General features: G+C 41.0%; 47 protein-coding genes and 3 pseudogenes (1 of these 50 running past the window's edge). 16 read left to right on the forward strand and 34 right to left on the reverse strand.

Going from position 1 to position 57,671, the window contains the following annotated elements:
• Window positions 1-171: 171 nt before the first annotated feature.
• The 3 genes from L2D08_RS19735 to L2D08_RS19745 form a co-directional block, all read right to left on the reverse strand.
• The gene (locus L2D08_RS19735; protein WP_242236447.1) at window positions 172-459 is read right to left on the reverse strand and encodes a hypothetical protein; all 288 of its coding nucleotides are present in this window, start codon (window positions 457-459) and stop codon (window positions 172-174) included.
• 184 nt (window positions 460-643) lie between these two features.
• A complete protein-coding gene (locus tag L2D08_RS19740) occupies window positions 644-940 on the reverse strand; it encodes a hypothetical protein (protein ID WP_242236449.1) in 297 nt (98 codons plus the stop codon).
• A gap of 211 nt (window positions 941-1,151) precedes the next feature.
• Window positions 1,152-2,033, reverse strand: a complete 882-nt coding sequence (locus tag L2D08_RS19745; RefSeq protein WP_242236451.1) for a LysR family transcriptional regulator — start codon at window positions 2,031-2,033, stop codon at window positions 1,152-1,154.
• Window positions 2,034-2,155: 122 nt separating this feature from the next.
• On the opposite strand from L2D08_RS19745, the gene L2D08_RS19750 reads away from it, so the two are divergent.
• From L2D08_RS19750 to L2D08_RS19760, 3 genes are read left to right on the forward strand one after another with little or no spacing between them, the layout of a single operon-like run.
• On the forward strand, window positions 2,156-2,878 hold the full coding sequence (locus tag L2D08_RS19750; protein ID WP_242236452.1) for a CoA transferase subunit A: 723 nt from the start codon (window positions 2,156-2,158) through the stop codon (window positions 2,876-2,878).
• Window position 2,879: 1 nt separating this feature from the next.
• The gene (locus L2D08_RS19755) at window positions 2,880-3,533 is read left to right on the forward strand and encodes a CoA transferase subunit B (protein WP_242236454.1); all 654 of its coding nucleotides are present in this window, start codon (window positions 2,880-2,882) and stop codon (window positions 3,531-3,533) included.
• 1 nt (window position 3,534) lies between these two features.
• The gene (locus L2D08_RS19760; RefSeq protein WP_242236456.1) at window positions 3,535-4,719 is read left to right on the forward strand and encodes an acetyl-CoA C-acetyltransferase; all 1,185 of its coding nucleotides are present in this window, start codon (window positions 3,535-3,537) and stop codon (window positions 4,717-4,719) included.
• A 349-nt stretch (window positions 4,720-5,068) separates the two neighbouring features.
• On the opposite strand, the gene L2D08_RS24205 is transcribed toward L2D08_RS19760, so the two are convergent.
• Both L2D08_RS24205 and L2D08_RS19770 read right to left on the reverse strand, forming a co-directional pair.
• Entirely contained in the window at window positions 5,069-5,917 is an 849-nt protein-coding gene (locus L2D08_RS24205) for an STAS domain-containing protein (protein WP_304653941.1), read from the reverse strand.
• Between the two features lie 454 nt (window positions 5,918-6,371).
• Window positions 6,372-6,974 (reverse strand): TetR/AcrR family transcriptional regulator, encoded by a 603-nt coding sequence (locus tag L2D08_RS19770; RefSeq protein ID WP_242236458.1) that lies wholly within the window; start codon window positions 6,972-6,974, stop codon window positions 6,372-6,374.
• Between the two features lie 286 nt (window positions 6,975-7,260).
• Here L2D08_RS19770 and L2D08_RS19775 point away from each other — a divergent pair, with 286 nt between their 5' ends.
• Together L2D08_RS19775 and L2D08_RS19780 are read left to right on the forward strand one after the other, a co-directional pair.
• Window positions 7,261-8,685, forward strand: coding sequence for a DHA2 family efflux MFS transporter permease subunit (locus L2D08_RS19775; protein ID WP_242236524.1), 1,425 nt, complete (start codon window positions 7,261-7,263; stop codon window positions 8,683-8,685).
• Between the two features lie 623 nt (window positions 8,686-9,308).
• Window positions 9,309-9,683, forward strand: coding sequence for a hypothetical protein (locus tag L2D08_RS19780; RefSeq protein WP_242236459.1), 375 nt, complete (start codon window positions 9,309-9,311; stop codon window positions 9,681-9,683).
• A 274-nt stretch (window positions 9,684-9,957) separates the two neighbouring features.
• Here the strand turns inward: L2D08_RS19780 and L2D08_RS19785 are convergent.
• Window positions 9,958-10,570 (reverse strand): annotated as a pseudogene (locus L2D08_RS19785) (MMPL family transporter); the annotation flags it as partial.
• Between the two features lie 188 nt (window positions 10,571-10,758).
• On the opposite strand from L2D08_RS19785, the gene L2D08_RS19790 reads away from it, so the two are divergent.
• The 3 genes from L2D08_RS19790 to L2D08_RS19800 all read left to right on the forward strand — a co-directional run bounded on the left by L2D08_RS19790 (window position 10,759) and on the right by L2D08_RS19800 (window position 14,136).
• The gene (locus tag L2D08_RS19790; RefSeq protein WP_242236460.1) at window positions 10,759-11,655 is read left to right on the forward strand and encodes an oxidoreductase; all 897 of its coding nucleotides are present in this window, start codon (window positions 10,759-10,761) and stop codon (window positions 11,653-11,655) included.
• A 214-nt stretch (window positions 11,656-11,869) separates the two neighbouring features.
• Window positions 11,870-13,444: an acyl-CoA synthetase MbcS gene (gene mbcS / locus L2D08_RS19795; RefSeq protein ID WP_242236461.1), complete on the forward strand. Its 1,575-nt coding sequence runs from the start codon at window positions 11,870-11,872 to the stop codon at window positions 13,442-13,444.
• Window positions 13,445-13,689: 245 nt separating this feature from the next.
• On the forward strand, window positions 13,690-14,136 hold the full coding sequence (locus L2D08_RS19800) for an Hsp20/alpha crystallin family protein (protein ID WP_242236462.1): 447 nt from the start codon (window positions 13,690-13,692) through the stop codon (window positions 14,134-14,136).
• Window positions 14,137-14,328: 192 nt separating this feature from the next.
• On the opposite strand, the gene L2D08_RS19805 is transcribed toward L2D08_RS19800, so the two are convergent.
• From L2D08_RS19805 to L2D08_RS19825, 5 genes are all read right to left on the reverse strand, one after another.
• Window positions 14,329-15,333, reverse strand: coding sequence for a LacI family DNA-binding transcriptional regulator (locus L2D08_RS19805; RefSeq protein WP_242236463.1), 1,005 nt, complete (start codon window positions 15,331-15,333; stop codon window positions 14,329-14,331).
• Between the two features lie 288 nt (window positions 15,334-15,621).
• Window positions 15,622-17,292, reverse strand: a complete 1,671-nt coding sequence (locus L2D08_RS19810) for a 5'-nucleotidase C-terminal domain-containing protein (protein WP_242236464.1) — start codon at window positions 17,290-17,292, stop codon at window positions 15,622-15,624.
• A gap of 455 nt (window positions 17,293-17,747) precedes the next feature.
• The gene (gene xylE, locus L2D08_RS19815; protein ID WP_242236465.1) at window positions 17,748-19,175 is read right to left on the reverse strand and encodes a D-xylose transporter XylE; all 1,428 of its coding nucleotides are present in this window, start codon (window positions 19,173-19,175) and stop codon (window positions 17,748-17,750) included.
• 261 nt (window positions 19,176-19,436) lie between these two features.
• Window positions 19,437-20,264: a sugar phosphate isomerase/epimerase family protein gene (locus L2D08_RS19820; RefSeq protein WP_242236466.1), complete on the reverse strand. Its 828-nt coding sequence runs from the start codon at window positions 20,262-20,264 to the stop codon at window positions 19,437-19,439.
• A gap of 87 nt (window positions 20,265-20,351) precedes the next feature.
• Window positions 20,352-21,371, reverse strand: coding sequence for a Gfo/Idh/MocA family oxidoreductase (locus L2D08_RS19825; RefSeq protein ID WP_242236467.1), 1,020 nt, complete (start codon window positions 21,369-21,371; stop codon window positions 20,352-20,354).
• A 482-nt stretch (window positions 21,372-21,853) separates the two neighbouring features.
• On the opposite strand from L2D08_RS19825, the gene L2D08_RS19830 reads away from it, so the two are divergent.
• The gene (locus tag L2D08_RS19830; RefSeq protein WP_242236468.1) at window positions 21,854-22,243 is read left to right on the forward strand and encodes a VOC family protein; all 390 of its coding nucleotides are present in this window, start codon (window positions 21,854-21,856) and stop codon (window positions 22,241-22,243) included.
• A gap of 1,210 nt (window positions 22,244-23,453) precedes the next feature.
• Window positions 23,454-23,744, forward strand: coding sequence for a hypothetical protein (locus L2D08_RS19835; protein WP_242236469.1), 291 nt, complete (start codon window positions 23,454-23,456; stop codon window positions 23,742-23,744).
• A gap of 160 nt (window positions 23,745-23,904) precedes the next feature.
• Here the strand turns inward: L2D08_RS19835 and L2D08_RS19840 are convergent, their stop codons facing one another.
• The 3 genes from L2D08_RS19840 to abc-f form a co-directional block, all read right to left on the reverse strand.
• Window positions 23,905-24,084, reverse strand: a complete 180-nt coding sequence (locus L2D08_RS19840) for a DUF2187 family protein (RefSeq protein WP_242236470.1) — start codon at window positions 24,082-24,084, stop codon at window positions 23,905-23,907.
• Between the two features lie 233 nt (window positions 24,085-24,317).
• Window positions 24,318-25,472 carry a glucose-1-phosphate adenylyltransferase gene (locus L2D08_RS19845; RefSeq protein WP_242236472.1) on the reverse strand — a complete coding sequence of 385 codons (1,155 nt, stop codon included), beginning with the start codon at window positions 25,470-25,472 and terminating at the stop codon, window positions 24,318-24,320.
• 731 nt (window positions 25,473-26,203) lie between these two features.
• The gene (gene abc-f, locus L2D08_RS19850) at window positions 26,204-27,847 is read right to left on the reverse strand and encodes a ribosomal protection-like ABC-F family protein (RefSeq protein ID WP_242236473.1); all 1,644 of its coding nucleotides are present in this window, start codon (window positions 27,845-27,847) and stop codon (window positions 26,204-26,206) included.
• A gap of 438 nt (window positions 27,848-28,285) precedes the next feature.
• Between abc-f and L2D08_RS19855 the strand changes: the two genes are divergently transcribed.
• Complete coding sequence (locus tag L2D08_RS19855; RefSeq protein WP_242236475.1) at window positions 28,286-28,768, forward strand: DUF2798 domain-containing protein; 483 nt, start codon at window positions 28,286-28,288, stop codon at window positions 28,766-28,768.
• A 94-nt stretch (window positions 28,769-28,862) separates the two neighbouring features.
• Here L2D08_RS19855 and L2D08_RS19860 read toward each other — a convergent pair whose 3' ends face one another.
• Entirely contained in the window at window positions 28,863-29,531 is a 669-nt protein-coding gene (locus L2D08_RS19860; protein ID WP_242236477.1) for a response regulator transcription factor, read from the reverse strand.
• Window positions 29,524-30,915, reverse strand: a complete 1,392-nt coding sequence (locus L2D08_RS19865; RefSeq protein ID WP_242236478.1) for a sensor histidine kinase — start codon at window positions 30,913-30,915, stop codon at window positions 29,524-29,526. The genes L2D08_RS19860 and L2D08_RS19865 overlap by 8 nt, the downstream gene beginning before the upstream one ends.
• Before the next feature lie 151 nt (window positions 30,916-31,066).
• Here L2D08_RS19865 and L2D08_RS19870 point away from each other — a divergent pair, with 151 nt between their 5' ends.
• Together L2D08_RS19870 and L2D08_RS19875 are read left to right on the forward strand one after the other, a co-directional pair.
• Window positions 31,067-31,648: a YdhK family protein gene (locus tag L2D08_RS19870; RefSeq protein ID WP_242236479.1), complete on the forward strand. Its 582-nt coding sequence runs from the start codon at window positions 31,067-31,069 to the stop codon at window positions 31,646-31,648.
• A gap of 595 nt (window positions 31,649-32,243) precedes the next feature.
• Window positions 32,244-33,017, forward strand: a complete 774-nt coding sequence (locus L2D08_RS19875; protein WP_242236481.1) for an STAS domain-containing protein — start codon at window positions 32,244-32,246, stop codon at window positions 33,015-33,017.
• 343 nt (window positions 33,018-33,360) lie between these two features.
• On the opposite strand, the gene L2D08_RS19880 is transcribed toward L2D08_RS19875, so the two are convergent.
• On the reverse strand, window positions 33,361-34,185 hold the full coding sequence (locus tag L2D08_RS19880; protein ID WP_242236483.1) for an STAS domain-containing protein: 825 nt from the start codon (window positions 34,183-34,185) through the stop codon (window positions 33,361-33,363).
• Between the two features lie 923 nt (window positions 34,186-35,108).
• Between L2D08_RS19880 and L2D08_RS19885 the strand changes: the two genes are divergently transcribed.
• Window positions 35,109-35,660: an MEDS domain-containing protein gene (locus L2D08_RS19885; RefSeq protein WP_242236484.1), complete on the forward strand. Its 552-nt coding sequence runs from the start codon at window positions 35,109-35,111 to the stop codon at window positions 35,658-35,660.
• Between the two features lie 263 nt (window positions 35,661-35,923).
• On the opposite strand, the gene L2D08_RS19890 is transcribed toward L2D08_RS19885, so the two are convergent.
• A complete protein-coding gene (locus L2D08_RS19890; protein ID WP_242236486.1) occupies window positions 35,924-36,799 on the reverse strand; it encodes an NAD(P)-dependent oxidoreductase in 876 nt (291 codons plus the stop codon).
• Between the two features lie 376 nt (window positions 36,800-37,175).
• Between L2D08_RS19890 and L2D08_RS19895 the strand changes: the two genes are divergently transcribed.
• On the forward strand, window positions 37,176-38,156 hold the full coding sequence (locus L2D08_RS19895; RefSeq protein WP_242236488.1) for a zinc-binding dehydrogenase: 981 nt from the start codon (window positions 37,176-37,178) through the stop codon (window positions 38,154-38,156).
• Window positions 38,157-38,273: 117 nt separating this feature from the next.
• Here L2D08_RS19895 and L2D08_RS19900 read toward each other — a convergent pair whose 3' ends face one another.
• Window positions 38,274-38,969 (reverse strand): EF-hand domain-containing protein, encoded by a 696-nt coding sequence (locus L2D08_RS19900; RefSeq protein ID WP_242236490.1) that lies wholly within the window; start codon window positions 38,967-38,969, stop codon window positions 38,274-38,276.
• Between the two features lie 410 nt (window positions 38,970-39,379).
• On the opposite strand from L2D08_RS19900, the gene L2D08_RS19905 reads away from it, so the two are divergent.
• Complete coding sequence (locus L2D08_RS19905; protein ID WP_242236492.1) at window positions 39,380-41,614, forward strand: RNA degradosome polyphosphate kinase; 2,235 nt, start codon at window positions 39,380-39,382, stop codon at window positions 41,612-41,614.
• A gap of 256 nt (window positions 41,615-41,870) precedes the next feature.
• Here L2D08_RS19905 and L2D08_RS19910 read toward each other — a convergent pair whose 3' ends face one another.
• The 15 genes and pseudogenes from L2D08_RS19910 to L2D08_RS19980 form a co-directional block, all read right to left on the reverse strand.
• The gene (locus L2D08_RS19910; RefSeq protein WP_242236494.1) at window positions 41,871-42,509 is read right to left on the reverse strand and encodes an O-methyltransferase; all 639 of its coding nucleotides are present in this window, start codon (window positions 42,507-42,509) and stop codon (window positions 41,871-41,873) included.
• Between the two features lie 46 nt (window positions 42,510-42,555).
• Window positions 42,556-42,882, reverse strand: coding sequence for an antibiotic biosynthesis monooxygenase (locus L2D08_RS19915; RefSeq protein WP_242236496.1), 327 nt, complete (start codon window positions 42,880-42,882; stop codon window positions 42,556-42,558).
• A gap of 83 nt (window positions 42,883-42,965) precedes the next feature.
• Window positions 42,966-43,346 carry a hypothetical protein gene (locus L2D08_RS19920; RefSeq protein WP_242236498.1) on the reverse strand — a complete coding sequence of 127 codons (381 nt, stop codon included), beginning with the start codon at window positions 43,344-43,346 and terminating at the stop codon, window positions 42,966-42,968.
• A gap of 217 nt (window positions 43,347-43,563) precedes the next feature.
• Window positions 43,564-44,424 (reverse strand): EamA family transporter, encoded by an 861-nt coding sequence (locus L2D08_RS19925; protein ID WP_242236500.1) that lies wholly within the window; start codon window positions 44,422-44,424, stop codon window positions 43,564-43,566.
• Window positions 44,425-45,002: 578 nt separating this feature from the next.
• Entirely contained in the window at window positions 45,003-46,808 is a 1,806-nt protein-coding gene (locus tag L2D08_RS19930; RefSeq protein ID WP_242236502.1) for an IucA/IucC family protein, read from the reverse strand.
• On the reverse strand, window positions 46,795-48,006 hold the full coding sequence (locus L2D08_RS19935) for an MFS transporter (RefSeq protein WP_242236505.1): 1,212 nt from the start codon (window positions 48,004-48,006) through the stop codon (window positions 46,795-46,797). The genes L2D08_RS19930 and L2D08_RS19935 overlap by 14 nt, the downstream gene beginning before the upstream one ends.
• 9 nt (window positions 48,007-48,015) lie before the next feature.
• Window positions 48,016-49,308 (reverse strand): lysine N(6)-hydroxylase/L-ornithine N(5)-oxygenase family protein, encoded by a 1,293-nt coding sequence (locus tag L2D08_RS19940; RefSeq protein ID WP_255822053.1) that lies wholly within the window; start codon window positions 49,306-49,308, stop codon window positions 48,016-48,018.
• A complete protein-coding gene (locus tag L2D08_RS19945; RefSeq protein ID WP_242236508.1) occupies window positions 49,287-49,892 on the reverse strand; it encodes a GNAT family N-acetyltransferase in 606 nt (201 codons plus the stop codon). The genes L2D08_RS19940 and L2D08_RS19945 overlap by 22 nt, the downstream gene beginning before the upstream one ends.
• A complete protein-coding gene (locus L2D08_RS19950; RefSeq protein ID WP_242236510.1) occupies window positions 49,882-51,684 on the reverse strand; it encodes an IucA/IucC family protein in 1,803 nt (600 codons plus the stop codon). The genes L2D08_RS19945 and L2D08_RS19950 overlap by 11 nt, the downstream gene beginning before the upstream one ends.
• On the reverse strand, window positions 51,662-53,185 hold the full coding sequence (locus L2D08_RS19955) for a pyridoxal phosphate-dependent decarboxylase family protein (protein ID WP_242236512.1): 1,524 nt from the start codon (window positions 53,183-53,185) through the stop codon (window positions 51,662-51,664). The genes L2D08_RS19950 and L2D08_RS19955 overlap by 23 nt, the downstream gene beginning before the upstream one ends.
• A gap of 12 nt (window positions 53,186-53,197) precedes the next feature.
• A complete protein-coding gene (locus tag L2D08_RS19960; RefSeq protein ID WP_242236514.1) occupies window positions 53,198-54,562 on the reverse strand; it encodes an aspartate aminotransferase family protein in 1,365 nt (454 codons plus the stop codon).
• A gap of 803 nt (window positions 54,563-55,365) precedes the next feature.
• Window positions 55,366-56,082 carry a GntR family transcriptional regulator gene (locus L2D08_RS19965; protein WP_242236516.1) on the reverse strand — a complete coding sequence of 239 codons (717 nt, stop codon included), beginning with the start codon at window positions 56,080-56,082 and terminating at the stop codon, window positions 55,366-55,368.
• Window positions 56,083-56,120: 38 nt separating this feature from the next.
• Window positions 56,121-56,691 (reverse strand): annotated as a pseudogene (locus tag L2D08_RS19970) (sugar O-acetyltransferase).
• Window positions 56,692-56,796: 105 nt separating this feature from the next.
• A complete protein-coding gene (locus L2D08_RS19975) occupies window positions 56,797-57,177 on the reverse strand; it encodes a VOC family protein (protein WP_242236518.1) in 381 nt (126 codons plus the stop codon).
• A 48-nt stretch (window positions 57,178-57,225) separates the two neighbouring features.
• A pseudogene (locus tag L2D08_RS19980) lies at window positions 57,226-57,671 on the reverse strand (Cof-type HAD-IIB family hydrolase) (its annotated part continues 286 nt past the right edge of the window); the annotation flags it as partial.

A 57,671-nucleotide genomic window follows, 5' to 3' on the forward strand; every position in this document is an offset into this window, starting at 1 on the left:
TTACTGGGGGTCGGAGATCCTCTTGCCCAGGAATCCCCCACTTCAACCGTCAGGTAAGTGGGTGGTAGTTCAAATCTATCTCCCTGTAATTTTCTAAGATGACAGCTTGTTTTTGGTTGTGTATTCACTAGTTTTAAATCGCTTACCATATTCTTCGAACCGTTATATTCATTACAACACAAAATACGAAATATGATCTATTAAAGAGAAAAAACCTTTTAAACCAAGCACAAGGAAAGCTAAAATGAGGTTGCAAACAGCGAGAATCTTCTTCTCATGTTTTTTACGCAGGGCGATCAAGCTTAAGATAATGACTATTGAGATGCCTATATAAAAAGGCAATGTCAGATCAAAGGGTGTTGGAACAAAAGCATATACTACTGACAAAGCAGCTAATAATATAACTAGAATGAATGCTGTATAACTCAGCCATGAACATTTTTTAGTTTTTATGATCATTTCCCCCCTTCTTTTTCATTTCATGAAATGTATTGCATCCTGGCTTTCTAATCGGCATTTTATGCTACTTAAAGATTTTTGACACAAAAAAACGGATTGTGGCTGCGAAAATAATTATTTTCATTAACCCAGCACGAATACCCCATCCACTTTAATGGATGGGGTATTTATGTTTGAAAAAAATCTAGATTGCATATTTCTCTGATGTATTAAGTCCGTTTCTTATCGTTTTAACGAGTCCTACCATTGATTCAAAAACGTCTGCCTTTGAGTATTTTCTGGTTTGTTCTTTCTCGAGCTTATAGTTATCATCCGATAATTTAAGAACCGTTACAAGGTGAACTTCTTCAGTTTGATCCACTAGAAGATAGGTGTAGTCCCCTTCCTTAGATTTATCTTCCCCCGAATTCCAAAGTTCCGTAATTTTAAAGTTGTCACCATAAAATTCTTTAACTGCAGCTAGTGGTGTTCTTTCTGCCATTTTATTCTTCCCCTCCTAAAGGTAATAAATGAAAATGAGCGGCCGAGTCTACTTGTCTTACATAATCCGTTTTAAATGCATTCCTCTGCCTGGTCTTTTATTAAAAGAATACAATTATGTTGGCTTTATTCCCTTTTTCATTAAAAATATTCAACAGACAAAGCAGTTAATATGTTATATATCCAGCATATAGATATATTAATCAAACCCACTAACTCCTTTCCTTCTTCAGGATTTTTAATACTTCTCTTAACGCAAAGGAACGGTATGCCCCTTTTTTCGTAATGATTCTAAGATCCCAAGGCACAGCAGGTCCGCTTAAAGGAACAATATGAATGTTGGCGTTATTCTGCTTATGGTAAATCGATTTCGGAAGCAGCGTAATGCCAAACTCGGAAGAAACAAGCTCAAGGATTAAGTCCCACTGTGAACTTTGATAAGAAACCTCCGGCGTAAACCCTGCATTCATACAAACCTTTTTAATATAGTCATGCAGCGTAAACTCTTCTGAAAAAAGAATAAACTGTTCATCTTTTAATTCACTGATACGAACGGCGTTCCGTCCGGCCAGAGGGTGATTTTTATGTACGTACAGGACAAACTCATCCGTAATAAATGGGTACACATGGAACGCCGATGTATCAGCTGGCAGTACAACAATGCCGAGGTCCACCTGCCCGGTTTCAACAAGCTGGCCAATCAGCTTTGCCCCGCGTTCCGTTAACTGGAGCGATACATTCGGATACTTTTCCTGAATTCTTCGGGCAATACCAGGAAAAAACAAGGTGCCAATCAGCGGTGGAATACCAATTTTAATTTCACCGGTTATCACGTTCATTAAGTCATCCAGTAACACAGGGATTTCAGCTAAGGATGCAGACGCTTTTTGTGCCTGTTTATACACAATCCGGCCGGCATCGGTCAGCCGCACATGGCGGGTAGAACGGTCAAACAGCTCTATATTCAGTTCTTCTTCTATTTTTTTGACCGCTTTACTGAAGGAAGGCTGTGAAAGATAGGAATGAGCGGCCGCCTTGGTAAAGCTCTGATGATGCGCCACTTCCATAAATAATTTTAAATCATGTAATTCCATTTATATCCCCTCATTTATTCGTTAAGTTCATATTATTTATTCTTTTTATGTATTTTACTTATAAATGTTCCTCCTGTACATTATTAAGTAACAGAATATTCACATTAAAGGAGGCAAAAACCATGAAGTCCAGCAAGCTATTCACCTCTTTTCCGCAAGCGGTTTCAGATATTCAGGACGGCTCCACATTAATTGTCGGCGGCTTCGGATTATGCGGCATTCCCGAGTGCTCCATTCAAGCTTTAAAAGAACAAGGCACAAAGAATTTAACCGTTGTCAGCAACAATTGCGGTGTGGATGACTGGGGGCTGGGCCTCCTTTTGGCAAACAGGCAGATTAAAAAAATGGTTTCCTCTTATGTAGGTGAAAATAAAATCTTTGAACAGCAGTTTTTAAGCGGCGAACTGGAAGTAGAGCTTACGCCGCAAGGAACACTTGCAGAGCGGATGAGGGCAGGCGGAGCCGGCATTCCAGGATTTTATACAGCCACAGGCATCGGAACACCGGTCGCCGAAGGCAAAGAAACGAAGGAATTTGACGGAAAAACCTATCTGCTGGAACGCGGCATTGTCGGGGACTTCGCGCTTGTCAAAGCCTGGAAGGCAGATACGCTGGGCAATCTTGTTTACCGGAAAACGTCCCGCAATTTCAACCCCCTGGCTGCGATGGCCGGTAAAATCACCATCGCTGAAGTGGAGGAAATTGTGGAGGCCGGTGAGCTGGATCCTGATGAAATCCATACGCCGGGCATTTACGTCCAGCGCCTCCTCCTCGGCAACGGCTACGAAAAACGGATTGAGCGGCGGACGGTTGTACATGCACAACTGGAGAAAAGGAGTGAATAAAATGAAAGATACACGTTCAGCTATTGTAAAAAGAGCCGTACAGGAGATTAAAGACGGCATGAACGTCAACCTGGGCATCGGCATGCCGACCCTGATTGCCAACGAGATACCGGACCATATTCATGTGCTGCTGCAGTCAGAAAACGGATTGCTCGGCATTGGCCCTTACCCGCTTGCAGGCGAGGAAGACGCAGACTTGATTAATGCAGGAAAAGAAACCATTACAACTGTTCCAGGCTCCTCTTTTTTCGATAGTGCTGAGTCCTTTGCCATGATCCGCGGAGGTCATATTGATCTTGCCATTCTCGGCGGAATGGAAGTGTCTCAAAATGGTGACCTGGCCAACTGGATGATTCCAGGCAAAATGGTGAAAGGGATGGGCGGGGCCATGGATCTTGTTAACGGCGCAAAACGGGTCGTTGTGATTATGGAGCATATGAATAAGCATGGTGAATCAAAAATCAAAACAAAATGCTCCCTCCCCCTTACCGGCCAAAAAGTGGTACACCGCCTGATTACCGATCTTGCCGTTTTTGATTTTACACCTAAAGGCATGGTTCTGACAGAAACAGCCAGCGGCATCACAGTAGAAGAAGTACAAGAGAAAACAGAAGCATCCTTTACCGTTGCCTCTTCTCTTTCGGAGGTGCAATAAGATGAGAAAAACAGTGATCATTGACGGTGCGCGGACACCTATAGGTAAATTCGGCGGTTCCCTTTCTTCCTTGAAAGCGACAGAACTTGGCGGCATTGCGATGAAAGAAGCTTTGAGACGAGCCGGCGTAAAACCGGAAGACGTCGATGAAGTTATTTTCGGTAACGTTTTGCAAGCTGGACAAGGACAGATCCCTTCCCGCCAGGCTGCACGGGAAGCTGGGATTCCCTGGGGTGTGAAAACAGAAACGATCAATAAAGTGTGTGCTTCAGGTCTTCGCAGTGTAACGCTTGGGGACCAAATTATCCGCCTGGGTGAGGAAGACATCATCCTCGCTGGAGGCATGGAATCTATGTCGAATGCGCCTTATGCCGTTTTCAAAGCACGATTTGGTGCACGTATGGGCGATACGCCTATGGTCGACTTAATGATTCATGACGGCCTTTCTTGCAGCTTTACCGGGGTCCACATGGGCACGTATGGAAACACAACGGCTGACCAGTTGGAATTATCCCGTGAAGACCAGGATACATGGGCTGTGCGCAGCCATGAGCGGGCGGTAGCTGCGATCGCAAATGGAACGATTTCCGAAGAAATTGTTGCGGTTGAGGTTCCCCAGCGAAAAGGAAAGCCTCTCATCATCGATACAGACGAAGCACCGCGTCATGACACGACAAAAGACGTTCTGGCCAAGCTGCGGCCTGCCTTTGGCAAAGAAGGCACAATCACTGCAGGAAATGCCCCGGGCGTAAATGATGGAGCGGCTGCACTCGTTTTAATGAGTGAGGAACGTGCTAAAAAAGAAGGGAAAAACGTTTTGGCCACGATCATTGCCCATGCAGAAGTAGCAGTTGAAGCTGAAAGGTTTCCACAGACACCCGGTCTCGTGATTAATGAACTATTAAAGAAAACAGGCAAATCAGTCGAAGATATTGACCTTTTTGAAATCAATGAAGCATTTGCTGCTGTAGCGCTCGCGAGCAATAAAATAGCTGGAGTGGATCCCGAAAAGGTAAACGTAAATGGCGGTGCCGTTGCATTCGGGCATCCAATCGGTGCAAGCGGAGCCCGAATTATTTTGACTCTGGCGTATGAACTGAGACGCCGTGGCGGCGGGATTGGCATCGCAGCCATCTGTTCAGGAAGCGGCCAGGGTGATGCAATTATGATTGAAGTGGCTGTCTAAGATATAGGCATATTACCGGGATCCTTTCGGTTCCGGTCTACTACTGGCCAACAAGGAAAGCTCATGATGACAGATCATCATGAGCTTTTTCCGTTTTCCCTGCGTCCATTGATTTAAAACAATATAACTGGGATTCTTATTTATTTCATTAAACTGTGATCAGTTGATATCAAGCAAAATCAACTCTATTCTTTCTTGGCTGAACTTTTCTTTTTCCAACTAGTTGTGGCTAGGTGAAGATTTATACCACCCCAACCTTTATATACATATATATAAGTATATTTGTATACGAATGAAGAAAAAATGGGTAAATCTCTGCAGTCAGCAATTTTATTATCTGATACAGGAATTATTTATGGGAAAAATCAATATCAGCCAAAGCTTGCTGGAGGTTTGCCCATGTTGCTTGTTTGCTGAAATCTAAACCAAGGCTTACGGCTGTTTGTGCAATTTCAGGTCGAATTCCTGTAAGAATCGTCTGAACACCCAGCAGTTTTAATGCATCGATTACTTTAAAAATCTGGTCTGCCACCATTGTATCAATCATCAGTACACCAGATAAATCAAGTATCAAATGCGTTAAGTTTAGCCTCTTGGCCGCTTTTAATGTTTCTTCCATCAACAGTCCAGCTCTTTCTGTATCTATATTGCCAATCAACGGCAAAACGGCTATACCTTTTGAAAGAGGGACAACTGGAACGGATAACTCTATAAATGCCGTTTTCGCATTTTCAAGGCTTTCCTTATAAAAATGGATATAGGTCAAACTAAAGCAATAAACAGCATGGTCAAGGAGCGGGTCAATTACCCTGGCAGATGCAAACACTATTCTCACTGACATGTTATGTTTTACTGCAGCTTCTTCTATGACTTCGCTTATAAAAGCACGATAATAAGGTGTATCTTTAAGCGCCTCATCTAATGGCACGCCTAAACTGTGGATAAATCGCCCTGTTTCTTTTCCCCATTTTTCTATATCTGCATATGCTTTTTCTTTATCTACGCCTCGTATAAGGGCTTCCCCAAAAAGAGACACAAAATTGGCTCTAATCTCTATCGCTTGTTGTTCCTCCAGCTGAGAAATGAGGTGTTTTTGTGCCTCAGCAGCTTCAGGTAACCTGATTTCATGGACCTTTTTAGCAATATCGTATTTTGTTTCTACTATTGTTTCTCCAAGAATTTTTAACTCATTTTCCATTTTTATTATCCCCCGAAGCATGCATCTATTTTCAGTATATTTAAAAACATATTACAGGAAATCAATTAATAGGAAAAGCCTTATGAACCCGTCCTATCCTTTTTAGTTTAACAAGAAAATCAACCATATCTTTTAATAAGTTTTTTTCTAAGTCAATATTGAAATTTAATAGTGTCGATATTCAACTCAACTACTTAACCAAGGCCGGTGCAATTGGCCTGTATGGTTGGAATTACCAATTAACATTTGCTTTATTATACAGGCTCTGCTTAACGATCGTACGGCTAGTTGTAAAAGAAGGCCCGTTTTCAATCCGCATCTTCAATTGTGATTAATAACAATGGGAATACGCTTTAGTTTTGGCCCTTTGCCTTGTTTTCATGCAACTAAAGCCATCATTATTTAAAAAGACCTCTTTTTCTCGCTGGCAGATGCCAGGAAACTTACTGATCACTCATAAAGGATTTTTATCTTGATTATAAGAAGTCAGCAAGTAAAACTGTTTTGCGAGAAAATGCGGTGTGTACGGCATATCGTTTCGCAGCCAGGATACGATCGTACCAATCAAAGCTGAAGATCTATGCCAAATTGCAATATCTTTTTGAATTCCTGCTTTATCAACGAAAGAATTCCTTCCTTTGTGTTCGAACCTTTCAGTAATAATTTCCGTGAGCATTGTTAACAAGCGCTCAGTAAAAATGGGTACCTTCCTTGAAGCCAAAGTAACCTTATAAAATCTAGAATGTTGAGCAATATGTTCAAGCAGCTTCTCAAGTTTCAGCCAATCCGCATTTTGGGGAGAGTCCTCATTCACTGGCTGACCGTTTATGACATTTTGAATGTCTTCAATCATAGCATCTGCCATCTTCTCTAACATATCCGGTATATCACGATAATGCAGATAAAACGTAACGCGGCTAATCGTAGCACGCTCCGCTATACGGCTGACAGACATTTTCTCGACATCCATTTCCTGCAGCAAATCCACAAAAGCCTCTTTAATTAATAACCGCGTACGAAGAATTCGAGGGTCTGTATGATCTTTCGTATGATCCATCGGTTTCCTTTTCCTTTCTCCTTAAAATGAAATATACAATTAATTAGGAAATGTATGATATTCCACAACTAAACAACACAAATTGAGTAAATGTAAATTACTTTACACGTTTCGATATATTGTAAATTGTAAAATATTCAGCTCTGCTGTAATCTATTTTATACATTGTTCATTATCTTACACATTGTAAATTAAATCTAGTGAGAAAAGAAAGGAAGTTTGCAGGTTGAATAAAGATATAGGTACAGATAGTCGTCCTGTTAAAAAAGGACCTATCCTGTTTATCATGATTTTGGGGGCATTTCTAGCCACATTGAATCAAACCATCATGAGCGTTGCCACCCCGGAATTAATGATTGATTTTCATATTTCAGCTGCTACGGCACAATGGCTGACAACTGGCTATATGTTAGTGAATGGTGTGCTCATCCCCATCACCGCGTATCTTATGCAAAGATTTACCACGCGCCAGCTTTTTCAAGCATCAATGCTGATCTTTCTGGCAGGTACAATCGTATCCGCTGCAGCCACAAGCTTCCCGGCCCTTTTGACCGGGCGTATGATCCAGGCAGCAGGTGCAGGTATTATTATGCCGTTGCTTATGAACGTTATTTTTACGCTTTTTCCCCCCAATAAAAGAGGTGCAGCGATGGGCATGGTGGGCTTTGCGATTATTTTTGCGCCAGCCATCGGCCCTACTATGGCAGGATATATCCTGGAAAACTTCAAATGGGAAGTTATGTTCTATGGCATGATTCCGTTTGCCCTTTTGGTCATTATCTGCGGCTTTGTTTATTTAAAGAACATTTCAGAACAAGTGATAACGAAAATTGATATGATCAGTGTCATCCTCTCAACAATAGGGTTTGGCACGCTGTTATACGGATTCAGCCGGGCTGGCAGCGAAGGCTGGTCCAGCAGTGAGGTGCTCCTCTCTATTGCCGTAGGGGTCGTTGCACTTGGACTTTTTACATGGAGACAGTTAACGTCTCAGAGTCCGTTGCTGGATCTTCGTGCCTTCAAATATAATATGTTCTCCCTGACAACCGTCATCAACATTGCGATTACAATGGTGATGTATGCAGATATGATGCTGCTCCCACTGTACTTGCAGAGTGCACGCGGCTACACAGCTTTAGAATCTGGTTTATTGCTTCTTCCTGGTGCGCTTGTGATGGGCTTCTTAATGCCTGTTACCGGCAGGCTGTTTGACCGGTATGGAGCAAAATGGCTCTCTATTATCGGTTTGATTATTACCATCATTACCACAATTGGCTTTATTGATTTAACAGACTCAACCAGCTACACATACTTGATTCTAATGTCTACAGGCCGTCGTATCGGAATGGCACTGATGCTGATGCCAATTCAAACAGCTGGCTTAAATCAACTGCCTTCTAACTTGAGTGCTCATGGCACCGCAATCTCCAATACCATCAGGCAGGTAGCAGGTGCAGTCGGCACCTCCCTTCTTGTAACGGTGATGACAGACCGCACTAAAACACATCTAACGGACATGATGTCTACGGGCGAAAACGGGGCAAACCAACAACAAATGATATTGGAAGCCACTATTCAGGGGATTAACGACGCTTATGTGGTCATTATCGGAATAGCCGTTATCGCATTGGTTTTGTCCTTTTTTATCAAACGTACAGAACAAAGCTTAGAAGAGATTTCCAGCACTAACTTGAATAAAGCTGCTAATTAAAAAAGCGTAAGGCACAAAACAAGTGTAAAGAAGGCTTAGGAGGAACATGAATAATCTTCTGCTATGTTAAACACTCAAGCAACTAAACAAGTCAAAAAGCAGTGATGATAACATCACTGCTTTTTGACTTGTTCTTATTTAATGGATCTGCTGGTGAACAACCTGCTGTCCCCTCTTTATGATTTCTTGCACATTGTCTCTTTTTCTGTAGACAAATAGATAATAATCGGATACTGAAAATGTTGATGAAAACGGATCAAGGCACTTAAAAATGGCGGATAGCTCCGAATCCTAGCCGGTCCCCTTTATACTATTTTTGGTATTTTCCCAATTACGATATAGTTTACTATTAAAGATTTAGTCATTATGAACGATAAATATTATAGGAATTAGTACTATAGATTCCGCCACCATCATGTCACTTATTGTTATGTTTGCAGTTGTTCACAATCTTTTCTTAGAAATAATAACCAGCAGTATGCAATTTGTCCTAAAAAGTAAGTATTTTTATTTTTTCAACGACATATACTTAAGAAATAAATGGACATATAATAGCGTTTTACATTTATACCAATACTTTTACAAAAGGAGGAAAGCAGATTTTTACTTTATCTGCTGATTCTATGAACAATAAAACAATTGAGATACACGTTAACGAGTTTTGGGAAAAATACCTTGCAGCATCTAACATACGGGAACTGATTGATCTTCTGAATTGGTGCGATGAACTTTCTTCAGAATTGCTGGACAAAGGAATGGATGATGAGACCTTCCGAGAGTTTTTAAATTCGATTCCGAATATGATTATTACGGCCAAAATTCGCAATGGAATGCACCGGAGATTTTGTGAAAAACTAGAAGATCAAAATCTTATTTTTAAAGTAACTTCTAAGCATATTTCTACCATGCCACAAGAAGAAATAAGCACCCTTTTATATTACGATAAACGCAAAGAGCTTTCTTCCGATCCAGAATTTAAAAAGAAAATGATGTTATAAATGAAATAACTTAATTTAATTACCCTGAGTAACACAACAAGCGATCTTTCCTGTATAAGATTGCTTTTTCTTTTCTGCGCGCATGTCAAATACCACTTAAAATATGTGCAACTTGCCGGCAAAAGTGACAGCATCCGCAGTATCCTGAATGAAAGTTCGTTCGCAACTATTTTTGTTCAATAGGATATGACTCAGCCCTTCAATAAAAAATCCGCTATTCCATAAAGGAAAGCGGATTTTTAACTTAACGACGAGTTTGCTTCAGCTTTTCTATTTAAACAGCCCTGTCGTTTTTCTTTTCAATGTGGTTCATAATGGTTTCTCCCTCAACGTCGATATTCGGCAAAATTTTATCCAGCCATTTTGGCAAATACCAAGCTGATTTCCCCATTAACGCCATAACGGCAGGCATAATGGTCATTCTCACAACAAACGCGTCAAAGAGAACACCAAACGCCAGGGCCCTTCCCATTACTTTAATCATCGCATCAGGCGTCATCATAAAGCCAATGAATACCGCCATCATGATCAATCCTGCTGCTGTCGCGCATTCCATCTAGAACGGCTTTGAGGGAATCTCCTGTATGAACATACACTTCACGCATTTTGCTGACCAGGAAGATCTCGTAATCCATTGCCAGCCCGAATAAGATTCTGATCAAGATAACAGGCAGGAACGCTAAGATCGGGCCTGAAGCCGGAAAACCAAAGAGGTCAAGCAGGTTTCCATCCTGCACGATAAATACGACAACTCCAAGTGTAGCACCCAGGGAAAGCAGGAATCCTAATACGGTTTTTAATGGAATTAAAAGAGACCCAAATACCAGAACCAGGAGTACATAAGCAAGCCCTACGATGAGTAAGGCGAATACTGGAAGGGCATCATTTTTAAAAACCGGGTATTTTCTTTGCTTTCTTTTGTATTCCTGTATATGATTCTTCCCATATAGTCCTTGATTTTAATAACTGCCATGAGGGCAGCACCGATTTCTTACATATTGGACAGAACAGAGAAAGAAATGGCACATTTTTCGGATTAATAGATTTTTATAACATATTAACGGGAGGAATAGGTTTGGGAAAACAAGATGTAAAAGGAAAGAAAGTGATCATTACCGGAGCAAACAGCGGAATAGGTTTTGAGGCTGCCAAAGTATTGACAGCACAAGGTGCCGACGTCATACTGGCGGTTCGAAACGAGGAAAAAGGAAAAGAAGCAGCACAAAATATTAAAAAGGATCATGAAGGTGCAAAGGTCTCGGTTATGACACTGGATTTGGCGGACCTTGCCAGCGTAAAAGCATTCGCTGATTTGTACAGAGAGCGTTTTGGCCAGCTCGACATCCTGATTAATAATGCAGGCGTGATGGTCCCTCCCTACCAGAAGACGAAGGATGGATTCGAATTGCAGTTTGGCGGAAACCATTTGGGCCACTTTGCCCTCACCGGCCATTTGCTTCCGCTGCTAAAAGCGGCTCCTTTCGCCCGCGTGGTCACGCTGAGCAGCATTGCACATAGAAAAGCATCCATCGACTTTAGTAACTTGGACGGCTCTAAAGGCTACAAAGCAATGAAGTTTTACCGTCAAAGCAAGCTTGCGAACCTTTTGTTCGCAAAGGAATTCGACAACCGGCTGAAACAAGCTGGAATAAATGCAATGAGCGTGGCGTGCCATCCGGGGATTAGTGCGACGAACCTTTTCAAAGTCGGAGGGGAACGCATGCAGCCAATCGTGAAATCCCTGCTCTACCGGTTTTTCCAGACACCGGAAATGGGGGCCTTGCCTACCATTTATGCTGCGGCCGAAGAAACATTGAAAGGCGGAGAATACATCGGCCCGGACGGAAGAGGAAACCACAAAGGATACCCTGCGATCGAAGTGCCTGCCAAAGGAGTGTATGATGAGAAAACAATGAAGAAACTATGGGATGTGTCCGAGGAATTAACAGGAGTCGTATTTGATTTCTCGTGAACTATCGGTAAAGAATAACAAAGCCTGGAATTCTACAAATGAAAGAATAAGCCCCATTCCCCGCTCAAGGAATCGGGCTTATTTGTATGGATACAACATAATTTCAATTCTTTAGATCTGATCCGTTCAGTCCAATTTATTAGCGCCAGGTACTAAATCCAGGTATAATATAATAGAGATGAGATAACTTTACACGAATTGAGGTCCTTTATATATGTATGATTATAAAACGGAGTTAACGGCACCGGAAAATTATAATATTACGCAGGAAATTGAGAAGCATGCTTCGGATAAACTGGCTCTCGTTTATCAAAATGAAGCTGGAGCTACTCAAACGATCACGTATAACGAGCTGATTAAACAATCCAATAAGCTTGCGAATGGGTTAAACCATCTTGGTTTGGAAAAGGGAGACCGTGTTATGATCGTGACGACTCGCTTAATTGAGTCTTATGTGATTTATATGGCTTGTTTAAAAGCAGGACTTGTCATTATCCCTTCTTCTGAACTGCTGCGTGCCAAGGATATCGCTTACCGGCTGAACCACTCTGAAGCCAAAGCGGTGATTTCTTATGCTGATTTTACAAATGAAATTGATGCCATTGAGGAAGAGCTTCCGTATCTTGAACGCAAAGTTTCTTTTGGAGGAACAAAGGCTGGGTGGGCAGATCTTCATAGCATCATGGATTCTTCTTCTGAGAACTTCGACAACCAAATCACGAAACGCGACGACCTTGCTTTTCTCGCTTACACTTCCGGCACAACCGGGAATCCAAAAGGTGTTGCTCATGCACATAGCTGGGGTTATGCCCATATTCGTATCGCTGCTGAAGAATGGCTTAATATTAAAGAATCGGATACTGTATGGGCAACAGCTGCTCCAGGCTGGCAAAAATGGGTATGGTCCCCCTTCCTTTCGGTTTTAGGTTCAGGTGCAACCGGATTTGTTTATCAGGGAAGATTCACTCCTCAGAAATACTTAAAGCTGCTTCAAGATCAAAAGATCAACGTGCTGTGCTGTACGCCTACTGAGTACCGAATGATGGCCAAAACAGAAGGATTGAATCAATACGACCTTTCGAAATTGAGAAGTGCTGTTTCAGCCGGGGAAGCCCTTAATATGGAAGTGATCGATGTATTTAAAAATACATTTAACATCCAAATAAGGGACGGCTATGGACAAACGGAAAGCACACTTTTAATCGGAACGCTGCAGGGTGCCGAACATAAAATAGGCTCAATGGGCAAACCGATCTTGAATGATACGATTGACATCGTTGATGAGGATGGTGTTCCCGTTCAAACAGGTGAGATTGGCAATATCGCCATTCGGAAAGAATTGCCGGCACTCTTTAAAATGTATTATAAAGACCCCGAAAAAACGGAAAGTTCCTATACAGGAGATTATTTCTTAACAGGGGACCGCGCCAGCAAAGATGAAGAAGGCTTCTACTGGTTCCAGGGAAGAAGTGATGATGTCATTATCAGCTCCGGTTATACAATCGGCCCCTTTGAAATTGAAGATGCTTTAATGAAACATCCTGCTGTACTGGAATGTGCGGCTGTTGCAAGCCCTGATGAAATTAGAGGGAATGTCGTGAAAGCTTTTATTGTCTTACAAAATGGAGTTGAAGGTTCCGCTGAACTTGTAAAGGAACTGCAGAGCTTTGTTAAACAAATAACAGCACCTTATAAGTATCCAAGACTTATCGAGTTCGTTGATCACCTGCCGAAAACGGATTCCGGAAAAATCAAACGTGTTGATTTAAGAGACCGCGGGAATCAATGATACCCCTGAACTCCCTCCTATTGAACAGCAGCCAAGTACAGACTTGGCTGTTTTTTTTATGCCATCTTTGCAATAATGATTTTCAGTCTGCAGCAAATGGCTGTTTAGCATAATGAATTCAAGAAACCAGCAGGTATATCGGGGGCGGTTGACGTCGTTGTTAATATGAATAAAAACAGGATTTACTAAGTTCCTTTCCGAAGCCTTGTGCATAATTTGTTAAAAAAGACAAAGGAGAGAGACTATTGGATTTTAATAAAAATAACCTTCCTGACCTGTTTCAAGGTTCCGTCGGAGGTTTAATGAAATCGTTTGATTCTCTTTTTAATGAATCGATGAAGTATGTTGGCTATTATTTCAGCCAGCCAATTTCTGATTTAACCTGCTATGAAACGGGCTCAAATATGGTCATTGAGGCAGCATTAAAGAACTGCAGGAAAGATCAGATACAAATCTATATGCTAAGAAACGGCCAGGTAAAAATTAGTGTAGAAAACATTTCTTCTACCACAGCCCAAAATGATAAAGATGAAATCATTTTTCAAAATCAATGCGTACAGAAAGTCGAAAGAATCGTAACACTGCCCTGCTCGCCTGGAACGGACAAAGTAAAAGCAACATTTAAGGATGGACTGCTGAGAGTCATTATCCCAAAAAGAGAACAAGCGGAAACCATCATTGAGATTGACTAACCCCCTTTTTTCTTATCGGAAGATATATTGGCTAAGGGGGAAAGCAGGCTGACTAACAGCACTTGCCTTGATGTTTTATAAATTTTTTCTATTCGGCTCAGCCTGCTCACTCCCTTTCCTCACCCTTTTCCCCTGATTTAAGAATAAAAGAAAAAAGAACCATGATCTGGTTCTTTAGAAAAAGGTAAAATATTAACTCTCTTTTTTCTTTGCTGTAGAGTTTCGCACCACCAATTTAGGAGACAGGATGACGCGCTGTTTGGATTCCTTCTTTTTCTCAATTTCTTCAATAAGCAGCTCCACTACTTTTTTTCCCATCTCATCGATCGGCTGGGCAATCGTTGTTAAAGGCGGCTCACAGATAGTGGACAGAATGGTATTATCAAATCCGACAATCGATAGCTCATTTGGAACTTGTATATTCCGCCCGCGTGCTCCCTGCAGTGCCCCGATTGCCAATGCTTCCGTAGAAGCAAAAACGGCTGTTGGCGGACTCTGTTTTTTTAATAGGCTCAACATCGCCTCTTTTCCTTCATCAATGGAAATATTGTTATGTATAACGAAGCTTTCATCATACGGTAAACCGTGTTCTTCAAGCGCATTTCTAAAGCCTTGAACCCTTGATCGGACGACTGAATAGGTGGCGTCCTCTGTGATCATGGCAATCTTTTCGTGTCCAAGGTTAATTAAATGTTTTGTGGCTTCATAACCGCCTAAATAATCATCCACCAGCACCGTATCTACTGCAAGAGAAGGAACGTCTCTTGAAAGCAAGGCCATCGGAAGATTCGTTTTCATCAGCTCTTTGATAGACTTCTCTTTTTTCAGTCCTGTTGCGACAATGATTCCATCTGTGTACTTTTGCTTGAGAATCGAAATGTATTCCAATTCATTTTTAATGTCATTGTCTGTGCTGCAAATCATCAGACTGTAACCATGCCGCTTAAGATGGTTTTCAATGCTGCGCGCTATTTCTGCCATAAACGGGTTAGCAATGCTCGGTATTAAAAGCCCAACCGTTTGAATGCGCTTTTTTACGGATGCTGTAACACTGGGCTGATAATTTAATTCCTGCATCGTTTCCTGCACTTTTTTTCTTGTTTTGTCTGCCAGGTTCCCAGTATTATTAAGCACTTTAGATACAGTAGAAATGGACACGCCTGCTTTTTTAGCTACATCATAGATGGTAGGTTTCATCGTTCCCTTTCCCCTCTTTTCTTTCTCACTACTTTACTATCTATTTTAACCCATTTTGACTGGAATTAAAGAAGAGGCTGTCGTTGAGAAAGCGATTTATAATTGAAGGCTTTAACGGGAATGCCTCGCTTTTTTTCCTGCTTTCTTTCAGAAAAGCTCGCTCTGTTAAGCTTTAATGTTGTTGCTTCATCCAGAGTTGACTGCAATAAAAAGAAGAGCAGCTGGTGAAAGCCACTCTCCTTTTATATCCATTTTAAGTTTAAAACTTCTTGATAGATTTATTCATTATTATTGAGCAGCCGCCGCAACTGGAGTTACTTCCTTAATACGTCCCTCTTGCTTGTATTCAAATGGGCTAGGCAATGTTTTGACATAGTCGACTGTTGCTTGGATATCCTCCGGTCCTACTTCCATACCGCGGGAAAGAGCTGCGATGCCATACTTTGTATTACCAAACATATAATTGTTTACGACCACGGTATATTCTCTTGTTTTATCAATGTTGCTTCCATCAGGGAGGGTAATATCCACAACTTTTGCTGTGTTTGTTTGAGCATCCACTGTATACGTATAGTTGAATCCAGCAACATGGAAGTCATATCCTGCAGGAGAGAGCTGGTTATTTAATATCGTTTCTAAATCAGCACCTGTTACAGTTATTTTATTTAACACGTTGCCAAATGGCTGAATAGAGAACAAATCACCAAATGTTACTTCCCCGGCGTCAAGCTGCGCCCGCACTCCACCGCCGTTCATAAGGGCAAAGTCTGCATCCATATTTGCCTTCATTCCGTCGGCAATCAAATTCCCCAGCGGCAGGTCACGATAATCCCCAGTATAAGCTTTAGCGGTAGACAGCGTGGTTAAAGAATGCCCAACCACCTCCGCTTTTATAGGTTCCACTAAATCCTTGTACTTATTGATAATGGTTGAAACTTCCGCATCTGGTGTGTAATCTTTTTGATACACGGTCACGATTTCGGCTTGCTTGTTCACGACATCCCCCGAAATTGAATCAAGTTCAAGGTCTACATCGGAAAATGCCGAACCATATGAATATGATTGTACGATTAACTTGCTGTCGACTACTTTATTGACTTTTGCATGGTTATGGGCAGAAAAGATTACATCTATTTCATCGTTCACATTCTCAGCGATTTTGGACGCATCAAATGTATCACCGTTGCCCGTTTGGGTTGTCGGATTATGAGCGAGTACCACAATGGCCTCTACGCCTTTTTTCTTCAATTTCTCCGCATACTTGTTAATGGCTTCAGCTTCATCCGTGATTTTAAGGGTTTCATTCCCTTTGCTTACGATAATATTAGGTGTTTCCTGGGTTACGACCCCGATGAACCCAATTTTCTTACCGCCTGCTTTTTTAACGACATAAGGCTTTGTGATTAATTCTCCCGTTGCCGTATCAAACGCATTAGCCGCCACGACCGGGAAATTCATTCCGTCGTATCCAGGAACCCCCTTTGGATGGTCCCCACCCCCAATCATACGACGCAATTCTTCGATCCCTTCATCAAATTCATGGTTTCCAAGTGTTCCTACGTCAAACCCCATGGATTCCATCACTTCAACAGTTGGCTCATCTTGGAAAGCTGCTGAAACAAGCGGGCTTCCACCAATCATATCACCAGTATGTACTAAAAAAGTATTTGGATTTGCCGCTTCTCTCTGTCTCATCGCTGCAGCCGTGTATTCCATACTTCCGGCAGGCACATTCTCGCCATCTAATTTTAGTTTTGTCACGGTATCGATTTGCCCATGCAGGTCATTTAACCCCAGCAATTGCACCTTGACTGTACTTGCATTCTGGTTTTGCTTATTCTGTTTTTCTTTATTGTCTGAAGCAAAAGCTTGGGATGAAACAGCAGTAGAGGATAAAACCGTTACCACTAATGATGCTCGTAGGAATTTCTTTACAGAATCTTTCTTTCTTCTTTTCATATAGATTCACTCTCCCGGCGAAGTGTTCATTTCATAGTTTTAACCAAAATGAGCATATCAGATGAAAGGAGGTTTTTTGTTAAGATTATGTAAGGCTTATGTTAAAATTTTAAATTCGTATCAGTTTCCAGACGATCAACTAAATGGCTGTATTAACTTTTATTGTTGTTACGATGCAAAATGACAGGACTTCGTTTAAAAGCCCCGTCATTTTGCATCGTAACCATCACCACCTTCACAATTTGGACTTTCAGTAGAACCGAAAATAGGAAGCGCTCACCTTTTTGCTGGATGGCTGTGACACATCTCTTGTTTAAAAAGTGTATAAAGAAATGGGTTCAACCCTACATTCATTTTAAGGAAAGCGCTCCATATAAGAAGTGCATTTTGACCATTTGAACGCCCATAGCCGTCTCACTTTGCACCTTAAACTATTTTTCATCAGCTTGCTGCACTTATGAACCAACTTTTTTCGGGCGCAAATCGGCAATCTTTTCAGCTTGTGCTGGCTTCCAATGTGTTTCAATCTCTTCTAGTGTTTTTCCTTTCGTTTCTGGAACCCATTTCCATACAAAAATGAAAGCAAGCACACACATCAGTCCATAGAAGCTATACGTCATACCAGCGCTTATTTCCAACAACGAAGGAAATGTAGCAGATATCAGTAAATTTGAGCTCCAATTGGCTGCTACTGTTATTGCCATCACCTGGCCTCTTATTTTATTCGGGAAAATTTCAGAAGCCAGGACCCACGTAAGCGGACCCCATGATAAATTGTAAAAAGCGGCGTAAAGCAAAATCAGTACCAATGCTCCGACTCCCATCGAATCGGCAAACGATAAAGCAGCTACGCCAAACATGCCAACCGTCATCCCAAGCGAGCCAAGAAGCAGCAAGCGCTTTCTTCCCCATTTATCAACGGCTATGAGAGCCAGGAAAACAAAAATGAAGTTGACGACTCCCAGAAGAACCGTTTGAAGCATGGAAGTATCTGCACTCGCTCCCATATCAGCAAATATACGGGGTGCATAGTACAAAATGACATTGATCCCGACAAACTGCTGGAACGCCGCTATTAAAATTCCGACGATGACAACCAGCTTCCCGTATGAAAAAACATGTCCTTTCTGCGTATCCATCGTTTGTTTGACTTCATAATAAATTTCTTTTGCAATTTCTTTTGATCCATTTATTTTCTCTAAAATGTTTAAGGCTTCTTCGTCCCTATTTTTTGAGATTAGATAACGTGGTGTTTCGGGCACTAAAAACAGGAGGAAAAAGAATAAAAGTGCTGGAATGGCCTCAGAGGCAAACATGTATCTCCAGCCTAAATCATTGATCCAGCTGATGCTTTGCCCGGCCGCTATTCTCCAGTTCACAAAATACACCAGCAGCGTACCGAAAATGATTGCTAGATTATTTAGGGTTACCAGCCTTCCTCTAATGTTTGCGGGAGATGTTTCACTAATATATAACGGTCCTAATCCGGAGGCTAAACCAACACCTATTCCTCCAATAATTCTGTACACGTTAAACATAACGAAAAGACCGACCGTTGGTTCCCCTTTTTCAAAAAAGAGAAACTCAGGATAACTAGAAAGCACTGCTGAAATAAAAAACAAAACAGCGGCAATGATCAATGAATTTCTGCGCCCTATTCGATTGGCGACAACTCCACTAATCAGTCCACCCACAATACATCCAATCAAAGCGCTTGATACCGTCAGTCCATGAAACATGGTGTTTAACCCAAGTTTCTCTATAAAGTAAACTTGCAGTGATTGTTCCGCACCTGAGATTACTGCTGTATCGTATCCGAACAATAAACCCCCTAATGCAGTAATGGCCGTTAAGTAAATGATGTATTTCATGTTTGGTTTCATTGTTCAACCTCACTCTCATCATAAATTTGATAGAGAAAATTCCAAGAAATATTTTTCTGATTACTGGAATAATAGCATTTCAATGATCAAATGACCTGGTGCTTAGACTCACACCTTAAACTTTAATCGCCCCCTTTAAAATGATCTTTTCCATTGGGGCATTGAAAACGATTTTCTTGTCTGGATTCATGGAATATTGCCATGAATCCAGACAAGTTTGTTCAAACAGCTTGTTTAAAATAAAGATATAAAGAGTCATTTTTAAGAGCTTACTTTAGCTAGATCCCATTCCTTTATTTTTTGCAAAGAATCCTTGTAGTACCCTGCTACAACTTCTACATAATTCCCGTCTTTAACTGGCGTAAATGGATTTGGACCTTTGGCTGTCATTTCCATAATGATCGGCCCCTTATATCCGATTTCATGCAAAGCCTCAATTTGGCCTTTAATATCTGCATGTCCGTTGCCAACCGCTTGTCTGTTCGAATCTGCCACATGATAAACACCCAGTTTGTCCTTTGTCTTCTTCAACGCCTTAATCGGGCAAGGTTCTTCAATATTCATATGGTAAGCATCTAACAGCACATTAAACTTTTCGCTTTTCACTTCGTCCAATAAACACAGCGCTTCCCCCGCTGTAACAATCTGGTGGTTTTCATAACGATTCAGCACTTCAAACACGACCTCAATATCAAGATCCTCTGCTTTTTGCAGGATCGTCGATGAGCTTTTCACAAGCAAATCCCAATCTTTTGCTGAGTCTCCACATCCTTGCGTTTTCCCTACATCACCATGCAGACAGATTCTTTGAGCACCCAGTTTCTGCGCCCAGCTTAATAGATCTAAAAAATATTGAACCGCACTGGAGCGAACCTGTTCATCAGCACTGGAAATATCCACATTATCAGGGGTGACGGATAAAACTTTTAAATCATGCTTCCTTAAGGCGGCTTGCAATTCAACTGGGTCTTGAGACAAGTTCCCTTGAACTTCTACTCCGCTTACGCCGATTTCTTTTGCAAGCTTACATTTTTCCTCGAAGGCGATTTCTCCAAATGTCCAAAGGCACAGACCATACTCTCTCACCATTTGTTTCCCTCCACACATAAAATAGTTTGAATTATCCGAATTTTAAAGACGTTAATCGATCTATTCGGAGACTCTCCTGCCCCCTCTTTAAATGAAAACAGGGCTCTCGATTTTGACCGGACGGTTGGTTTTAACCGATTCTATACTAGCAAGGGCGATTTGCAGCGCCCAGCGTGCATCTTTTGCGGTCGCATAAGGCTGCGTGTTGTTGATTACACAATCGGCAAAACTTCTTAATTCGTCAACGTAAGCATCAAACAGTAAATCCTGGTCATAGCGGGATGTATCAAAACTTACACCGTTCTGGTCGTATCTTGTCATGCTGGATTGACGTATTCCACCGGCAGTCAGCATGCCGTTTGAGCCAAATACTTCTCCTCGAATGTCATATCCATATACAGCCTGGAAATTCGCTTCTGCCGTAGCCATAGCTCCATTGTCGAATTTCACCGTAACAAGCGCCGTATCTAATAGTCCGCTTTCTTTCAAATCCGGCCGAATCAGCGCATCCGCCATTGCATACACTTCAACCGGCTTTGCCCCTGGATTTAAATACATAAGGGTATCAAAATCATGAATAAGGGTTTCTAAAAAGATAGTCCATTCTGGAATAGATTCCGCTCTATTCAATTTTGGATCTTTTGTCGTTGATTTTATTAGTTGCGGGGTGCCTATTTTTCCGGAAACGATTTCTTCATGAGCTGCTTTAAACCCTTTTTCAAATCTTCTATTAAATCCTACCTGCATGACCGCGTTTGTTTCCTCTACTGCCTGCACAATGGCATTGGCTTCTTCCAAGTTTACGGCCATTGGCTTTTCACAAAATACCGCTTTCTTGTGTTCAATCGCCGCAAGGACGTTGCGTGCATGCGTCCGGGCAGGTGAAACAATGACCACAGCATCCACTTGCGGATCTTGAATCAGGTCAAGAGGGTCTGTATACGTTTTTGCCTCTACATTTAATTTCTTTACTAAGTTCTCTGCAGCACCAGGAACTGGATCTGCAACCGCATACAAATTAGCCTGCGGTACACGGTAAGCAATGCTTTCTCCATGAAAAGCGCCCATTCGTCCGGCGCCGATTAACCCAATGTTTACTTTATTCATAACAATCCCTCCAAAATAGTTTTATATCCCTGTTTAAATTAGGAAAGCACTTTCCTTTGAATCAGATTGTAAGCCATTACAAAATATTAGTCAAACATTTTTTAACTAAAAATAACAACTCGCTTTACAATACACCGCAGAACTTTTGATAATTCGAGCTGTATTATTAGATATTTCATCATCCTATTTACTATAAAACTAAGGAGTATGCAGGAAACAACTTTCCTTACTTTCTCCTAAACAAATTCATTTCTTTTCCTCCTATCACTCGCCAAAGCAGCTCGTTGTTTTGAGGTTTTTAAGCTGTGTACCCAGGTAGCTGAGAAGTGACGGTATTCTCATGCATGCTGTCCATTTTTAATGTTTAAGCTTTGTTAAAGGCGGCTGTTGATTTTCCTGTTAACTTAACGGCGCAGTGTTTAAGAGGATTTTTCTTTTAAATAACGAATACTTAAAGTAAAAGTGGAGGAGTGATGAAGTTTATGATCAGCAAAATCGGACAAATTATGTTGTATGTAAACAATCAAGATGATGCAGTGAATTTTTGGACAGAAAAAGTAGGGTTTCACGTCATTTCTGAAGAGAATAATGGACAAGGAATGAGATGGATCGAAATAGCTCCAACAAAAGATGCAGAAACAAGCATTATTCTGCAAAATAAAGAACTCGTTGCTAAAATGTCCCCCGGGTTAAATCTTGATACTCCTTCATTGATGTTTTTTACTGCAGATTTCGACCAGTTATATAACAACTTATCAAATAAAAATGTTACAGTCGGAGAAATAGTCAATATGCCTTCTGATAAAGGAAGAGTATTTAACTTTGCTGACAATGAAGAAAATTACTTTGCGGTACTGGAAAAAAACCAGTAATCTATGTTTTCCTAAAAGCTGCGTTAACCGAAGAATAAAGCTCAAAAAGCCGTTTAAAAAACGGCTTTTTTTATTTAAAAACCAAAATGGAGTAAAACACGGCTTGATTTTAATATAGACAAGTTTTTTCTAGATATCGCCTTTCAGCTCTTTCACTTTTTATACAAATACGTTTTTACTATATCATGTCCAGGAAGGCAACTTTGATCTTTCTTAGGCAACAGCTTCTCTTGCACAACTATCTATCCCAGCACTCGTATTACCTTTTGTATATATGTATATTTATATATACGTATATTTGTATACATATATACACGAGACCTCTCTATTATAATAAAAACTGTGTCCATTTACTCGCTGTTTTCATTTAAAATCCCCTCCCTGTAATAATCCATCAAAAAAAGCGATTACTAAAAAAGGTGACTTTTCGTCTTATTTCTTGTCACGCCCTCTTCTGTATAAAGCGATTCATAGTAAGCGCTGTCAATAATTACCGATCGTTTTTACAGTGTCTTTCTTTTCTAATTCAAATAGTAAAGTGAGAAAGCGTTTTTGTATTTATCCTTTGGCGACTACTTTGTACATTTTCAAGCCACATTGACGAAAAATCTTCTTTTAAAAAAGAAAAAAGCCAGGCGGGAAACCTGACTGCAGAATTGTTTTAATGGATTGAGGTCGGGATGGTTGTACGAAACAGTATTAGCATAAACAACAGCAGCTTCATTCATACAAATAAAAAGCTACTCACCTTTAATCCTTTCCAGCTTACCTTTCTCCTTTCTGAACGATATAAAGAAACATTACGGGAAACAATCCCCTTCGCAACACTGCATACTATATCTGTCTTGCTTACCGAAGCAACATCATATCATCATTATTGTTCTTAAACACAACCTCATATTCATTTTACGTTTTGTATATGTATCTACACGCGTATATCCGTCTACTTCTAATAAAAATATGATATTACATCTCTATCTCCCTTTTCTTCATAGTCAGTTCTTTTTTAAAAGAGGAAAATCACTACTAAAAAACAAATTCCACGCAATAGCCAAGGATTTGCTAAGAGCGAATACAGGCGAATAACCAGATCCGGCTTATTGCAATAATCCATCCTTTTGTATGTTGGCCCCGCATAAGTTTTCATTTTCTCTTTATAATAAATGTAAAACCGAATGAACGTAGTTTAAATAAAGGGAAGACGACCTCTGTGAATAAAAAAGCGTTAAGCGAACAAGAATGGGTATATGATTATGTTAGAAACCGACAGGATCCCCTGCCTCTTGTTTTGGGTACAAGAGGCACCTGGGGCGTAGGCGGAAAAAAGAGCATTATCCTAGTGGCTTTTACCGTACCGGATATTATCGTTTTGAGAGACCTGCATAACGCGGCTCAAAATCCCATCCGGAAGATGACATATAAGGATATTGTTTATTTTGCGGTTAATATCGTGAACAAAAAGCAAGTGGAATCCATCATGGATGACTGGAAAGAAAGATAACTGTTTCAGTATTTCCTCCTTTTATAATCATCTGTGCTTTACCGTAGAAAGCTTCCTTAAAGCCTTTTCGAGGATAAGATTATTAGATACTTATCAATGAGTATTCTACAAAAAACAAAAGGGCAAACAGACATTGAAGCCTGTTTGCCCTTTTTCATTATTAAGAAACAACTATGTACCTTTTATGATTAACCACCGTGCGGTTTCCTTCATATTCAAGTGGCGTTTGATTTTCCGTAATCGCCACAATAACCGAGTTTTCATTCACTTTTTGAACGACGCCTTTGATTCCATTATGGAATTCAATAATGCTGCCTACTTCCGCTATCTTCTTTGACATCTTTGTCATCCTTTCTCATCAAACGAAACCAGCTTTTATATGTTTGCTTCCGATATCTTTGTAAGATTGTCCTGATACACCCAATGAAACATAGAGCTCCATTTCACTGGGCGAAAGGATACTGTTGAATTTATCAGGATTCAGCCAGCTATTCTGCCAAAACGCTTGGACAGCACTTTCCATTCCATACGCTAGAAAGCCGGCTCCCCCAAGGTGTCTGCGCTCAATTACGCTTAGACGTTAAGTGATTCTTTTGCATGGGCCGCCACAAAATCCTTCGTGATCAGCAAGATGTCCGCCGATTCATTCCGAATTACCATGTTTTCCGGCACTTCAACGTTTTCCATCACAATTGCCCGCTCAATAAACGCGCCTTTTCCTATGTACGCATTTGGCATCACCACTGAATCTTTCACAACCGCTTTTGCATCAACAGTTACATTCTGAGATACGACAGAGAATTGAACTTCGCCGTCAATGATACATCCTTCATTTAAGATGGAATGCTTAACACAGGCATTTTTCCCTGTTACCTGCGGCGGCAGGCTCTTGCTGGCCGAGTAAATAGGCCAGGAACGATCATGCAGGTTCAGCTCATTTTCATCGCTTAGCAGATCCATATGGGCTTCCCAAAGGCTTTCGATTGTGCCTACGTCTTTCCAATAGCCTTTAAACGGATAAGCAACTAGTTTTTGCTGATCTTCAAGCATGGCTGGAATTACGTCTTTTCCGAAATCATTAGAAGAATCCGGATTGCTTGCATCCTGTTCCAGATATTTCTTTAAAACAGACCATTTAAAAATATAAATGCCCATTGAAGCCAGGTTACTTTCCGGTTTCTTTGGTTTTTCATCAAAGCGTGTAACCTTGTAGTTTTCGTCTGTATTCATAATGCCAAAGCGGCTTGCTTCGCTCCATGGCACTTCAATGACAGAAATGGTTACATCTGCTTTTTGTTTAATATGGTAGTCCAGCATTAAATCGTAGTTCATTTTATAAATATGATCACCGGATAAAATGAGTACATGCTCCGGATCATATTGCTGGAGATAGTTGAAGTTCTGATAAATGGCACTCGCTGTACCCGTGTACCAATTGATTTCTGAAGCACTAGCATAAGGTGGAAGAACCGTGACTCCCCCGCTGCTGCGGTCCAAATCCCATGCCCGGCCATTTCCAATATAAGAGTTTAAAACAAGCGGCTGGTACTGAGTTAGAACGCCAACTGTTTGGATACTTGAGTGAGCACAGTTTGATAATGGAAAATCAATAATCCGATACTTCCCGCCAAATGGCACCGCTGGTTTTGCAAGATTTTCTGTCAGTTCTTTTAATCTGCTTCCTTGTCCACCCGCCAAAAGCATGGCAACGCATTTTTGTTTTGTCATGTTGTTCCATCTCCTTCTCTCTTCTATATATTCATTTTGACCTAGCATGCAGGTTAGCTGGATTCCGCGCATCACCTTGTAAGCTCCACTTAATAGGTTTCTACATTTCCACATTCGACAATAATAGACAAAATATTTTATATATTCTGATAAGTCGACAAACAAATAGAGCATGACCAAAAAGAACTCACCCAATGGGCTGGTTCCTTCTTCGCATAATTCCCTATTAAAAAATCATTTGGATGAAATACTGGTTAAAGAATAGTTTTATATTTTACAGGGATGTACCTGGATTGCATTAAAATGCCTAAGATACATCTATAAGCCCAGCTATGAAAAATGATAGAAAGCTGGTTAAGTGGAAACATAAAGGAGTTTTAAAGCGGTTTCATTACTGTGCTTATTGTACAAGGATTTGTTTGGAATTACAATATTTTTCTAAAAAAGTATCTATATTTAAAAAAAGGAAACCCGTTAAAGTCAAAAGCTGTTCTTATCGTTATCCGTTTGATCAGGATCCACTGGCCGAAAACTGGAGATTGTAATAAAAGATGAAAGAGATGCTGACATAGGCGTGCAAGCAGCTGGATACGCATAGAATCTTTCAGCCTCTTATCCTCCTTGTTACTTGTCAGCGTTTATGAACAACTAAATCAAACTTAGAAAGACCCTTTCGACTTTGTATGATTCCTTCTTCAACTGGAGTACCTTCAGTTGAAGAAGGAACTTTTTTATAAGATTCTTTGTGAAAGTTTATTTATTTGCTTCGTAAGTTCATTGAATTTCTGGTCAAGCTCTGCGTATGCTACATCCTTTGGGGTCATAAAGCTCAGCTTTCCTAACACTTCTTGTCTTTCTGTTTCAAGCTTTAACCGTAATTCAGCCAGGTTATCTCTTTTGGGCTGCACTTTATCCAGTTGTTTTTGCACAGTGGAATTCGTTATAACGAGTTTACTGCTGGTCGTTTTTTCTACAAAATGCTTATCATGAGAAACAACGATTAATGTTCCGTTATACTGCGCCAGGGTATCTTCCAGCTGTTCACGTGACGGCAGGTCCAGGTGATTGGTCGGCTCATCTAAAATAAGCACATCTTTTTCCTCTAAAATATATTTCATCAACTTGCACTTCACACGCTCTCCCATGCTCATATGCCGAATGGGTTCCGTCCATTGAGAAGCTGTAAATCCTAAATGCTTCATTAAAGTTTGAACCCTTCCTCTTGCCTCGAATGTTTCCTGGACAAAAAGCTGCTCTGGAGTTTGGTCAAGCGGTAAATCAAACACTTCCTGAGTTAAATAGCCAACATTTGCAGACGGTGACATCCATACATTGCCTTCAGCCGGTTCCTGTCCAAGCATTATATTCAATAATGTGGTCTTACCGCTGCCATTTGAACCTGTGATTGATACCTTTTCGCCATGCTGAATCGTAAAATTAACGTTTCTGAAAAGTGTTCGTCCGTTAAATGACTTTGTTACATTTCTGATTTCTAAAAAGCGTTTTCCTGTCTTATGGTCTGATTTGATGGAAAAACGCACAATATACTCTGGCTCAACCGGTTCAACTTTTGCCCTTTGGAGCTCCCTTTCCAAACGCTTTTGTTTTGATTTTACTTGAGTGTCCATTCGCTTTGCTTTTGCCCGGTAGTATTCTTTTACTCCTTCCTGTTTCGTTGATTGTGCATGGGCTTTTTGGGACCAGGAAGTAAGATTATGCATTTGGTCTTCGATTCGTTTAACCGTTTTTTGCTGCTTTTCATATTCCCCTTGCTGAGTGAGTCTTTTCTGTTTACGATCCTCCATATAGCTAGAATAATTTCCTTTGTGTTCTACAAGCTTTTTTCCATCGATGGACCAAATTTTCGTAGCAACCGCATCCAAAAAATGACGATCATGCGAAACCAACATAATGGTGCCTTTATAATGTTTAATTTGTCTGGCGAGAAAATCTATACTTTGTTCGTCAAGATGGTTTGTCGGTTCATCTAATAATAAAAGGTCGGCATCTTTTGAAAATCCTTGGGCAAGCCGTGCTTTCAATTTTTCCCCGCCGCTTAAATGCGAGTACTCCTGTTCTGGCACACCCCATTTTTCTAACAGCCTGGCCTCGGAAGGTGTTTTATCTTTAAACGAATGTGACTCGGTTTCTTGTTCCACCATGACCACTTTCGGATCTCGCTGCAGCCACTCTATATGCCCTTGTGTTGGGGTCAAGTCACGATGGATTAATTGCAGTAAAGTGGATTTTCCCGCACCATTTTTACCAATTAAACCGATCACATCCCTTTTTTGAACGCTTGCATTTGCTCTCTCAAAAACCTTGAAGTCCCCTATTTCATAACCCATATTGGATAACTTTAATAATTCTTTCATACCCTCGTCCCTTTCATTAAAGGGAGAATAAAAAAATCCTCCCAGTTAGTTGGAAGGATTAGCCGTACCTTTGCATGATGAAATAAGCTATTTTCAATAATAGCTGTATAACGTATTGAAGATGGGCAGACTAATCCTATTTTTTGTGATTTGAAATATACGGTTTCAAATTCGAAAAATAAGATTAGTTAATCATCGTCCACCCGTCATTCCTTTCTGCCTGTTAATTAAAATTATTGTAGCACAAGCTTATTCCTAAAACAAAAGGAAATGACAACATCCATGCGGCATTTCCTTAAATCAGCAAACTCTTCTTTCTTGTTAAACAACGATGTCACTTACTTATTTCCTAATATAAAGTTCACAAATTTGTCACTTATGCAAAAAAATTTAGACCGATATAATTACATTTATCTCAAAAAGGAAGGATGTTTTTGTTTGCCTAGTAATAAAAAAGAGGGTATTATTTTTGGGTCATTTATGTGTTTTGGAATGGTTCTCATTATGTCCGTTTACAACACAGCTTTACATGGCTTTTCAACATTTACACCAGGAAGTGCCGTAGTTCAGTTTCTTGTCACGCTGATTATTGCCTTTGTCGTAGAATCATTCGTGGAGCCGATCGCACGCAAAATTGCTTTATCACTCCCTTATGACAAATCGAAAGAAATCAACTTTATTGTGGCACTTTCCTGTTGTATGGTCCCTGCAATGGTTCTCATTATGTCTGTATACGGGCTTGCTTTAACAGCTTTCATGTCAGAAATTGAAGGTTCGATTTTCACAGCCTATCTTAAAACAGTTGGTTTAAATTTTGTCGTGGCACTCCCAGCGCAGTTACTTATTGTTGGGCCAATCTCACGCTGGCTATTAACTAAATACGTTAAACCATCCACGCAAAAAGCGAAACTAAGCGCGTAAAGCAGGCTGCTTTTTTGCAGCCCGCTTGTTTTAGGCAGAGCTTCTAAAATACATTTTAATGAGATCTTTTCCTTTACACCTTATTCTCTATTACTCAATTTACCCATTTATACCCAATTCCCCAGACTGTTTGAAAATGGTCATCAATAGGAAATCCAGCTTCACGGATTTTTTCTCGGATATTCCGCACATGGGAGTCAACCGTCCGCCCTTCTGTTTCGGTATCGTAACCCCACACCAGTTCTAACAGGTGGCCACGCTCGAATACTTTATTTGGGTGCCTCATTAAAATACCGAGCAGAGAAAACTCCTTTCGCGTTAAGCGAACGGATTTCCCCTCATAAGAGACTTCAAACTGTTCTTCCTCCCACCTCAGGCCGTTTATCTGAATGTTTTTTGATGGAACGCTTCTCCGCAAAAGTGCTTCGATCCGGGCAAGAAGTTCCTGTTCACCAAAAGGTTTGGTTACATAGTCATCTGCTCCAAGCCTAAGACCTTTGACGACATCTTCTTCCTGCTGGCGGGCCGTAAGCATGATAATGGGCACGGCGGAGAAAGATCGAATTTCCCTGCATACTGCCCATCCGTCCATACCTGGCATCATGATGTCCAGCATAACAAGGTCAACTGCTTCCTTTTTCATCAATACGAGTGCTTCCTCACCATTTCTGGCTTTCAGACATGTATAGTGGTATGGTTCCAGGTAAAGGGCAATCAAATCGAGCATCCGCTGCTCATCATCAACTAATAAAATTTTAACCATTTTGGTCCTCCTTGCGCTTAAGCCGAATTGTTGCTTCCGTGCCAATTCCCATTTCGCTATGAATTTCAAGCAGTCCGCCATGTGCTTCGACAATTTCTTTTGCAATCGATAAGCCGATGCCAAATCCACCACTTTCCCTAGATCGTGATTTCTCCACACGATACAGACGGCCAAAGATAAGTGGTATCTCTTCTTTTGGAATGCCGATACCTTCATCTCTCACTTGAATCGTCACTTCATCACTCTTCTCGGATACAATGATAGATACACGCGAACCCGCCTCTGAATATTTGCGTGCATTGTCGAGCAGATTGAGCAGCACCTGCTGCATCCGCTCCATATCGATCAATAGGCGAGTACCTTTATCTCCTGATACTGATAGTGATTTTCCTTCCCGTGCAAAGGCGGCACTGACAAAATGCACCGTAGATTCAAGCAAGACATCCAGAGACTCTTCTTTTTTAGAAATGTGAAATTCGTGGCGATCCATTTTAGCCAGCTCAAACAGCTCTTGGATAAAGCCTGTTAATCGAGCCGTTTCTTCCTGAATAACCGCAGCATATTTCTCTTTTTCGCTTTCAGACAAGCCGGGTCGGTTTAAAATGTCCGAGTAGCCTTTTATGTAGGTTAACGGTGTGCGCAGTTCATGCGAAATGCTGCCCAGGAATTCATGCCGAGTCTTTTTCAATTGATCAAGATCCTGTGATAGCTTCGTAATTGAAGCCGCCAATTCACCCAGTTCGTCATTCCGGTCAATCATCAAGTTTACGTGGTGATTGCCAAGGCTCAGTTGTTCCGTCGCTTTTTTCATTCGAATAAGCGGGAGCGTAATCAGCCTGGACAACCCCATAATTGTTACCACAGTTAACACCACTGTCATGACGCCTATCCAGAAAAACTGCTGCTGCAGATTCCCCACCATTCGTGCAATACCTTCTGTGCCGGAAAACATAAACACATGTCCAAGATGCTCCCCATCTTTCATTACTGGGCTATCGGAGGCAATGTATCTTTTTTCATTCCAATGTGTTTCAACTACTTTACCGCCAGCAGGCATGGATAAAAAATTCGTGTTATTTATCACAGCGTTCATTTCCGGTTCAATCGGGTCAGAGTGGATTAAAACCTGCCCTTTTGCGTCTGTCACGATTACAATGAGACTCGATGCAGCTTCCATCATTCCTACATGTTCTATTGTTTCTTCTTCAAAGCTGGATGCTAAGACAGCGCTGTGTGTTTCTCCTCTTGCCAGCAAACTCTCCATTACTTCGTCCACCCGGTCATTTACCAGCGTGGCATACAGTGTATAAAACAGAAGTGACTCAATCAGCAGGATGCAGGCAAAAAACAAAAAACCGATTTTTAATGATAATTTTGTAAACACGGGGTGCCCCCTATTCTTCCAGATCGTTCTGTCCTTATTATAGAAGGAAGTTATTCATTTTTCGTGCAGAAAAAATAAAAATGCACAAGAACTGCAAAAAGTTTGGATAAGATAGGCAGGTAGATACCATTAAAACGAAAGGATGGTTTTAATGAACAAAAAAACAGGAAAATTACTTGGCACAGCACTTTTCGCCTCATTTTTGCTTGCAGCCTGCGGTGACACAGAAGAAGCAAATGTGGAGTCCGAAGCCCAACCAGCGGAGCAAATGGAAGAGGAAGATGGACATTCTGGACATAACATGAATCACTCTGGCAGCGGCCAGGTTCCAGAAGGCTTGGAGGAAGCAGCAGACCCTGCTTATCCAGTCGGCTCTACAGCCATCATTCAGCATGGCCATATGGATGGCATGGAAGGCGCGGAGGCCAAAATTGTTGGTGCATATGATACGACAGTTTACACCGTTTCATATACACCAGCAAATGGCGGCGATCCAGTTGAAGACCATAAGTGGGTCATTCATGAAGAAATTGAGGATGCCGGCGACAAACCTTTTGCAGCTGGAGACGAAGTAACGCTTGCAGCAGATCACATGGAAGGTATGAAAGGTGCCCCAGCTATGATCGATTCTGCGGTTGATACTACTGTGTATATGATCGATTTCACTACAACGGATGGTGAAGAAGTGACGAATCACAAATGGGTAACAGAAGATGAATTAACTGCTGAATGAATGAAAGCCATCTAGACATTCGTTTTTACAATGTTTGGATGGCTTTCTTTCTCTACTTTTGTACGCCTTGTTGTTTCTCCTCAAAGTTTTACTTAAGAAAAGTGAATCACCTCTACTATTTTAATGACAGATAATTGTACTCATTTTAAAAGCAAAATACCTGAGTTTCTTTCTACTAACCTGCTCTGGGGTTTAAAAAGAAAAAAATTCCCCCGGTTGTCGAAAGAACCTTCACTTAGTCGTTTTCGTCAACGTTTACTATATTGTATGGGGAGTGTTTGCATTAAACATTTAAGTATAGTGCCTTTTAACTAAGGGTTCATACTTGCGCTTAACAAGTTTACAAGTAATATCAAACATTCTTTGTGTTACGAAAATAAATTTATTTTATACGGTTGTGTGACATTTTTTATTTGCAGCTCAAGTCTTATATTGTTTTCGACTAAAATAAAAAGCAAAACAAGCTCTAAACATCTGGTTGTATTTTCGCTAAAATTCAGGTTAACCGGTGTGTATATGTTGAAGTTCACGTTATAATAAGGTCAAGAGACGGACCAGCTTATTGCGAAAAATTCATATAAATAGGAGGAGACCGATGAGTACCCACGGAAAAATACCAGAAAACATTTCTCCTCTGCATGCGTTAGACAGTATAGGAGAAACGATTATTCTTGCAGACAAAGAATATAATGTAGTATGGATGAATGCTCAGGCCCACCAGGTTCTTTCAACAGTGGCTCCTTTATTTGGACTGACAAGCAGCCGTGACATGATTGGGCTAAACATGAGTCGTTTTCATCGCAAACCGGAACAGCAGAAAAAATTTATGGACGAGCTCTCCGGCTCCCATAGAGCTCGCATTACCATACGTGATCAGTTCGTTGCAGATATTGTGATTACGCCGATACAAAAAGGCATCCAGCCTGTTGAAGGATTCGTCGTGATGCTTATGGATGTGACGACGAAGGCAGAGGAAGAAAAAGAGAAAGAAAAGCTGATTAAGGCTTTGTCCACTCCTATATTGAAGATATGGAGCAATGCCATTGCATTGCCCTTGATCGGTGAGTTTAACGTAAACCGGTTTGACTTGTTGATTTTTTCCATATTAGAAGAATGCAGCGCTAACCAGATTGAGTTTGTGTTATTAAACTTGAGTGATTTGTATACATTTGACAATGATGTAGAATATCAAATGCAAAAATTAATTGATTGCGTGAATTTAATTGGCGCTCAATGTATTCTTGTCGGTATTCCTCCTGCATTGGCCAGATTAATGACCCATTTAAACAGGAATATATTGATATTCAGCACAACATATGAGGGCTTAAAATATATTATTAAAGCCGAAAAAGAGCAGTCATGTTTTTGAAGACTTTTATCGCCCATAAAACATCTAACATGACATCATCACATGTGTATTATCTGAAAACTGAACTTGTAGATATTTTATCGAACTAACTTTTTCTCTACTTATTCACAGGAAAAGCGATTTTCCGACTGTTGCTTTTGCTTTCACTTTGTATATTCATGTACCTTATTATCCAACGTATTAAAGCATAACGGTAATGCACAGCCCACATAATAAGTGCAGCATAAATAGAACAATACTGCATGGGGAAAGCCCTAGATTTTCAGCATCTAGGGCTTCTTTTTGGCTGCTTTAGTTTTATTTCCTGCAGTTTATTCTATTAAGGCATCTAGATAAATTTCAGCTAGCTTATTAAATATTCTTTTAATGCCTGCTGCAGCGTGCCCAGTGTTTTTGTATTAGGATCAAATGAGCGTCCCATATGTATCATTTTTCGTACTACTTCTGCTCTTAAACCTGTAATAACTGTGTTACATCCCATGAGGGAAGTGCCGTTAATAATTTTCGTTAAATGATCAATGACCTCAGGTTCCATATCTGCGATTCCTGATAAATCCATGATCAAAGTCTGTATACGTGATAGCCCAATTTCGGTTAAAACCTTTTCTTCAAGAATAGACGTTCGAAACGTATCAACCGAACCAATCACAGGGAGGATACAAACAGAATTGTTAATTGGAATAATAGGAACGGATAGATTTTCAACCAGCTTTCTATGAACTCTAATTAGAGAATCCTTATATGTAGAGTAACTAATAAAAAAGGCATTTAGAAACGCATCCACTTGATTATTAATTTCTTTCTCTAACCGAAAAAAATTCGACGTTACCTGTTCACCTGTTAAGTCGTTATACTGTTTTATAAAGTTCCATATCGTTCTGCGGATGGCCTGCACCCACTCTAATTTAAAGGACAGGTCAATGGAATGAGTGGCCCATGCTATACCTTCCTGTTTGGCAAACAATTCAAGCTCTTCTACTTTTCCATCGAGAATATAAACAACCACCTTATGAGCATTATTCACAAGGTCAATATTGCCAATGGATAAAATTTCATCGATTTTGTTTTTAACGTTAACAGCCTCTTCTAATAACTTCTCTTCAAATTTCTGACTATTTATCTCGAAAAAGGCTTGTAGTTTAAATGAAGGTTGAAATTCTTTTTCCATTATATTCTCCCCTTTATGTAAAACATGTAAAATTAATAACACTTTTATTAAAGCACACTATTCAGATAATTAAAATCCGATATTTCAATGGTTTTAACAGTTTTTACAGTGTATTTCGTGTTTGTTTGTTCTTTTATTCAATTGATAGGCACGTTAGTAAAATAACGCAGAACCAGTTGCCTTCACAGACGGCATACGTAACGAAGGTACTCTTATTCACAAGGAAATAGCCCTTTTTCGAATAACTAAGAAGGATTTACAATACAACATATTGAATATTAAAGTTGTATTTAACTAGATATATTGAATACAATTGGAGGATCTTTTTTAGCAGTAAAACAAGGACAAAACACGGTAAATCCAATTTGAGACCTCGAACAAATCCAGATAACAAGAGAATATCTTCTTCATTAATCTTACCGGGATTACTTTTTATTTACCTTTAGTATTAATTCAGGATTGCGCATCAATGATATCTTAAAGCTTCGGGCCATAGACGTACGAAACACTGATTACTTACAGGTTAAAGAGAAAAAACGAACCAGTTCCGAAAAGTCCGCATGACAAGTGCGGTGAAACAGGAAATAGAAAAATATACACGTCAGATGGCAGATTTTGATCTTTTATTTCCTTCTCGAAAAGGCACCGGCCCCATTGGAGTAAAACAGCATGGCGAATCATTAACAATGCTGCACAGGTGTGCGGCATTGAAGGAGCGACCGGCACGCATTCCATGCGCAAAACGTTTGGCTACCACTTTTACCAGCAAACAAAAGATGTGACCACCCTCTCAACAAATCTTTGGCCATTCAGCCCCATTGGTCACGCTTCGCTACATCGGGGTTAGTCCTGAAACGGCAAATCAGTTGCTTGAGCAGTTTTGTCTATAAACATAAAAAAATTCATTACAAGGGGCGGCTATTATGCTAATAGAAAAAAAGCCAGAACTAAAAAGGACTTTAGAGACAATCAACGGGCATATCTTTTATTCTTTTCAAGATCCAAATAAGTATTTAGAAAATGCGATCACCTACGTGGTCTCAGGCATTGAACAGGGCAGCCATGTTTTAATGGTTGAAAACCAGAGATTTCTCTCCCTTCTTCAGCAAAAGCTGAAACCAATCTTAAATAAAGAGCAGCTGTCCCGCATTCATTATACCAATAATTTTGATTTTTATTTTACGAATGGAACATTCAATCCTGTCGTCGTATTCGATCATTTTACGAAGTCCTTAAAACCCCACCTCGAAAGAAGTGAGCTAGTCCGAACGTGGGGACACGTAGAATGGAGAGATCTTCAGGATGCATACCGGGAAATAGAGCAGTATGAACAAAATGTAGATAAATTAATAGTTTTGAATGATATTACATCGGTATGTGCTTATAGCACGGGCAGAATAACAAAAGAATTTAAAAATGCTCTTTTGCAGTGCCATGAATTTTTCATGACAGATGATGAAATAGTTACAATTTAAAAAGGCAAAAATCCACCATTGAATCGAGTGCTTTGGTGGATTTTTGCCTTACTTGCAGAGGCAGACTTCTCTCTTCGTATATCCGTCCTTTAGTTGGAACTCCAACACGCACAGTTAAGCTAGAAGACAATAAGCTTAATCACTGAATTACAAGATGGCAAAGTTTCGAAAAGGTGGAAGTCACCCAACATCGCTTGGTCAAGACAGCTTTAATATATATTTTATATACTAAAAAGAAGCACCCGAAAGGATGCTCCTCTGCTTTACTTCTTGTTCTTGTCTTTTAACTCTAAATAAACGGCTGCCATATCCAATTGTGCTTTTCCATTTTCTTTGGCGGAACGGTAGGTCGTGTTCGTTACTTCGGCAAGCGGCAATGTAGTTTCCATTCTCTCTGCCTCCGCTTTAATCAAGCCTAAGTCTTTCGCCATCAGTTCTAACATAAAGGCAGAAGGAAATTCCTCTTTGCGATACATCTCTTTTTTCCCTTGGAATAATCCTGTATTCACTGCGGAAAAAGAGATCATATCCAACACTTTTTCCCTATCCAGCCCCGATCTGTCTGCAAATAATAAGGTTTCTCCAATCCCCTGTCCGATGATACCCAGCAGCAGGTTAATGGCTAATTTTGCAGAGCTGCCTTTACCGTTGGAACCAAAATAAATCGTTTCTTTACCCAAGATATTAAAATAAGGCTGGCACATTTCTACAGCCCTTTCATCTCCACCTGCAAGGATTACTAACTGTCCTGCTTTGGCTGGTCCTACTGAACCAGATACGGGTGCGTCTATGTAGATTCCGCCTTTTTCTGATACGAGCTTCGCAAATGAACTTGAATCTTCTGGTGAAATGGTACTCATATCTACTACCACCTTACCGGATTGGATCCCTTCTAATACACCGTTATCCTGCGTTAGAACAGACTGTACAGCATCTGCGTTCGATAACATCGTAAAGATAATATCCGATTGTTCAGCTATTTCTTTTGGCGAATGCAGGTTAACGGCTCCTGCTTCTATCAGAGACGTTGTTTTTCCCTGGGAGCGGTTATATACATTCACTTTATACCCTGCCTGTAAAAGATTCATAGCCATAGGTTCACCCATATGACCTAATCCAATCCAACCTAACGTATGCATTTCTATTCCTCCTGTTTAATCGGTTTAACCTTTGCTTCTAAAGCATAACATGATGAGGTCTCCTTCTCCTAACATGCACCCGGACCAGGGAGTTAGAAAATGATGAAACCGTCTACTCTGCTGTCCTTGTTTATTACAGAATGTTGCCCAAAGCAGAATACACCCATACAGAGAATGCACCAGGAGCAGCTTGAAATAGGGGAAAAAGCAAATCAATCAAGGATCTTTTCCCTGATTCGTTCTTATTCATTTATAAGCTTTTCATATGGTAAAATAAGCAAAGTCTATCGTTAACAGATACTAACATTACAAAAGCATATCCTTTTAGTCATGATAAATCATTCAAACAAACTAAACTTTTAAGGAGCGAATGTATATGAAAGCTTTGTTATTGCAGGAAAAAGGCAAATGGAGAGAAATGCAGGTAAGTGAAATAGCCCCTCCTGCTCCTGGCAAAGGAGAAATACTGGTTGAAGTGCATGCTGTAGGACTGAACCCAGTCGACTATAAAACGGCGACTGGCGGGCATCCGAATTGGACGTACCCTCACATTCTCGGACTAGACGTCGCTGGCGTTGTAGCTGAAGTTGGCGAAGGAGTGACACAGTGGAATCAAGGAGATAAAGTCGTCTACCATGGAGATCTTACCCAAAAAGGCGGTTATGCTGAATTTGCTGTTACCAACGCACACACTGTGTCGCGTATTCCAGAAGGTGTAACTTTTGAAAATGCTGCTGCCCTTCCGACAGCCGGTTACACTGCCTATCAGGCTTTACATGGCAAGCTGCCCCTTTCCCAGTTAAATACAATTTTGATTCATGGCGGAGCAGGCGGTGTAGGAGGATTTGCCGTTCAGTTAGCTAAGTTAGCCGGTAAAAAAGTGCTTACTACCGCTTCCCTTCACAACCATGAATATGTTAAGTCACTCAGGGCCGACTTTGTGATCGATTACCAGCAAGAAGATATCCTTGCAAAAGTGAACAGCATTACCGACGGAAGAGGAGTTGAAGCTGTTATCGATACGATCAGCAGACAAAGTGCAACAGAGGCATTGGACCTCATTGCCTTTTCAGGTCATATCGTACATATTGCCGGTGCCCCTGATTATACAAAAATCAAACCATTCACCAAATCTCTGTCCTATCACGAAGTAGCGCTGGGAGCCGCTCATCAATCAGGTGACATTATCGCGGAAAAAGCGTTAGCGAAAATAGGAGACGAGATGCTCTCTCTACTGGCTGAAGGTAAGATTTCGTCTATGTTAACAGAAGTTATTTCATTAGATGGAATTCCGAATGCGCTAGCGCGGCTTTCCGAAAGACATGTAAAAGGAAAAATAGCAGCTAAAATAAAATAAAAAACGTGGAAGATACTGTTTCCCAAACCCATCATTTCATAATAAAAGGCGCCGCAATTGCATATACGGCGCCTTTTATATTTTATAGAAATAGTGAAGTAAATGAAAAATAGTGAATTACTCTGCTTTAGCTGATTTGTTGAATCCATGCAGAGGCAGGTGATCAATACCGTACTCAGCCATCTGTGTTTCAGCTTGGTCAATCAGCTTCTGCGCTTTCGCTTTTGTATCGGCATCCAGGCCTGCTAGTAAATCTGCTATTTTATCATCGTCTTTGTCTGCTTTATCTGGAAGCGTCACACCAAGCTCTCTCAGCTGGGTTTGTGCTTCCTCAAATGTGATCGTGCCCGCTTTTACTTTATTCATAATCGCTTCTGCTTTTGCTTTCGTGTCTGCATCCAGGTCTGCAAACATGTCATGATCGCCTTTTTCTGGAAGCGTCACACCAAGCTCTTTCAGCTGAGTCTGTGTTTCCTCAAATGTGATCGTGCCGGCTTTCATTTTATCCATAATGGCTTCCGCTTTCGCTTTTGTATCCACATCCAGATCCGCAAACAAGTCCGCTTTATCTCCTCTTTCCGGCAATGTAACGCCAAGATCCTGTAATCCTGTTGTTAATTTATCCATGATCGCCTGCACTTTTTCTTGAGAAGCTGCATCTAATGTTGCTATTACATTTTTCGCTTTCTCTTCTTGAACCACTGCTGTGCTTGTTGTTGTATCTGTGGCTGCATAGGCGGAAACCGTACCTAAAGAGCCCAGTCCAATCATTCCTGCCATTGCTAGTCCAAATAATTTGTTTTTAGTTTTCATGTTTAAATTCCTCCTGAATAGTTTCGTTTCGTTTTGTGTGTACCTCCCCGGTACAAGGGCTACTTTACTCTTCGAAAGTGAAAATAGGGTGAAAAACAAAAAACAAGCAAAAACTTTTAAAAAAGTGTGATTTTTCCCAGAACCTTCTTGCAGTAAAAACCCGCACCCTCTACATTCATTGAGCCACAATCCTACATTCAGGCTGAACCCTTCTTTATTAAATAAAGAAGGGTTTTTATGTCATTCATTTTCTATAGGTCAAAAATCATTTAAATTCCTTAGAGAATAGGTGAATAATATGGAATATTTACATTAAATTTACAAAGGGTTTACTAATCATTTACAAAATAGTGTTATTTTAAAGTTACTTAACATAATTGGAATTTCAACCACAGGGAGATGAAGGCATCATGCAAACAGTAACTACAGCCATCAAAGAAAAAAACTTGGACAGTCCGTCTTTTTACAACAACCGGGAATTAAGCTGGCTCGGCTTTAATGAACGGGTGCTGCAAGAAGCGGGTGACGAACAAAATGCGCTGCTGGAACGCTTCAAATTTTTAGCGATTTTCAGCTCGAATCTTGATGAGTTTTTTATGGTGCGCGTAGCGGGCTTGCTTGATCAAGTAAAAGCCGGGTTTAACCGCCCGGAAAACAAAGCCGGATTAACACCGAAAGAACAGCTTTGTTTGATTTCCGAGATTACACATCACCTTGTGGGCAAGCAGGATGACGTATACTTGAATGAACTCACTCCTTTACTCGCAAAAGAAAACGTGACGATTGCCTCCATGGCAGAGGTAAGCACGGCTGCCTTTACCTATTTGGAAACCTTTTTTGACGAGCAAGTCTTCCCCGTTTTAACCCCAATGGCTATCGACGCATATCGCCCTTTCCCGATGCTTTTGAATAAATCATTAAACTTAGCGGTGATGCTGGAAGAAAACGAAAAAGGAAAAGCAGCGCCAGGTTCTTTAGCGGGAAAACTGACGATTGTACAGGTGCCTGCTGTTATAAACCGTTTGATTGAGCTTCCTGCAGAAAAAAAGGAAGCAAGGGTATTTGTCTTGCTGGAACAAGTGATTTCTGTATTTATGCCTAAATTATTTAAAGGATATGGAGTAAAATCCGTGACTCCTTTTCGCATTACGCGTAACGCCGATTTGACCATTCATGAAGACGAAGCGGAAGATTTGCTGCAGGAAATTGAAGAAGAACTGAAAAAACGGAAATGGGGAGCCGCTGTCCGGCTCGAAGTGCAGCACGACTGTTATGACGAGCAAGTGGTTGAGTATTTAAAAGAAGAGCTGGAAATTCACACTAAAGACGTATATGCCATTCAAGCTCCAGTGGATTTAACATTTTTATTTTCTTTTGCCAAAAGCATTCAAGCAACGCACGAACATTTGGCTGCCCCGTCATTTATTCCCCAGCCGCCGCAGGATTTAGAAGGAGAAGAAAACATTTTCAGCCAGGTTCTCAAGCAGGATGTCCTGCTGCATCATCCGTACGAGTCGTTTGAACCGATTGTTGATTTTATTTCACAGGCTGCTGATGATCCGGACGTATTGGCAATCAAGCAAACGCTGTACCGGGTAAGCGGCGATTCTCCAATTATTAAAAGCCTGGAGCGCGCTGCTGACAACGGCAAGCAGGTAACGGTTCTTGTAGAGCTGAAGGCCCGGTTTGACGAAGAAAATAACGTTCAATGGGCGAAGGAGCTGGAAAAGTCAGGCTGCCATGTGATTTACGGAATGACTCATTTGAAAACACATAGTAAAATCACGCTCGTTGTGCGCCGAAGAAAAGGGAAAATTGAACGGTTTGTCCATCTTGGAACCGGCAACTACAACGATGCGACTGCACGGATTTACACGGATATGGGGCTTCTAACCGCTGATGAACGAATTGGCATTGATGCCACCCATTTTTTCAATTCACTAAGCGGACATATGGAAAAACCGGACTACCATCATTTATCTGTTTCGCCTTTTGGCATACGAGATACATTCCTGCAATTAATTGACGAAGAGATTGCCGCTCATGAGCTGTTTGGAAACGGGCACATTATCGCGAAAATGAATTCGCTGACGGATAAAAAAATTATGATGAAGCTGTATGAAGCGTCCCAAGCTGGAGTAAAAATCGATTTAATTGTTAGGGGCGTGTGCTGCCTGCGGCCGGGGATTGAAGGGGTCAGTGAAAACATCCGGGTCCGGAGCATTGTCGGTGTGTTCCTTGAACACACACGAATTTATTATTTTCACCACAACGGGGAAAACAAAGTGTTTTTATCGTCGGCTGACTTGATGACCCGAAACATGGAAAACCGTGTAGAAATTATGTTCCCGATTTTAAAGCCGCATTTGAAAAAGCGGATTTATGACAGTCTGGTGCTTATGCTGCAAGATAACCGCAAGGCACGGGAACAGAACAGCGGCGGTCAGTATCATTACATAAAAAGAACGGATGGAGAAAAAGAAATCAACAGCCAGCTGATCTTGTGTGAACTGGCACAGCAAACGAAACTGTTTAATGATATTCCTGACGCATCTGCTTTTGAATTCAAACAAAAACTTGCGAGAATCGGCAGTTCCTCTGTGGCCAAACTGCGCAAAATGTACGGGCTGATTCAGCTGCACTAACAAGCCGGCATTCCCAAATGAATCGATCATTGTTTCTGTAAAGAAGCAGCGTATTAAAAAATAAAAGGCAGTTTACATTTCAGGCCGCCCATTTTAATAGAGCCTTCTGTTTTGTTCACCTTTAGCAAAAACAGAAGGCTTTGTCTGAAAACTGACACAATACCCTTTGTCATGATGTTTTTTACGCGTCATTTTTATAAAGAAAAACATGGATAGGATCACAGCTCATTGACCCAAGGTCCAGGTGAATACCCCCTTATTTCTTTACCCTTGAGAGTGTCATGCCATCACCGATTGGCATAAGCACGGATTCTAATTGCGGATGATGCGCTGTCCATTCATTAAATTTCTTCATGGCTTCCGTATAACGTTTAGGGGTTATACTCGAGTTCACTACACTGCCTTTCGCAAGCACGTTATCCGCGATGATTAATGCACCCGGTTCTGCCAGTTGAATGCAGTATTCCAGGTAATGCTCATAGTTTGCTTTATCGGCATCAATAAAGAAAAAATCAAATCGCTTGTTTTCGCCAGCCAGTTTTTCTAGACTTTCTAAAGCTGCCCCGGTCATATAGGATACTTGATCGCCAAAGCCCGCTTTAGCTAGATTGCTGTGTGCTAACTCTGCGTATCTCTCTTCTAATTCAAGAAACATTAATGTTCCTTCTTTCCCGAATCCTCTTGCCAGGCAAATGCCGCTGTAGCCGCCAAGCGCTCCTATTTCCAGCACTCTTTTAGCGCCTGAGATCGATACAAGCATGGTCAGCAGTTTTCCCGAAGAAGGAGATACTGATATAGAAGGCAGCCCGTTTTCTTTTATGGAAGCAATGACTTCTTTTAAAAGAGCGTCCTCTGTACAAAATACTGAATCGATATAGCTGTTTATTTGTTTCATGAAGTTTTATTCCTTTCCCGTCATGTTGCAAAGGCTTGCTACGAACTTATACAGATGCTTCTGCTTTTTTAACGGCTTTTACATCATACTTTCCGACTTCTGTATGAATGATGTATTCCGGTTTTGGCTGATTCAGCTTTGCTTTATGGCCGGCAATATGTGCATCACTTTTCTCCCATTGTTTCCAATGCGCCTCTGATTCCCAGGTGACTAAGACGATTACTTCTTCTTCGCCGCGTCTCACCTGCTTTACCAGCACCTTAAGGTCCATCAACCCTTCCTGCTGTTCAAGGATTCCTGGTTTACTGAACCGATTCACCACCTGCCCAGCATGGCCTTCTGTCACCGTCATTTTTCTTAATTGAATGAACATCATTTATCCCCCATTCTCTTTTTTTACGTACTCTTATGTTGGATCAACTGCACCTTTAGACCATAAAAGATCAGCCATTCCCGTTATTCCTCTTCACCCGGGCCTTTTTCTAATGCTTCTTCCTCATTTGCCGGAGCATCATGCCGCTTGATTTCATCTTCATGAATTTCAAACAACTGAGTAAATTCATTTATAATCGTTTCCACTGCTTTTAGTTCCCCCACCAAAATGGGATTAATGGATTGCAGCTCGGGGGTTTCTAATTGCTGTTTTAATGTGGCACGTTTTACATTCAGCCTGTCTAAAAATTCAATCGCTCTTCCCCGGCGGAACGTTTTGGCACCGCCACGTGGATGATCCTTACGCCTGTGGCCGCCGCCTCTATGATGATGTTCTTCCCGGTGATGTTCATGGCCGAAAGGTCTTTCATCCCGGCGATATCTTTTGCCATATTGATCTCTCATATTACCTCTCCCTTTCTGTATACAAATGTATACAGATCCATTGTATACATTTGTATACAGAAAAGTCAACTTGTTCTTGCCACTTGTGTTCTCCGTGCAAGTAAGAAAAGCCGTAATACAAATAGTTAGGTTTAATAAAACAAAAAACCCACTTGTGAATAGTGGGCTTTTTGTTTTGTCTGCCTGGACAGCATAATACCTATCATTTATTTTGTATTTAAAAAACGAGTAAAATCGTGCCAATGGTAATAATCAGACCGCCTATAATCGTTTGTTTTGCTGCTTTTTCCTTTAAGATTACGAAACCGAGGACCATGGTGATGACCACACTAAACTTATCAATGGGAGCGACAACAGAGACTTTGCCAATAGCGATCGCAGCGTAGTAGCACAACCAGGATAAACCAGTTGCAATGCCCGACAAAATTAAAAAGAGGTAGCCTTTATTTGATATAAGTTTCATTTCCCTAAATGTACCTTTAAAAAGGACAATCGCCCAGGCGAATAGAAGAATGACGATCGTTCTTAAAAAAGTAGCTACATTAGAATCGACACCTTCCATTCCTATCTTTGCCAGGATGGTCGTTAATGCCGCAAAAATAGCTCCTAAAATGGCGTGCACGATATAAAACTGTGAACCGGAAAACCGTTTCTTTTCTTCATTTTTTCCAATCAAAACAAAAGTACCTACAGCGATAAGCGCTCCTCCTGCCATAATATGCGGAAGCGCCTGTTCCCCCAGCATCAAAATTGAAAACAGGATGGTTAAGACGACGCTTGATTTATCAATGGGCACTACCTTCGAAACATCACCCATTGCAAGTGCCCGAAAGAAAAACAGCCAGGATAACCCCGTTGCCAGACCTGACAGGATAATAAATAGAAATGCTTTATGAGAAATCTCGGGTATTGTATCAAACTGTCCGGTTATAAGTACGATCACAAAAGCCATAATTAAAACAATGACTGCCCGGATCGCTGTAGCCAAATTGGAATTCACATCTTCAATGCCGATTTTGGCCAATATACTCGTTAATGAAGCAAATAAAGCCGCAATGAATGCCAGCGTTATACTCATGTTATGACCTTCTTTTCTTCTGTTTTGCCCTGTTTTCTATACATTTTCTCATGCATTAACATTTGAGCTAGTTTGCTCTTTTCTTCCCTGCGGTACTCTAGTCAGCATTTAACTGCAGACCCGCTTTCCTACTATTGAATATAAAAAAGATTTTCACCCATGAGACAGCACCTATAACCGTAAAAATACAAAAGGTCTGACTCTACTATCCCGTTGGAGCCAGACCTTAATAGCATACATTTTTTGATTTTATTCGGTATCCGATCCAAAAAACTTATCTCTTAAGAATTTTTGCCATGTATACTCCTTTAACAGTACAGCATATGATGAACTCTGCTCTTCTCTTTATGTACAACCGCTTCCTTTTCAAACAGCATGTACGTGATCACAAAGTTTCCTGCAAAGTGTACCTGATAAAATCGAGTGTCTGCCGTCTAAGCTGCGTTAGAAACGTTGCGGCTTCATTAAAGAGAAAATAAAGCATGAAAGAAGGCGAGCAAAGTGGATACTCTTGCTCACCTTCTCAGTATATCTATTGAACAGGTTCCATAACTGTTATTGCAATCTGAACATTCCTCTTACATTGTCGTTTGAGAGGCAGCCTCATAAAGGGCATTAGAAACTTTTCCGAACTCACTTGCATGCGGGCGGTCATCTCCGTCTTCATAGCCATAATCAAACATACGATTTCGATTGAGTGCCAGCTTTGCGAATGTCGGGCGCAGCAAATCAAATAGCTTGAACCGTTCTTTTAAATGCGGAAATCTTCGCTGGTAAGAGAGGATTTCCTCACGTACAATGCCCCAGAAACGATTTTCGGAAAATTGTTCACTTTCCTGCAGGATGTTACTTAAATAACGAAAGTGACAAATAAATAACCCGGTAAAAATAAACTGGGTCAAACCTTCAGGCGGTTCACTGCGCAATACTTTTTTCAATTCGGGAGACAACACCGAAAGCTCCGGAAACGGCTGATCACTAATATTGACATCATCTACGAAATCTTTCATAATGATCCGCTCCGGCTTATAATTTTTCAAGACAAGCACCGTGTTTTGTCCGTGCGGTGAAAATACAGTGCCGTATTGATACAAGTAATGCAGCAATGGAGGTAAAATCGCTTTCGTAAGTTGGTTCACCCATTGCTCCACTGTAAGGCCTGATTTTTCAATTAAGGTTGATACAAATGGCGTTCCTTCATGGTCCACATGCAGCAACGCCGCCAGTGTAATGGCCTGTTCATCATCTCGCAGTTCCTGATAAACGCTCTCTCTCCAAACCACGCCAAGCATTTCAAGATATTGATAAGGCGCTCCCGACAGTTTCGAAAAAGTCCGATGGCTGACGTTCATGGTCGCCACCTCTCCCAATAGACCAAGGCGGCATTCTTCTTTTAAAAACAGATCATTGTCCAATATGTTTTTCATAAATGTCGTCACTTCAGGAGCAATCACCGTTCTCTCGCTCGGCAACCCCCGGTATACGAGTGTATTCAAAATACTCATTGGCAGCTTCACATGATAATTGTTTCTTTTCGTTACATTCGCAAATGTACGGATAGACTGCTGAGGAAGATACTCGTCTTCCCCTTCTCCTAATGGTATCAACTCTTTGCTGGCAATTTCAGCAGCGAACATGGATACAATGACGTTGTTCCACTGCCAGGCGTGTATGGGCATAAAATAATAATCCTTTTCTTGTACTTCTTTGGCTCTCAATTTCTCCACAAAACGCTGACGAGCCTCTTCATCAAGCTCCTGCTCCATTACGTGCTCATAATCCAATCCTTTCACCGAATGAAACGTCCCGAGGTTTTTATGGACCGCAATCCATGAAAGCTGTACTTTTTTCTTTTGTTCGGGCGCGTACTGGACATAGTCATCATACCCAAAACCAATCCGCCCTTTGTTATATGTAATCCATGGATGTCCCTTCATCTCCCCTTCCAGCTCGGCATAATCCAATTGGGTCAGCTCATCGGACGATTTGGATCTTTCTTTTAAATGAGTGTCCGCCACTAATGTGTGCAAATACTCTTTGATTAAATGCCCTGCTGTAGAGCCTGTCATATTTCCTTCTTGTTGAATGCTTAACAAAAGAGCAAGAGACAGTGGTACGTCTTTTGTCTCGCCTGTAACGATTTCAATGCTTTCAGGCAAAACATAGAAGCTATCAAACAAACGAGGCTTTGCTTGAAAACGGTACATGATTCCTTTTTTATCGATCCATTCATAGGATTGAACGTTCTCCGTTTCGCTGAGCAGCTTTGGCGTGATAATTTCTTCATACATAAATTCCTGAAGCATTTTAGCTAAAAGCTGATGATCTGCATTTTCCCAATTTTCCTTTGTTAACATCTGTAGAGGCGTTTCACACATTTTCATGAGGCCCAACTCCCATTTTTATTTGATATGATGACCTATGCATCATGATTAAAAGAAAGACTGTACATAATGCCGATCCAATTAAAAGAAAACCACTTAAAAGGAATGGCCCTTCGGTTCCATTTTGTTCGACCATCACCAAAGCAGCCATTGGCGAAAACAACAGAGCTGCATTTTGTACGGATGCCACGAGGCTATATGAAAGCGGCGATTTTTTTCCAATTCTCATTTTGAAAAAGAGAATATCCATTGCCGCCAGACTAACAAAAAAGCACATCCCATACATCACTCTAATCAAAACAAACAGCCAAATATGTCCGGCGAACGCTTGGATAAAGAGTAACCCTGCTGTTATTCCCATTAAGCTGATTAAGGTTACCTGAATATGCGATTGAAGATACTGTTTTGGCAGTAAAAACTGCAGCACAACCGCGACAAGACTCGGCATCACATACAACAAGCTCAACCCTTGTTCTGAGATTGTATAGCGATTGTCAAGAAAGACCGTAAAATAAGGACGAATCATCTGATGTCCGATATAAAAGAGGAACACAATCAGTAAATAAACCAGAAACTCCCCTTGCCATCTCGTCCCTTTTGGTACGTTTTCTTTCTTCTGCAAGGTTTCCTGATTTGTAACGGCGCCATTGTTTGAGAGAATAAACCAACTCACGCCTGCAAGAATGATATCGATTAGGGCAAATAGATAATAGCTGTTTAACGGAAACAACTGGGTGACGACGAAGCTCCCTGCAATGCCTGATACGATGACACTTCCGTGAAACATGAATAAATAAGCCGTCGTTGCCCTTACTTTTTCATGATCATTCTTGCTTGAAGCGACCATGGCTGGATACAGCAAATAAATGCTGCTTTGAAAAAAGAGTAAAACGAGTGACACCGTTAAAAACTGCGGAAAGGTATGGCTCATGGGCAGCAGTATTTTGCATCCTCCCATTACGGTCAGTGCGGCCGCAATCAGTTTCTTAAGTCCCCACCTTTTAGCAGCCATCGCCCAAAGGGGTGTCATGATCACGACGACAAGGCGGCAGCAAATAATAAATAAGCTTGTTGCCTGCACCCCGTCTACTCCGAAATAGCCGGAAAATAACTGCGGATAAAAGGGTGATAACAGCATTTCTGAAATGAATGTCACAAGCAAACAACTATAAATAAACCCTTTTTCTCCCTTTGTCATTTCTTTCTCCTACAGGCCAAACTGCTGGAATACGTTTTTATCATAGGTTTGATAGACTTCTTTACCGACGAGCTGGTTAATAATCGTCACGTTCCGGCATGCTCCCAGCCCTAAATCAGGTGCCCCTACACCATGGGTATGAAGCTCACCATTTTGAATAAATACATGATTATGGCCTTCCTTATTTAATTTCAATTTATAGTTTTCTTCAATAACAAGCTGGCCGATTTCGTCCGTTTCCACTAGATGCTTCATCCCTTTTAAGCAATCCGGGATATAAGGATGATAACCGGTCGCCAGAATAACGGCATCACTTTCCATCTGCTTATGTTCTTCTTGTTCATGCTGATACAATGATAAGCAGTATCGATTGTCCCTTTCTTCAATGGATGACAGTTCAGTCAACGCTTGCAGATGAACGGGCGGTTTTCCATCTCCGACTGTCCGCTCATATAATAAATCATAAATATCGCTGATCGTATTAAAGCTGATCCCCTTGTACAAGAGTGCCTGATTGTTTAAAGCACTTCGTTTCTTTTCTTTCGGCAAGTGATAAAAATAACGGATATAATCAGGTGAGAAATGCTCAAGCCCCAGCTTGGAATATTCCATCGGATAAAATCCTTTGGATCTTGTAAACCACAACAGCTGATAATCATGATCCGGCTGTCTGGACAATAAGTCATAGAAAATTTCAGCGGCACTCTGTCCGGAACCGATGACCGTGACCGCTTTTGTTCTCAGGACATTTTCCCGCTTGCTTCTATACGCTGAAGAATGAAAAATGCGATCACCAAGAGCTGGCTGGAATTTCTCGGGCACATACGGCCTCGTTCCCACTCCTATTACCACGTGTTTGGCGTAATACGTTTGTTTCTTTGTTTCGATACCGGAAAAAACGGTAACGCGAAAATATCCTTCCTCTGTTTGCTCAATATTTTCCACTTTGCATTCAAACTGAAGCTGAGGGAGCCGCTCCGCTACCCATTGACAATAATGATTATATTCCGTACGCGGAATTTGAAATTTTTCAAGGAAGTAAAACTGATACAGCCGCTTTTGTTCATGCAAATAATTCAAAAAGCTAAAAGAGCTTGTCGGATCTGCCATCGTCACGACATCCGCCATAAAAGGCACTTGCAGCGTGGTTCCTTCCAGCAGCATCCCGGGATGCCACTCAAATCGGGTTTTTTGGTCAAAAAATAAGGAACGGCATTCCGTTTTTTCAAGCAATGCGGCTAATCCGAGATTAAATGGGCCAATCCCCACTCCAATAACATCTAAAATTTGTTCGTTTGCCAATCTGTCCACCTTCTTTCAAACCCTTTCCGTTCACATCTCATCAATAAACCTGTTTTTTCAGGCAGTTCAACCTCCTTGACGGGCTGAAAACCGCACTTTTTAAACACATGAATCATTTTTTCATTTCGTATATCAGGCTCTGCTATAATTTGGTTTGTTTCGGCTACTTGAAATTTCTTATATAAAATGGTCAGCAGCAGCGGGTAGATGAACCCTTTCCCTAAAAACTCCTTTGGTCCGATCAGCAAATGAATGCCCTGGTCATATTCGCCAAACGGATAGCGGGTTCCAATAATATCATCCTTCACCCAATACGACTCCCAATAACTCATAGGAACACCACCAAGTTCACCAATTAACAGTGTTTGATGGTCATCCTGCAAAAATCTTTGTAAATGGGCTGTGTAGTTTTCCAGTGAAATATTTAAATTCCAAAAAGGAATAACGTGCTTTTCATGCATCCATGAATGAAGCCGTCCTACATCTTCTTTCATACTCACATGACGAAATGAAATGGTTCTTTGGATCAGAGGCTCGTATCGTTCAAACGGATATGTTTGTTGAATGCTGATGTTAGACTTCATGCAGTTCACCTGCTGCTGCAAACAGCGGATTCGTGACATGAACATATACCGATTGAGTTTCAAGAGATCCGACAAGCTCATCCATATCATGCACCCTTGTCAGTAGATTTGCTTTGCATGGCAGCTTTTTTTCAAACAGCAAAGAATCTAATAAGGCCGTATGATCACCTAATTGCTTCTTAAAGCCGGCCAGCTCCTCCTTCATCATGAACAGCAATCGCTGTTCGTCGATCAGACGATTAACCCCAAAGGCATTGATTAAACCAAACATGTGATTGAAAAAGACATAATACCGGAATCGCTCCTCTGCAATCGAGTCAGCACATACCGTGTCACTTTTTTCATTTAAGGCCGGGACAAGCTGTTTTAACGATTTCGCCTTTGATTCCATAAAGTAGTATCCTTGATTGTCACGATAATAAAAGACAGCTGGATAGCCCTGTTCGTCAAGCTGGATAATCGAATTTTGCTGATGGGCTTCAAGTGCGATTCCATATGCAGCATATAACCAGTACAGTGGACGCAAACCTACTTTTAAATAGCGGGCAAACCACTGTTCACTTGCTTCTGCAGTAGAAACCCCTTCCCGTTTTGCAATAGCGGAAATAACATTGGTTAAATGAGAACCCTCTCCTGTAATGTGATCCTGGCAAAGAGCCGCAAGTAATGTCACCCGTGAATCATTCCCCGTTTGAAATGGATTTTCACGGATCACCACTTCAAATCCCGTTTCTTCCGTGGCCAGCTTTAACGTAATATAAGCGGGATCCTCGATAATGCGAAATGAAGGATGGTGTTCTTTTAACTTTTCGGAAATCCCGCTATGAAGCAAGCGGCTCACTTCTACTCCCCGGTCAAGCTCTTTTCGTTTGTTTACACGCAGTGAATTGGTAATTTTCACAGGAATTGAAAACTTGTATATGAAGCTTGCTTCCGGGTGGTACACCGTCCGAACAGAAGAAGTTGGATAAAACTTTCTTCCCTGTGGACCGAGATAAGCGAGTTTGCCTGATTGAATGAGATCGCACACGTCCTCCCGCCCTAACAGCTTTCGTGCTTGCAGCGGATGAACAGGGATCAGTGAAAAATCATCTTCCTGGCAATACCGGTCTTGAAAAGATTCTGTAACGAATGGATCTTTCCTTAGTTCTTCTTTTATAAGCATAGAAGCGTTTTGGGCCAGCATAGAATCCTCATCGACAATCTCATGTACAGCCCGGAAATAATGCAGCTGGAAAGCCCCTTTTCTCTCCGGAGCGAAAATATGCTCTTCCTCCTCATCGATTCCTTGACGGCTTTTCGGAGTCGGATGTACTTGATGTCCAATTAACAAAGATTGCTCGGATTGAAGAAACGTTTTTTCCGTTTGATAGCATTCTTCCAGATCACTGCTTCTATCCCCAATAATTCTTTTCATGTTTTGATAGCTTAGAATGGTCCGGAGCATAAACTCATCGGTCTCTACAGGCTTGTCAGATAGGAGCGACAGCTCTCGTTGGATAAATACGATTAATGTCATGTAATCAAGCTGTTTCATTTCACCATTTTCCACTTGATAATACATAACTGGCGAAAACAGATGACGTTCTGTTGCCGATTTATACCGGGCTGGAATATACAAAGTAACGGATTGCCGGCTAAATGAAATAACCAATATTTGTTTGATTCTTTCGTTTTCGAATGGAACAGCAACTTCATCAGCGGACTTCCATTCTCCTTCCCCTGTTTCTCTTACGTAACAATTGATTAAATTTTGTATGGTAATATGATTAGTCACGAACGGAATATTCATAGCGGATCTCTCCCTGCTCTTTCTCTATTTTTTCTCCAGCTTGCTTCATTCGCTCTATATGTGTTTTCATATGGCCTATCGTATTGAGAGGATTGAGCATGGTAAATTTTAAGTACACTTTTCCAGCCTGCTTTGTTTTAGCCATAATGAGTTCCCCGCTTTGATAAAAATTGCGCTGAAGCTCAAGATTTATTTCATCAACATACCGCTCGTCCTCGTACTGATGTAACGGCACGTAGCGAAACAAGACGGCGTTAAGTTCCGGCTCATTCAGTACCTCAAAACAAGGTTCATTTTTTAAGAGCTGGGCCGTTTCCTTCGCCAGGCTGATCGTATAATCCACCATCTCCCCGAACAAATCCGTTCCCATCAATTTAAAAGTCATCAACAGCTTCAAAGCATCAAACCGTTTTGTCGTTTGTACGCTTTTTTCCACTAAATTGATCACGCCGTCTTCGTGGTCTTCTTCAGGATTCAGGTAATCGGCATGGAAGGCGATTTGCTGAAAGTCCTGCTTATGTTTGATGAAAAAAGCACCGCAGCTGATCGATTGGCAATAAAGCTTGTGAAAATCAATTGTGATTGAATCTGCTAAGTGCAGGTCACGAACGAGACCGCTGTATTGATGGGAAAACAGCAGGGCCCCTCCGTAGGCGGCATCGACATGAAACCACAATTGCTCCTCAGCTGCCAGCTTAGCTACATTTCCTATACAATCTACGCTCCCGAAATCCGTTGTTCCGGCGGTTGCCACGATCATAAAGGGAAGAAGTCCTTGTTGTCTGAGGTGCCTGATTTTTTCTTTGGCATCCTCTACACAAAGCTGCTTTTGATCATTTGTCGCTACTTTGACGACAGCATTGGTTCCCAGCCCAAGCTGAGCCGCCGATTTTTGGACTGTAAAATGGGCGTGCTCTGAACAAAGAATCCGCAGCCTTCCCGCCTCCGCCGGAAGCCCTTCCTCCTGAACTTGAACGGAGAAATGTGTCTGGCATGCTTTGTTTCGGGCAAGCAGCAATCCCATGTAATTAGATTGTGTTCCACCCGTTGTAAAGACACCGTCCGCCTTGTCCGAATAGCCGACATGCTTCGTAAAAAACTGAATGAATTCTGTTTCAACATAAGTAGCAGAAGGGCTTTGATCCCATGAATCCATTGATTGGTTCAATGCATTAATAATCACTTCTGCAGCGAGAGATGGAATTAAAGGCGGGCAATGAAGATGCGCCATGGCAGAAGGATGAGAAACCCATAACGAATTTTTCACAATGACATGTTGAACCTCTTCCATCACCCTATCTGTTTCCTGTCCTGCAGCCGGGATTATGAGCATTTCCCTCACGGCTGATTGAATCTCTTGACGAGAGGCACCTGAAAAAGGTTGATTTGTTCTTGCTGTTTGATCAGCAATTAATCCGACAGCTTTATCCATCAGTGTTTTGTACATATTCTCGCTTTTATCGCTTGGACGAAGAAACCATTCTCCAAAACTCTTTTCCACTTCCGCCACCTCCTACCGCAGACCAAATTGAGCTTCAGCGCTTATGATTGCCTCATAGAAGCGCTGTAGTACTTCATCGATTTGCTCTTTTGAAATAATCAGCGGCGGCAGCAAGCGAATAACCGTGCCAAAACGCCCTCCAACCTCTAAAATTAGGCCTCGGTTCAAACATTCTTGTTGAATTTTTTTGGCAAGTTCAGAGTATGCCGGATAACTTCCTATTTGGTTTGGCTGTTCCGCTGGATTAATAATTTCAACACCAACCATAAGTCCTCTGCCTCTTACATCCCCAATGGAGTCTACCTGCTTTTGCATAGACTTTAATTGGGACGTTAAGTAAGCCCCCATTTCCTGTGCGTGTTCCGGAAGCTGGTGATCGTTCACAAAGCGCAAAGTGGCACGGCCGGCTGCCATGGCCATTTGGTTTCCTCTAAATGTTCCGATATGCGTGCCCGGCTCCCATTGATCAAGACGGCGATCATACACAACAACAGATAGCGGAAGACTTCCCCCTATTGCTTTTGACAGCACAAGAACGTCCGGTTCAATGCCGGCATGCTCGAACGCAAACATTTTTCCTGTTCGTCCGATACCTGTTTGTACTTCATCAATGATCAGCGGAATATCACGTTCTTTTGTAATGCGGCGAAGCTCTTTTAACCACTCGACAGGAGCAGGAATCGATCCTCCCTCGCCCTGTACGACTTCTACAACGATACCCGCGGGCTTCACGATTCCACCTTCTGGATCATCTAGTACATTCTCAATATATTGGGCGCCAATACGGTGTCCATCTTTCCCAATACCGAAAGGGCACCGGTATTCATATGGATACGGAAGAAAATGGGTATCCGGTACAAGTGCGTGAATATTCTTTTTAGGAGCTGTTGTCCCGGTGATGCTGAGTGTACCGTGCGTGGAACCGTGATAGCCTCCTTGAAAAGAAAGAATGGCTCTATTGCCGGTTGCCGTTTTTACTAGCTTCAAAGCTGCCTCTACTGCATCAGCACCCGTTGGACCGCAAAAATGAATTTTTGCTTTTTCAGCAAATGAAGGCGGTAAAGAAGCGAATACCTCATCAATAAATGCCTCTTTTACTGGCGTCGTCAAATCAAGCGTATGCAGAGGGACATAAGACTGCATAAAATCTTTGATGGCTTCCCGAACGACGGTATGGTTATGGCCTAATGCCAGTGTTCCCGCTCCTGCTAAACAATCGATATACTGTTTTCCGTCCATGTCTGTTAGATAAACGCCTTCTGCCCGTTTAATGGCAAGAGGTAATCTTCGTGGATAAGATCTTGCGTTTGATTCCCTTTTTTCCTGCATTGATAACAGAGCTTCATTTCCTGAATAAGTTCCAACAGATGCATTCATCATCCAACACTCCTTTATTTATAATCATGATGGCTGCGTTTAGGTTAAGATTTTGCTGCTCAACCTGACCGGCCGCATGATATCATCACAATTGATAATGATTTTCATTGTCGTCAACAGATTCCATAATAGTTGATAATGATTATCAAAGTCAATTAAAAAATAAAAAATATGAAAATCATCTCAGAAGAAGTAATTTAAAGTTATAAAGTTGAATGATAGTTCTTATGATCTAGAAACGAAAATCAGCGTTATCGTAAAGATTATATTTATTTTGGAAAGTATGTACTTCTGCCCCTTTCCTTTTTGGAAGCAATTTCAAAATGCGTGTGGATAATTTTTACTTAATTACAGGTTACTTGACTTGCGCAATAAGTTGCCTTTTCTGACCTTACGCATTGCTTTACTTTTAGAAATTTGACTTATTTGGCTGCCTATTGTTATCGCCTTTTCTTCCTTCGTTCATTAATAAGACATAGATTTTGAGCAATGCTTTGATACATAAAAATTATGTGATTTTACTGGGTGACTTGTTTATAAAAAAACCGAAAAACACTCGTTTTCAAGTTGTTGAATATACAAAAATGGCAGCTTTCAATCCCTTATTGAAAGCTGCCATTTTTCACGGGTGACAAAATCTTAATATCATAAAAAATATATATAGTTGCTATTTATTTTTAAAAAGAGCAGGTGGATTTATCTCTCTCTTCCTTTTAAACCTAAAAAGCCGGAATGAAAGTTTTACCCCCATTCCGGCTTCTTGTGCAATTTTATTTAAATGAGACTGATGAGACAGCCCTGTTTTAACTTTTAGAAAAGTAGCTATTCGTTTGAACAAAGAACTGGGATTGTTCATAGTGATAAGCGACTTTTGAAAAGTCAAACGGCTGTCCATTCGTTAAATGAAAAATGGTTTCCACATAAAAGGCAGGTGCTTCACTATCCAGGCACAAATGCTTTGCCTCTTCTTGTTTCAGCTTTCCTGCGTAAAGATACACATCCGAAAAGCCGATCTTTACCCCTAACCCTTTCTGGATATACTCAAAAATCGATTTAGAAACGATTTCTTTATTTAAATAGGTAACAACGGATTTATTATAATAAGATTCTTCAAGGCACAGGGTTTGCCCGTTCATATACCGAACCCTTTTTACATAATAAACATCGTCATCGAGCCCAATATTTAAACTATGAGCTGCTTCTTTTGTCGGCTTCTTCACTTCTAGTTCGATTACCTTTAAGGTTATCTGAACACCTTTAAGCTCTTTTTTAAACCCTTGATTCGAAAGAAGGTCCATATATCCTTTTCTTTTCTGCTTTCTAACAAAAATGCCGCTGCCCCTCACTTGAAACACGGCGCCTTTTTTTTCCAATAGATCTAACGCTTTTGTAATCGTACTTTTACTCACATTAAAATGAGCCATTAAAGCTTCTAATACAGGCAGTTTATCGCCCTGCTGAAGGGCATTTTCTTCAATATACTTTTCAATTTCCGCTGCGATTTGCTGGTACTTGATCATAAAAACCCCTTAAACCTAAATGTACAGAAAAACGTGATTTATATTTCAATGTGTTTAATCACTCTAGCTGGGTTTCCTCCAACGACAACATTATCGGGTACATCTTTCGTCACGACTGCACCTGATGCAATCACAACATTGTCCCCTACCGTTACTCCTGGATTTATGACTGCATTTCCTCCAATCCATACATTATGTCCAAACGTAATCGGCTTTGCATATTCTTTACCTGAATTACGTTCAGCTGGATGAAGTGGATGTGTTGCGGTATAGATTTGTACACCAGGCGCAAGCATACAATTGTTCCCAAATCGCACTTCACAAACATCTAAAATGGTGCAGTCAAAGTTGGCAAAAAAGTTTTCTCCTACATATGTGTTATATCCATAATCAAACCGGATATTTGGTTCCATATAGACGTTTTCTCCCGTTGAACCCAATAACTCCTTCAATAACGCAGTTCGTTTTTCTTCTTCCGTTTCTAAAGTTTGATTATATTTGATTATATATTCTAACCCAGCGTCTTGCTTCCTCACGTTCCTTTGATAATACTGGGTCAGCTGGGTTGTACATTTCCCCAGCCAGCATCTTTTCCTTTTCAGTTTTCAATTTATGCCCTACTTTCAAATGTATATTAAAAACCGTAAAGTTAGCTGTTTGTTTAACAAATTAAATTTATCCATATTCTTTTAATAGGAATTTCCTTATCGCTTATTACACAGTCAATTCTAAAAGATTGCCTTCTGGATCTTCTATCACACTTTCATAATAGCCGTCCCCAGTAACACGAGGACCATTAATAAGGCGGTAACCATCTTTTTGTAAGCGAACTGTCATTTGGTTGACGGACTCCCTGCTTCCTAAGGAAATGGCAATATGAGCCCAGCCAATCCTATCACCCTGCTGCGGCTTATCGATGCCTGACGTGCACATAATTTCTAAACGTGCGCCTCCGTCAAACGTCAGAAAATAAGATTCGAATTCCTTATCTTTATTGTGATACTTTGCGTTTGCATTTCCATTAAAGTACGTTACGTAAAACGTCTTCATAGCTTCTAAATCTTTAACCCAGATTGCCACATGCTCGATTCTCATCCCGCTTCGCCCCTAACATAGAGTAGTGTATAGTCCGTCCATAAATGATCATATTCCTGCAGTATGGAATGGACCTTGGTTTGCAAGATATTGACCAATAATCTCTAATACACCACTATCATTATTAGAAGGTGCAATGTATTCTGCGCTATTTTTTACTTCGTCGCTTCCATTTTTCATCGCAAAACTATACTTTACATGCTTTAACATTTCGATATCATTTCCCCCATCATCAAAAGCCATTGTTTCATCATCTTTAATGCCCCATTTTTGTTGTAACAATTGGAGACCATAAGCTTTATGAAAAACTGGAACAATTAAATCTATACTCCCATGGCCACTAGACACAGGTGTGATGACCGATCCAATTTTCCTATGAAGTAAATCCCTTAATTGAAACGTTTCCTCCTCTGGACAAGATAACGCAAACTTTAAAATTTGATCATCAACCTGCTCGAAACTTGCTACCCTCTTTAACCGGTGATAATACTTCT

The sequence above is a fragment of the Domibacillus sp. PGB-M46 genome, assembly GCF_022668875.1.
GTDB lineage: Bacteria > Bacillota > Bacilli > Bacillales > Domibacillaceae > Domibacillus.

Coding starts and splice junctions, on each gene's coding strand:
- L2D08_RS19960 (WP_242236514.1), bottom strand. CDS start 54,562: ATGAATGCATCTGTTGGAACTTATTCAGGAAATGAAGCTCTGTTATCA.
- L2D08_RS19945 (WP_242236508.1), bottom strand. CDS start 49,892: ATGAAGTCTAACATCAGCATTCAACAAACATATCCGTTTGAACGATAC.
- L2D08_RS19950 (WP_242236510.1), bottom strand. CDS start 51,684: ATGAATATTCCGTTCGTGACTAATCATATTACCATACAAAATTTAATC.
- L2D08_RS19840 (WP_242236470.1), bottom strand. CDS start 24,084: ATGTCAAAGAAGATAGCGGAAGTAGGCAGCATTATTGAATTCCATAAT.
- L2D08_RS19885 (WP_242236484.1), top strand. CDS start 35,109: ATGCTAATAGAAAAAAAGCCAGAACTAAAAAGGACTTTAGAGACAATC.
- L2D08_RS19925 (WP_242236500.1), bottom strand. CDS start 44,424: ATGAGTATAACGCTGGCATTCATTGCGGCTTTATTTGCTTCATTAACG.
- L2D08_RS19805 (WP_242236463.1), bottom strand. CDS start 15,333: ATGAAACCTACCATCTATGATGTAGCTAAAAAAGCAGGCGTGTCCATT.
- L2D08_RS19920 (WP_242236498.1), bottom strand. CDS start 43,346: ATGAGAGATCAATATGGCAAAAGATATCGCCGGGATGAAAGACCTTTC.
- abc-f (WP_242236473.1), bottom strand. CDS start 27,847: ATGAAAGAATTATTAAAGTTATCCAATATGGGTTATGAAATAGGGGAC.
- L2D08_RS19975 (WP_242236518.1), bottom strand. CDS start 57,177: ATGAGAATCGAGCATGTGGCAATCTGGGTTAAAGATTTAGAAGCTATG.
- L2D08_RS19845 (WP_242236472.1), bottom strand. CDS start 25,472: ATGACAAAACAAAAATGCGTTGCCATGCTTTTGGCGGGTGGACAAGGA.
- L2D08_RS19860 (WP_242236477.1), bottom strand. CDS start 29,531: ATGGTTAAAATTTTATTAGTTGATGATGAGCAGCGGATGCTCGATTTG.
- L2D08_RS19965 (WP_242236516.1), bottom strand. CDS start 56,082: ATGATCAAGTACCAGCAAATCGCAGCGGAAATTGAAAAGTATATTGAA.
- L2D08_RS19755 (WP_242236454.1), top strand. CDS start 2,880: ATGAAAGATACACGTTCAGCTATTGTAAAAAGAGCCGTACAGGAGATT.
- L2D08_RS19825 (WP_242236467.1), bottom strand. CDS start 21,371: ATGAATAAAGTAAACATTGGGTTAATCGGCGCCGGACGAATGGGCGCT.
- L2D08_RS19780 (WP_242236459.1), top strand. CDS start 9,309: ATGAACAATAAAACAATTGAGATACACGTTAACGAGTTTTGGGAAAAA.
- L2D08_RS19770 (WP_242236458.1), bottom strand. CDS start 6,974: ATGGATCATACGAAAGATCATACAGACCCTCGAATTCTTCGTACGCGG.
- L2D08_RS19810 (WP_242236464.1), bottom strand. CDS start 17,292: ATGAAAAGAAGAAAGAAAGATTCTGTAAAGAAATTCCTACGAGCATCA.
- L2D08_RS19890 (WP_242236486.1), bottom strand. CDS start 36,799: ATGCATACGTTAGGTTGGATTGGATTAGGTCATATGGGTGAACCTATG.
- L2D08_RS19750 (WP_242236452.1), top strand. CDS start 2,156: ATGAAGTCCAGCAAGCTATTCACCTCTTTTCCGCAAGCGGTTTCAGAT.
- L2D08_RS19930 (WP_242236502.1), bottom strand. CDS start 46,808: ATGAAAATGTGTGAAACGCCTCTACAGATGTTAACAAAGGAAAATTGG.
- L2D08_RS19880 (WP_242236483.1), bottom strand. CDS start 34,185: ATGGAAAAAGAATTTCAACCTTCATTTAAACTACAAGCCTTTTTCGAG.
- mbcS (WP_242236461.1), top strand. CDS start 11,870: ATGTATGATTATAAAACGGAGTTAACGGCACCGGAAAATTATAATATT.
- L2D08_RS19870 (WP_242236479.1), top strand. CDS start 31,067: ATGAACAAAAAAACAGGAAAATTACTTGGCACAGCACTTTTCGCCTCA.
- L2D08_RS19935 (WP_242236505.1), bottom strand. CDS start 48,006: ATGACAAAGGGAGAAAAAGGGTTTATTTATAGTTGTTTGCTTGTGACA.
- L2D08_RS19875 (WP_242236481.1), top strand. CDS start 32,244: ATGAGTACCCACGGAAAAATACCAGAAAACATTTCTCCTCTGCATGCG.
- L2D08_RS19740 (WP_242236449.1), bottom strand. CDS start 940: ATGGCAGAAAGAACACCACTAGCTGCAGTTAAAGAATTTTATGGTGAC.
- L2D08_RS19915 (WP_242236496.1), bottom strand. CDS start 42,882: ATGTTCATTCAATTAAGAAAAATGACGGTGACAGAAGGCCATGCTGGG.
- xylE (WP_242236465.1), bottom strand. CDS start 19,175: ATGAAACCAAACATGAAATACATCATTTACTTAACGGCCATTACTGCA.
- L2D08_RS24205 (WP_304653941.1), bottom strand. CDS start 5,917: ATGGAAAATGAGTTAAAAATTCTTGGAGAAACAATAGTAGAAACAAAA.
- L2D08_RS19900 (WP_242236490.1), bottom strand. CDS start 38,969: ATGAAAACTAAAAACAAATTATTTGGACTAGCAATGGCAGGAATGATT.
- L2D08_RS19745 (WP_242236451.1), bottom strand. CDS start 2,033: ATGGAATTACATGATTTAAAATTATTTATGGAAGTGGCGCATCATCAG.
- L2D08_RS19760 (WP_242236456.1), top strand. CDS start 3,535: ATGAGAAAAACAGTGATCATTGACGGTGCGCGGACACCTATAGGTAAA.
- L2D08_RS19910 (WP_242236494.1), bottom strand. CDS start 42,509: ATGAAACAAATAAACAGCTATATCGATTCAGTATTTTGTACAGAGGAC.
- L2D08_RS19820 (WP_242236466.1), bottom strand. CDS start 20,264: ATGGTGAGAGAGTATGGTCTGTGCCTTTGGACATTTGGAGAAATCGCC.
- L2D08_RS19830 (WP_242236468.1), top strand. CDS start 21,854: ATGATCAGCAAAATCGGACAAATTATGTTGTATGTAAACAATCAAGAT.
- L2D08_RS19775 (WP_242236524.1), top strand. CDS start 7,261: ATGATTTTGGGGGCATTTCTAGCCACATTGAATCAAACCATCATGAGC.
- L2D08_RS19735 (WP_242236447.1), bottom strand. CDS start 459: ATGATCATAAAAACTAAAAAATGTTCATGGCTGAGTTATACAGCATTC.
- L2D08_RS19905 (WP_242236492.1), top strand. CDS start 39,380: ATGCAAACAGTAACTACAGCCATCAAAGAAAAAAACTTGGACAGTCCG.
- L2D08_RS19895 (WP_242236488.1), top strand. CDS start 37,176: ATGAAAGCTTTGTTATTGCAGGAAAAAGGCAAATGGAGAGAAATGCAG.